At 57.8% G+C, this 57113-nt stretch carries 54 protein-coding genes (1 of these 54 running past the window's edge); 37 read left to right on the top strand and 17 right to left on the bottom strand.

The genetic code is table 11. The annotated features are described in order from the left end of the window. Together glyA and ACR1XU_RS11270 are read left to right on the top strand one after the other, a co-directional pair. The coding region (glyA, locus tag ACR1XU_RS11265) for a serine hydroxymethyltransferase (protein WP_480915608.1) at nt 1-845 on the top strand (845 nt) is incomplete at its 5' end. Nucleotides 846-863: 18 nt separating this feature from the next. Further along, nucleotides 864-1841: a CoA ester lyase gene (locus ACR1XU_RS11270; protein ID WP_321253770.1), complete on the top strand. Its 978-nt coding sequence runs from the start codon at nt 864-866 to the stop codon at nt 1839-1841. A gap of 207 nt (nt 1842-2048) precedes the next feature. Here ACR1XU_RS11270 and ACR1XU_RS11275 read toward each other — a convergent pair whose 3' ends face one another. Then, on the bottom strand, nt 2049-3857 hold the full coding sequence (locus ACR1XU_RS11275; RefSeq protein ID WP_480904847.1) for a caspase family protein: 1809 nt from the start codon (nt 3855-3857) through the stop codon (nt 2049-2051). Between the two features lie 180 nt (nt 3858-4037). On the opposite strand from ACR1XU_RS11275, the gene ACR1XU_RS11280 reads away from it, so the two are divergent. Together ACR1XU_RS11280 and ACR1XU_RS11285 are read left to right on the top strand one after the other, a co-directional pair. Then, nucleotides 4038-4691, top strand: coding sequence for a DUF928 domain-containing protein (locus tag ACR1XU_RS11280; protein ID WP_480904850.1), 654 nt, complete (start codon nt 4038-4040; stop codon nt 4689-4691). A gap of 38 nt (nt 4692-4729) precedes the next feature. Then, nucleotides 4730-6595 carry a CHASE2 domain-containing protein gene (locus ACR1XU_RS11285; protein WP_480904853.1) on the top strand — a complete coding sequence of 622 codons (1866 nt, stop codon included), beginning with the start codon at nt 4730-4732 and terminating at the stop codon, nt 6593-6595. 311 nt (nt 6596-6906) lie between these two features. Here the strand turns inward: ACR1XU_RS11285 and ACR1XU_RS11290 are convergent, their stop codons facing one another. Together ACR1XU_RS11290 and ACR1XU_RS11295 are read right to left on the bottom strand one after the other, a co-directional pair. Then, nucleotides 6907-8004, bottom strand: coding sequence for a Gfo/Idh/MocA family protein (locus ACR1XU_RS11290; RefSeq protein ID WP_480904856.1), 1098 nt, complete (start codon nt 8002-8004; stop codon nt 6907-6909). Between the two features lie 12 nt (nt 8005-8016). Then, complete coding sequence (locus ACR1XU_RS11295; protein WP_480812384.1) at nt 8017-8727, bottom strand: GntR family transcriptional regulator; 711 nt, start codon at nt 8725-8727, stop codon at nt 8017-8019. Nucleotides 8728-8832: 105 nt separating this feature from the next. Here ACR1XU_RS11295 and ACR1XU_RS11300 point away from each other — a divergent pair, with 105 nt between their 5' ends. The 6 genes from ACR1XU_RS11300 to ACR1XU_RS11325 are packed head-to-tail and all read left to right on the top strand — an operon-like array spanning nt 8833 to nt 14409. Beyond that, entirely contained in the window at nt 8833-9987 is a 1155-nt protein-coding gene (locus ACR1XU_RS11300; protein WP_170806398.1) for an LLM class flavin-dependent oxidoreductase, read from the top strand. Continuing rightward, nucleotides 9987-10877, top strand: coding sequence for an aldo/keto reductase (locus tag ACR1XU_RS11305; protein ID WP_480904860.1), 891 nt, complete (start codon nt 9987-9989; stop codon nt 10875-10877). The genes ACR1XU_RS11300 and ACR1XU_RS11305 overlap by 1 nt, the downstream gene beginning before the upstream one ends. Next, nucleotides 10877-11392 (top strand): flavin reductase family protein, encoded by a 516-nt coding sequence (locus tag ACR1XU_RS11310; protein WP_480905246.1) that lies wholly within the window; start codon nt 10877-10879, stop codon nt 11390-11392. The genes ACR1XU_RS11305 and ACR1XU_RS11310 overlap by 1 nt, the downstream gene beginning before the upstream one ends. A 53-nt stretch (nt 11393-11445) precedes the next feature. Next, nucleotides 11446-12033, top strand: a complete 588-nt coding sequence (locus tag ACR1XU_RS11315) for a TRAP transporter small permease (RefSeq protein WP_480904863.1) — start codon at nt 11446-11448, stop codon at nt 12031-12033. Beyond that, the gene (locus tag ACR1XU_RS11320; RefSeq protein ID WP_170614654.1) at nt 12034-13323 is read left to right on the top strand and encodes a TRAP transporter large permease; all 1290 of its coding nucleotides are present in this window, start codon (nt 12034-12036) and stop codon (nt 13321-13323) included. 24 nt (nt 13324-13347) lie between these two features. Beyond that, complete coding sequence (locus ACR1XU_RS11325; RefSeq protein WP_480904865.1) at nt 13348-14409, top strand: TRAP transporter substrate-binding protein; 1062 nt, start codon at nt 13348-13350, stop codon at nt 14407-14409. Nucleotides 14410-14438: 29 nt separating this feature from the next. On the opposite strand, the gene ACR1XU_RS11330 is transcribed toward ACR1XU_RS11325, so the two are convergent. Beyond that, a complete protein-coding gene (locus ACR1XU_RS11330) occupies nt 14439-14909 on the bottom strand; it encodes a tetratricopeptide repeat protein (protein WP_170614652.1) in 471 nt (156 codons plus the stop codon). A gap of 27 nt (nt 14910-14936) precedes the next feature. On the opposite strand from ACR1XU_RS11330, the gene ACR1XU_RS11335 reads away from it, so the two are divergent. Then, nucleotides 14937-16196 (top strand): cytochrome-c peroxidase, encoded by a 1260-nt coding sequence (locus tag ACR1XU_RS11335; RefSeq protein WP_480905249.1) that lies wholly within the window; start codon nt 14937-14939, stop codon nt 16194-16196. A 30-nt stretch (nt 16197-16226) separates the two neighbouring features. On the opposite strand, the gene ACR1XU_RS11340 is transcribed toward ACR1XU_RS11335, so the two are convergent. Continuing rightward, nucleotides 16227-16850 carry a TetR/AcrR family transcriptional regulator gene (locus ACR1XU_RS11340; RefSeq protein ID WP_480904868.1) on the bottom strand — a complete coding sequence of 208 codons (624 nt, stop codon included), beginning with the start codon at nt 16848-16850 and terminating at the stop codon, nt 16227-16229. 137 nt (nt 16851-16987) lie between these two features. On the opposite strand from ACR1XU_RS11340, the gene ACR1XU_RS11345 reads away from it, so the two are divergent. From ACR1XU_RS11345 to ACR1XU_RS11375, 7 genes are all read left to right on the top strand, one after another. After that, nucleotides 16988-17452 (top strand): (2Fe-2S)-binding protein, encoded by a 465-nt coding sequence (locus ACR1XU_RS11345; protein ID WP_170680341.1) that lies wholly within the window; start codon nt 16988-16990, stop codon nt 17450-17452. Between the two features lie 3 nt (nt 17453-17455). Beyond that, a complete protein-coding gene (locus ACR1XU_RS11350) occupies nt 17456-19642 on the top strand; it encodes a xanthine dehydrogenase family protein molybdopterin-binding subunit (protein WP_480904871.1) in 2187 nt (728 codons plus the stop codon). 138 nt (nt 19643-19780) lie between these two features. Continuing rightward, nucleotides 19781-21100 carry a glutamine synthetase family protein gene (locus tag ACR1XU_RS11355; RefSeq protein ID WP_480904874.1) on the top strand — a complete coding sequence of 440 codons (1320 nt, stop codon included), beginning with the start codon at nt 19781-19783 and terminating at the stop codon, nt 21098-21100. A 59-nt stretch (nt 21101-21159) separates the two neighbouring features. Beyond that, nucleotides 21160-21840 carry a type 1 glutamine amidotransferase gene (locus ACR1XU_RS11360; protein WP_170614647.1) on the top strand — a complete coding sequence of 227 codons (681 nt, stop codon included), beginning with the start codon at nt 21160-21162 and terminating at the stop codon, nt 21838-21840. Next, a complete protein-coding gene (locus ACR1XU_RS11365; protein WP_170680349.1) occupies nt 21840-23198 on the top strand; it encodes a glutamine synthetase family protein in 1359 nt (452 codons plus the stop codon). Before ACR1XU_RS11360 ends, ACR1XU_RS11365 begins: the two co-directional genes overlap by 1 nt. A gap of 12 nt (nt 23199-23210) precedes the next feature. Further along, nucleotides 23211-24515 (top strand): NAD(P)/FAD-dependent oxidoreductase, encoded by a 1305-nt coding sequence (locus ACR1XU_RS11370; RefSeq protein ID WP_480904878.1) that lies wholly within the window; start codon nt 23211-23213, stop codon nt 24513-24515. A gap of 131 nt (nt 24516-24646) precedes the next feature. Continuing rightward, the gene (locus ACR1XU_RS11375; RefSeq protein WP_480904881.1) at nt 24647-25861 is read left to right on the top strand and encodes a DegT/DnrJ/EryC1/StrS family aminotransferase; all 1215 of its coding nucleotides are present in this window, start codon (nt 24647-24649) and stop codon (nt 25859-25861) included. 51 nt (nt 25862-25912) lie between these two features. On the opposite strand, the gene phaR is transcribed toward ACR1XU_RS11375, so the two are convergent. The 3 genes from phaR to ACR1XU_RS11390 all read right to left on the bottom strand — a co-directional run bounded on the left by phaR (nt 25913) and on the right by ACR1XU_RS11390 (nt 28981). Then, entirely contained in the window at nt 25913-26467 is a 555-nt protein-coding gene (gene phaR, locus ACR1XU_RS11380) for a polyhydroxyalkanoate synthesis repressor PhaR (protein WP_170614643.1), read from the bottom strand. Nucleotides 26468-26601: 134 nt separating this feature from the next. Continuing rightward, entirely contained in the window at nt 26602-27048 is a 447-nt protein-coding gene (locus tag ACR1XU_RS11385; RefSeq protein ID WP_170614642.1) for a phasin family protein, read from the bottom strand. Between the two features lie 130 nt (nt 27049-27178). Then, entirely contained in the window at nt 27179-28981 is a 1803-nt protein-coding gene (locus ACR1XU_RS11390) for a class I poly(R)-hydroxyalkanoic acid synthase (RefSeq protein ID WP_170680355.1), read from the bottom strand. Nucleotides 28982-29092: 111 nt separating this feature from the next. Here ACR1XU_RS11390 and phaZ point away from each other — a divergent pair, with 111 nt between their 5' ends. Beyond that, entirely contained in the window at nt 29093-30364 is a 1272-nt protein-coding gene (gene phaZ / locus ACR1XU_RS11395) for a polyhydroxyalkanoate depolymerase (RefSeq protein WP_170680357.1), read from the top strand. A gap of 38 nt (nt 30365-30402) precedes the next feature. Here the strand turns inward: phaZ and ACR1XU_RS11400 are convergent, their stop codons facing one another. The 4 genes from ACR1XU_RS11400 to ACR1XU_RS11415 form a co-directional block, all read right to left on the bottom strand. Further along, complete coding sequence (locus tag ACR1XU_RS11400; RefSeq protein ID WP_480904886.1) at nt 30403-31119, bottom strand: alpha/beta fold hydrolase; 717 nt, start codon at nt 31117-31119, stop codon at nt 30403-30405. Between the two features lie 83 nt (nt 31120-31202). Beyond that, entirely contained in the window at nt 31203-31817 is a 615-nt protein-coding gene (locus ACR1XU_RS11405) for a hypothetical protein (RefSeq protein ID WP_480905252.1), read from the bottom strand. A 73-nt stretch (nt 31818-31890) separates the two neighbouring features. After that, on the bottom strand, nt 31891-32883 hold the full coding sequence (locus tag ACR1XU_RS11410) for an alpha/beta hydrolase (RefSeq protein WP_480904889.1): 993 nt from the start codon (nt 32881-32883) through the stop codon (nt 31891-31893). Further along, nucleotides 32883-33632: an alpha/beta fold hydrolase gene (locus ACR1XU_RS11415; protein ID WP_480904892.1), complete on the bottom strand. Its 750-nt coding sequence runs from the start codon at nt 33630-33632 to the stop codon at nt 32883-32885. Before ACR1XU_RS11415 ends, ACR1XU_RS11410 begins: the two co-directional genes overlap by 1 nt. A gap of 218 nt (nt 33633-33850) precedes the next feature. On the opposite strand from ACR1XU_RS11415, the gene thrS reads away from it, so the two are divergent. The 5 genes from thrS (at nt 33851) to ACR1XU_RS11440 (ending at nt 38535) form a co-directional block, all read left to right on the top strand. Next, nucleotides 33851-35809, top strand: a complete 1959-nt coding sequence (gene thrS, locus ACR1XU_RS11420) for a threonine--tRNA ligase (protein ID WP_480904895.1) — start codon at nt 33851-33853, stop codon at nt 35807-35809. A gap of 221 nt (nt 35810-36030) precedes the next feature. Further along, nucleotides 36031-36333, top strand: a complete 303-nt coding sequence (locus tag ACR1XU_RS11425) for a BufA1 family periplasmic bufferin-type metallophore (RefSeq protein WP_170614635.1) — start codon at nt 36031-36033, stop codon at nt 36331-36333. Between the two features lie 71 nt (nt 36334-36404). Further along, nucleotides 36405-37262: an MNIO family bufferin maturase gene (bufB, locus tag ACR1XU_RS11430; protein WP_480904898.1), complete on the top strand. Its 858-nt coding sequence runs from the start codon at nt 36405-36407 to the stop codon at nt 37260-37262. Further along, complete coding sequence (locus tag ACR1XU_RS11435; RefSeq protein ID WP_480904901.1) at nt 37259-38020, top strand: HvfC/BufC N-terminal domain-containing protein; 762 nt, start codon at nt 37259-37261, stop codon at nt 38018-38020. The genes bufB and ACR1XU_RS11435 overlap by 4 nt, the downstream gene beginning before the upstream one ends. Then, nucleotides 38017-38535 carry a DoxX family protein gene (locus tag ACR1XU_RS11440; RefSeq protein WP_170680379.1) on the top strand — a complete coding sequence of 173 codons (519 nt, stop codon included), beginning with the start codon at nt 38017-38019 and terminating at the stop codon, nt 38533-38535. Before ACR1XU_RS11435 ends, ACR1XU_RS11440 begins: the two co-directional genes overlap by 4 nt. A 1-nt stretch (nt 38536) precedes the next feature. Here the strand turns inward: ACR1XU_RS11440 and ACR1XU_RS11445 are convergent, their stop codons facing one another. Together ACR1XU_RS11445 and ACR1XU_RS11450 are read right to left on the bottom strand one after the other, a co-directional pair. Then, nucleotides 38537-38905, bottom strand: coding sequence for a hypothetical protein (locus ACR1XU_RS11445; RefSeq protein WP_170806414.1), 369 nt, complete (start codon nt 38903-38905; stop codon nt 38537-38539). 41 nt (nt 38906-38946) lie between these two features. Next, on the bottom strand, nt 38947-39264 hold the full coding sequence (locus ACR1XU_RS11450) for an ArsC/Spx/MgsR family protein (protein ID WP_480904906.1): 318 nt from the start codon (nt 39262-39264) through the stop codon (nt 38947-38949). A gap of 215 nt (nt 39265-39479) precedes the next feature. Here ACR1XU_RS11450 and ACR1XU_RS11455 point away from each other — a divergent pair, with 215 nt between their 5' ends. Further along, nucleotides 39480-39686, top strand: coding sequence for a cold-shock protein (locus tag ACR1XU_RS11455; protein WP_008758035.1), 207 nt, complete (start codon nt 39480-39482; stop codon nt 39684-39686). A 442-nt stretch (nt 39687-40128) separates the two neighbouring features. Here the strand turns inward: ACR1XU_RS11455 and thyX are convergent, their stop codons facing one another. Beyond that, nucleotides 40129-41040, bottom strand: a complete 912-nt coding sequence (gene thyX, locus ACR1XU_RS11460) for an FAD-dependent thymidylate synthase (RefSeq protein WP_170680383.1) — start codon at nt 41038-41040, stop codon at nt 40129-40131. 177 nt (nt 41041-41217) lie between these two features. On the opposite strand from thyX, the gene ACR1XU_RS11465 reads away from it, so the two are divergent. The 5 genes from ACR1XU_RS11465 (at nt 41218) to ACR1XU_RS11485 (ending at nt 47206) form a co-directional block, all read left to right on the top strand. Beyond that, nucleotides 41218-41646, top strand: a complete 429-nt coding sequence (locus tag ACR1XU_RS11465) for a VOC family protein (RefSeq protein WP_170614628.1) — start codon at nt 41218-41220, stop codon at nt 41644-41646. Between the two features lie 680 nt (nt 41647-42326). Then, the gene (locus ACR1XU_RS11470) at nt 42327-43352 is read left to right on the top strand and encodes an ABC transporter substrate-binding protein (RefSeq protein ID WP_480904909.1); all 1026 of its coding nucleotides are present in this window, start codon (nt 42327-42329) and stop codon (nt 43350-43352) included. Then, nucleotides 43353-45566, top strand: a complete 2214-nt coding sequence (locus ACR1XU_RS11475; protein ID WP_480904912.1) for an ABC transporter permease — start codon at nt 43353-43355, stop codon at nt 45564-45566. Nucleotides 45567-45577: 11 nt separating this feature from the next. Then, entirely contained in the window at nt 45578-46639 is a 1062-nt protein-coding gene (locus ACR1XU_RS11480) for an ABC transporter ATP-binding protein (protein ID WP_170680391.1), read from the top strand. Further along, nucleotides 46640-47206: a histidine phosphatase family protein gene (locus tag ACR1XU_RS11485; protein ID WP_480904915.1), complete on the top strand. Its 567-nt coding sequence runs from the start codon at nt 46640-46642 to the stop codon at nt 47204-47206. A 3-nt stretch (nt 47207-47209) separates the two neighbouring features. Here the strand turns inward: ACR1XU_RS11485 and ACR1XU_RS11490 are convergent, their stop codons facing one another. Further along, nucleotides 47210-48001, bottom strand: a complete 792-nt coding sequence (locus ACR1XU_RS11490; protein ID WP_480904918.1) for an inositol monophosphatase family protein — start codon at nt 47999-48001, stop codon at nt 47210-47212. A 161-nt stretch (nt 48002-48162) separates the two neighbouring features. Between ACR1XU_RS11490 and ACR1XU_RS11495 the strand changes: the two genes are divergently transcribed. The 7 genes from ACR1XU_RS11495 (at nt 48163) to ACR1XU_RS11525 (ending at nt 55704) form a co-directional block, all read left to right on the top strand. Beyond that, nucleotides 48163-49188 carry a LacI family DNA-binding transcriptional regulator gene (locus ACR1XU_RS11495; RefSeq protein ID WP_480904921.1) on the top strand — a complete coding sequence of 342 codons (1026 nt, stop codon included), beginning with the start codon at nt 48163-48165 and terminating at the stop codon, nt 49186-49188. Nucleotides 49189-49283: 95 nt separating this feature from the next. Next, complete coding sequence (locus tag ACR1XU_RS11500; protein WP_170614621.1) at nt 49284-50588, top strand: ABC transporter substrate-binding protein; 1305 nt, start codon at nt 49284-49286, stop codon at nt 50586-50588. Between the two features lie 108 nt (nt 50589-50696). Further along, the gene (locus ACR1XU_RS11505) at nt 50697-51563 is read left to right on the top strand and encodes a carbohydrate ABC transporter permease (protein WP_170375757.1); all 867 of its coding nucleotides are present in this window, start codon (nt 50697-50699) and stop codon (nt 51561-51563) included. Nucleotides 51564-51575: 12 nt separating this feature from the next. Next, the gene (locus tag ACR1XU_RS11510; RefSeq protein WP_480904924.1) at nt 51576-52406 is read left to right on the top strand and encodes a carbohydrate ABC transporter permease; all 831 of its coding nucleotides are present in this window, start codon (nt 51576-51578) and stop codon (nt 52404-52406) included. A gap of 12 nt (nt 52407-52418) precedes the next feature. Further along, a complete protein-coding gene (locus ACR1XU_RS11515) occupies nt 52419-53423 on the top strand; it encodes an ABC transporter ATP-binding protein (protein ID WP_480904927.1) in 1005 nt (334 codons plus the stop codon). Continuing rightward, nucleotides 53420-54193, top strand: coding sequence for an L-iditol 2-dehydrogenase (locus tag ACR1XU_RS11520; protein WP_480904930.1), 774 nt, complete (start codon nt 53420-53422; stop codon nt 54191-54193). Before ACR1XU_RS11515 ends, ACR1XU_RS11520 begins: the two co-directional genes overlap by 4 nt. Then, entirely contained in the window at nt 54193-55704 is a 1512-nt protein-coding gene (locus tag ACR1XU_RS11525; protein WP_480904933.1) for a mannitol dehydrogenase family protein, read from the top strand. Before ACR1XU_RS11520 ends, ACR1XU_RS11525 begins: the two co-directional genes overlap by 1 nt. Nucleotides 55705-55804: 100 nt before the next feature. Here the strand turns inward: ACR1XU_RS11525 and ACR1XU_RS11530 are convergent, their stop codons facing one another. Then, nucleotides 55805-57113 carry the 3' portion of a molybdopterin-dependent oxidoreductase gene (locus ACR1XU_RS11530; RefSeq protein ID WP_480904936.1) on the bottom strand. The gene runs 1331 nt beyond the window's last position, so 1309 of the gene's 2640 nt are visible here — the last part of the coding sequence; the start codon falls outside the window, past its right edge; the stop codon is at nt 55805-55807.

Raw genomic sequence — 57113 nt, forward strand, 5'->3', positions numbered from 1 at the left:
AGTACGGCGTCCGCAAGGAAGACAACATGCTGGACTATGATCAGGTCGAGGCGCTGGCGAAAGAGCACCAGCCCAAGCTGATCATCGCCGGTGGCTCGGCCATCCCGCGCCAGATCGACTTTGCCCGCATGCGCGAGATCGCCGATATGGTCGGCGCCTACCTGCACGTGGACATGGCGCATTTCGCCGGTCTGGTGGCGGCGGGCGAGCACCCCAACCCCTTCCCGCATGCGCATGTGGCAACCACCACCACGCACAAGACCCTGCGCGGTCCGCGTGGCGGCATGATCCTGACCAATGATGAAGATATCGCAAAGAAAGTGAACTCGGCCATCTTCCCCGGCATTCAGGGCGGCCCGCTGATGCACGTGATCGCGGCCAAGGCCGTGGCCTTCGGCGAGGCGCTGCAACCGGCCTTCAAGGACTACATCAAGCAGGTCGTCGTCAATTCGCAGGCCCTGTCGGATCAGCTGATCAAGGGCGGTCTGGACACGGTGACCCACGGCACCGACACCCATGTGGTGCTGGTCGACCTGCGCCCCAAAGGGGTCAAGGGCAACGCCACCGAAAAGGCCCTGGGCCGCGCGCATATCACCTGCAACAAGAACGGCGTGCCGTTTGACCCGGAAAAGCCGACCATCACGTCGGGCATCCGTCTGGGCAGCCCCGCCGGCACCACCCGCGGCTTTGGCGAGGTCGAATTCCGCCAGATCGCGGACTGGATCATCGAGGTCGTCGACGGTCTGGCCGCCAATGGCGAAGACGGAAACGGCGCGGTCGAAGCCAAGGTCAAGGCCGAGGTCGCAGACCTCTGCGCCCGATTCCCCATCTACCCGAACCTGTAAGACGAAGGACCCAAACCCATGAGCTTTCATTCCATTGAACAGGCCCCCGCCCGCCTGAACCGCAGCGAACTGGCCGTCCCCGGCAGCCAGCCCGGCATGTTCGAAAAGGCGGCCAAGTCCGATGTGGACGTCATCTTTCTTGATCTGGAAGACGCAGTCGCACCGGACGAAAAGGAACAGGCACGCAGAAACATCATCGGGGCGCTGAACGATATCGACTGGGGCAACAAGACCATGTCGGTGCGGATCAATGGTCTGGATACTCACTACATGTACCGCGATGTGGTGGATGTGGTCGAACAGGCTGGAGAGCGGCTGGACCTGATTATGATCCCCAAGGTTGGCACCGCTGCTGATGTCTATGCCGTCGACATGATGGTCACGCAGATAGAAGACGCAAAAGGCTACAAGAAACGGATCGGTTTCGAACATATCATCGAAACCGCGCTGGGAATGCAGAATGTCAGCGAGATTGCAGCAGCCTCGAAGCGCAACGAAAGCCTGCATTTCGGGGTCGCGGATTATGCGGCTTCGACCCGCGCACGGACCACGATCATTGGTGGTGTGAACCCGGACTATTCGGTTCTGACCGATCCTGACGCCGGGGCCAACCGGGCAACGCATTGGGGTGACATGTGGCACTATGCATTGGCGCGCATGGTCGTGGCGGCACGTGCAAATGGTCTGCGCCCCATCGACGGGCCATTCGGCGACTTCCAGGACCCCGAGGGATACAAGGCAGCCGCAAAGCGCGCCGCTGTTCTGGGTTGCGAAGGAAAATGGGCCATCCACCCCAGCCAGATCGCACTTGCGAACGAGGTGATGTCGCCCGGTGATGCCGAAGTGACAAAGGCCCAGCGCATTCTGGAAGCCATGGCCGAAGCCGAAGCTGCCGGAAAAGGCGCGGTTTCGCTGGATGGCCGGCTGATCGACTATGCCTCGATCCGGCAGGCCGAAGTGATGGTGGCGAAAGCCCGTCAGATCGCCGCTGCCTGACGCCACCAAACTCAGGTCTAATTTTGCACCTCCACGCATCCGCCAATATGATCGCACTGGCGGATGCAAGCCCTGTCCCAAGTTCAGGCAGACAGGCGAACAGACGCGGCTTCACGTTTCGGAAATGTGCGGCCTGACGCCCGACAATTCCGGAAGCTTCAAAACCTGACCAGGTCAAGGATTCGGGATTCCGCCCGCTGGCGGTCGTCAGTTCAATCTGGCCTCCAACACGACCGAACGCACGTACCCACCCGAGCCATCGAACCATTTGGAAGGCACGACATTGCTCAGATCCCGCCTGCCGCGCTGCTCATACTGAAACTGGGCGAAAGCCTTGTTGCCTTTGCCGTGCGTCGTGTTGGGTTTTGACGGCAACCAGTTTGTGTATTTGACCGGCTCACCACTATACCAGCGCCAGCCGATTATTGCATTGCCTTCACCGGGGTCCTTTCTGAAACCGAAATACGGCCCCGCCTTGTAACTGTAATTCGTCCTGCTGTCGTATCCGACATCAAAAAAGGACGGGTCATTGGCAATCATGCGAACAATAAACGCATTCTCTTCGGCTGACGTTATTGCGGCAAGATCGACACCGCATTTCTGGGCTTCGCCGCGAGCATTCCGAATGTTGCCCGAGAAAACCATCACAATGTAAAGGCTGTCGCGAAACGTACCGTAGATGCTCTTTCTCAGCCCAAGACAGCCCAGGATCGACGTGATTTCCTCAGATTCGCCGAGCAACTCCAGTTCTTCGACGTTCTGACGAACTGCGAACGGGTTGCTGATGAAACTGTCGTCCGCCCCTTTTTGCAAACCGATCCCCAGACTGGCCAGCACGGCAAGATCTACGTATCCGGTCTGCTCAAAACCATTCTCGGCCTGAAAAGACCGTATTCCAGCGCGTGTCCTTGGGCCAATAGCGCCATCAGGCGTCCCAACATCAAAACCTGCTTTATTGAGTTCTTGCTGCAAACGCATTTTCATTTCTCGATCCGGCAGCAACATGTCTTCCAACACACCGATACGCCCATCTTTTTTGACCCAATTTGGTGTTATTTCGGCCATACGGTTCAGCACTTCCGGTTCGGCAATCGACGCCGCGCGGTATTTCTGGCTAATCAGACTCCAGCCCCGCATCGTGTTGACCGTCATCGCTGCTTCCATTTCGTCTTTGCGAGTTACAGTCGGTGCCAACGGAACGGGTGTAGCGGGTGCCTGTAATGCCGCCGTTTCCAGGCCAGGGACCAGAAAAATGTCCTGACCCGGAAGCGATCCATAGATGAAAGGTTCTTGAAAACCGTCCGTCAGTTCAAACACCCGGTCTCTCACCCGGCGGAACATCTTGCCCAGCTCCAAACCCGGCTGTTCGATATGCTCCAAAAGCGCCTGCGCGTAAGGGCTGTTCCGGCCTTCGCCATCCTGCGCCAGTGTGCCCCCGCGGGCGGCATATCCCACAACCACACCGCCCGGTTCCACCGCAGCCAGCCCGCGCCCGACCGACCGGGTCGCCGAAACGCGTGTCATCTGCGCCAGGAAAGGATTGTTCCGACAGGCGTCGACCAGCACGATTTTCAGCCCGGGGGCATCTGCAATGGCGTTCACGATCGAATCCAGACGGATGGCCTCGAACTCGACGTCCCGATCGCTTTTCAGCGTTGCGTTTACCGGTATAAGGTAGTTCGTGTTTTCGATCTCGATCCCGTGGCCGGCAAAATAGACCAAGGCCACATCAGCGGCGGCGGCGGTTTCCGCAAAGTCGCGCAATGCGATGCGCATACCGTTGTAGTCGAGGTTCAGGCTTTCGGTGACTTCAAACCCAATGCGCCTGAGAGATGCCGAGATATCTTCGGCGTCATTGGCCGGGTTACTCAAGTCCGATACATGCTGATACGCGGAATTACCGATTACAAGCGCGACCCGGTTTTCCAGGGCTTCAAGCCGCAATGGCATCAGCAGGACAAGCAGGCCAAAGGACAGAAGCCAGATGCCAGTTCTCCAACAGCGACCAGAAGACATGCGCACTCACCCGAACTCATTCAAACAGCGCTAAGGACTTTAGCACAACTCTGCTCAACCTCAGAATCCGCCAGGGCAACGGGACACAGTCGCGTCCCAAACTGGACTCTGATGGAGTTCATGCTTACCGTTGCTTTTGAATGTTCTGTTTTTTAAAGGGTTTACTGCGCGAGGCTTCGGGTGCCGTCGATCAGGGTTACAAAATTCGCACTGTTGTTCACGCTGGCACTGCCGGTGTTCTTTGACACTGGCGCTTTGGCGGCAAGTGAAGAACAAGTCACCAACGGGTCCAACGACGTTGTGTTTATCCCCCCTGAGATTGGTGCGCCCGGAGACCGAATGGGGGCCGGCACACGCGGCACACTTTCGGGCGATGACACCAAAATGCTGACGTTGTTGGTGCCGGATGGTGGCGGCCTGACAACTCTTTCATCCCCCCCATTGGTCTGGCGTTTGGCACACGGCCACCGGGGAAACCTGATCATCGGCCTCAATCCACTTGGATCATTGGGCGTGGAGTTGCAATTACAGGGCCCATTTCCGCCGGGCGACTACGGGCTGGATCTTGGCAGGTCCGATTACACGCTGGAAACCGGCCGCATCTACGAATGGCATGTGGCGCTGATCGACCAGCAATCTGGCGCTGTTCTGGAGCGAGCGACAGCTTTGATCGAGCGGTTTCCGGATCAGATGAAGGCTCAGAACCCCGCGGCGGCAGGTCTTTGGTTCGACGCGCTTGCGCAACTGGTTGAAATTGCCCTCAGCGGTCGCGTGAGGGCCACTGACGCAACCGGGTTCGGGCAGCTTCTAGAAACAGCCGGTGTGGGCCGTTGAAATCAGAAGGTCAAAGACAGGCATGGCTGAGACCGTCGATGCTGATGCCAGTCTGGCAAAGCTGGGCACTGGTCGGCTTGATCACCCTTGTTGTCGGAGGTCTATTGGTCGAATTGCGGTTGAAGGGTCTGCTTGAGCCTCTCCAACGTGCCCAATACGACTGGACCACGTCGGTGCTTGCAACCTCTGAACAAACGAAAGATGTCCTTCTTGTCGCCATTTCCGACGACGATCTCGGGCAATGGGGTTGGCCAGTCCCCGACGCGCAGATCGCACAGCTGACGGAAACCTTGCTGGCTGCCGGCGCGACCGCAGTCGGGATCGATATATACCGGGATGTTCCTGCGGGCGATGGCCGGGACAGGCTGATCAACATACTGAACGATCCCAGAGTTGTCGTGATCTCGAAACTGGCCGACGCAGGCGGGACAGGTATCGACGCACCTGCAGGGGTAAAAACCGGGTTTTCGGACATTCCGATTGACCCCGATGGCGTCGTTCGGCGCGCCCTTCTGGTGGTCAACACGCCGGATGGGATCGCAGTGTCGCTGTCAATGGAACTGGCGGCGATTTTTTCATCAAGACCCACATTGCAAAGCGCCCCGGATAACCCACGTTTTCTGGCCTTTGGGACAACGACCGCAGAGCCATTGGCCGAAGGGCAGAACTTGTTTCGCAATGCCGATGCTGCTGGTTATCAGATCATGATCGATTATCTGAATGATCTTCCGATTGCACACCGAGTCCCCGCAGCAGATGTACTGGCTGGGAAAGAGCTGGCGCAATTCGACGGAAAGACGGTCATCATCGGTGTTACCAGCCACTCGGTTAAGGACTATTTTTCGACCCCTCTCAATCGGGCAACCGGGGCCAGTTTCACTTTCGGCGCGGAAGTTCACGCAGCCATTGCGCAACAGTTGATCGACTATTCGAATGGTTCGCGTTCTCCGTTGGGCTCTCTGAGCGACCTTGCCTCCTCTATCATCATCCTGCTTTCAACATTTGCCGGCGCATGTGTGGCTGTATTCGTTCGAATGACTTCGCGGGCCATCGGTTTGGCGACGGTTGGCGGGGCGGTCTTGTTTGTCGGTCTGTCCGCCCATCAAGCGGCAGCCCTGCTGGCGCCTGCAGCGACCACGTTGTTGGGCTGGTCTATTGGGTTTCTCATCGGGTTCGCCGTTATCGCCGGAATTTCACGCAACCAAAGACGCGCCATCGTTCAGGTGTTTTCATCACACCTGTCCGAGGAGCTTTCCGCCGAAATATGGCAGCAGCGAAAAAGACTGCTGTCCGGTGGCAAGCCAAGATCCCGCCGTCTATTCGTCACCGCACTGCTGGCCGATATCGAAGGTTCAACGCGGATCGGAAATTCGATGGATGCGGAAGATTTCATGGTGTGGGTATCGCGCATATTGGACAGGTTGGGTGAAATCGCACGCGAACATGGCGGATTTGTCGAAAAGTTCACCGGAGATGGAATCCTCGTCGTATTCGGCGCTCCGATACCAAGCGAGACAGAAAGCCAACGGCAGGTCGACGCCCGGTCAGCCCTGAAATGCGCGCGCGCCATGCGTCAGGCCGCGATCGCGCTGAACGCAGTATCGAACGATCAGCCGAAATACAATCTGCGAATTGCACTGAACAGCGGCGAGGCATTGGGCGGAACGCTGGGCGTGAGCGGCTCGCTGCACTACAATGTGATCGGTGACACAATCAACGTGGCCGCAAGACTGGAAAGCTGGACAAAATCCCTTGATCGCGACAGCGGCGGGTTCCGCCCTCTGTGCATGACCATGGCCACTGCGCGCACCATCGACCCCAATCGCGAATGGCCCGTGCTGTCCTCATTCCTTCACGACGATGGGGTCACCGATATTCAGGTCGTCGCCGTCGAAATGGAATAGCGAGTACGACCTTCTGAAAAATGTTCCGTGCTGGCAGAGCGTCGTGGGCACTCAACCTAAGCAACTGCATTGGTGCCTGCGCACCCCTCCACGGAAACAAGGGCATTACTGAACGCAGGAAGGCCAGGCTGTCTTTTGCACATAGGGCTTTCCGCGATTTCAAACGCCAGCGGATTGCCCTTGGAACGGGCATAGCGACGATACGTTTAGTGTGAAGAACCAAAATCGGTATGACGGTTTTCAGCAAACCCAAACTTCGTTAAGATGGTCAAGCAAAGAATTGAATTTTCAACACTCTGTGTCGCAACGTCTCACTCCAACAAGCGAACGGTCTCACCCGTTTCCAGCGCCCTCTGGGCGGCAAGTCCCATCTTTACGGCCCAGATACCATCATGCAAACTCACATCCGGGACCGCCTTTTTGCCGCGTAAAAGATCCATGAACCCCTTGTGCTGGTAGAATGTCGAACCGTTGTGATCCCCTGCCGCCAGAAGACGGGGATCGACGGGGATTTCCTGCACGACGGGTCCCTTCGGATCCCTCGGACTTAGAATAACCTGCGGCACCGGCGGCTCCCCCAAATGCTTTGGCCAGAACCGGCCCGGTCCCGGCACCAGCGCCTCGATTTTGGCCTCGGGACCCACGGCCGAGATTTCTTCCTGATAGTGAGAGCCTTCCGCAAACATGCACAATTCCAGCATGGCTCGTGCGCCATTTGCAAAGTCGACAAGCACATAGCCGTGATCAAGAGTATCAGGCACCTCGCCGTCATAACTCTCGTTCAGATGATTCACGGCCTGTCCACCACTGGCCGAGATGCGCACTGGGTCAGAGTGCAGGATCAGGCGCATCAGATCGAAGAAATGGCAACATTTCTCGACAAAGGTTCCACCGGTGTTGCGATTGAACCGGTTCCAGTTGCCGACCTTCTCCAGAAACGGAAAACGATGTTCGCGGATCGTCAGCATACGGACCCCACCCGTTTCCCCGGTCTTCTCGATCATCGCAGCTATGGGCGGCATATAGCGATATTCCATCGCGACCCAGATCGGATGCGGATAATCGCGCTGCAAACGCTCCATCCGCGCCGCATCCTGCGGGTCGGTGAACAGGGGTTTTTCTACCAACAGCGGCAGCGGGCGCGTCTGAGCGATCTCGCAGATCTGCTCGACATGCAGGTGGTTCGGGCTGGCGATAACCAGGCAGTCCAGTTCGTTGACCGCCAGCAACTCCTGCACGGACCCCAACAGCACCGCATCCGGCGCGATGGTTTTCGCGGCATTTGCCATTGCCGGGTCAGGTTCGAAAATCGCCGCAACGCGCGCGCCTTCCAACAAGCCGATATTGTGCAGGTGTTCCTGCCCCATCATGCCGCATCCGATCAGCCCGTAATTGATGACCCGGGTCATGCGCGTTTCCTTTTACTTCAAACGTTGGACATAGGTGGCCCGATCGGGATCGAACCATGTTTTTGAGAACTCAACGGGCGCCGCCCCTTCAGACCAGCTGAACCGCTCGATATACCCTACGATCTGACCGGCGGGCTTGGTAAAGTCAGGTGGTGTCCAGTCGGGCAGCGCACCGACCGAAACCCGGTCCTCGGCCCGGGTGATCCAGAACCCCAAATGGTGCTGGTAGTAGCGGTAGAGAGAATCCGACAGCAGGTTGCGATCAATCCGACCGGCTGATTCGTCCAGCCAGATTTCCTCGACCGCGATAATTGTGTCATTCAGATAACGCATCCGGCGCACGCGGGACCCGGTTTCGGCGGTACCAAAATTTGGCAGATCAGACGGCTTGCGCAGATAGTCGACCGACAGGATATCCGCCCGCGGCAGGCCGCCCCCTTCGGGCAGTTCCAGCCGGAACATCGCGTAAACGCTGTTCTGGGTTCCCGTCTCGCGAACATAGTTTCCCGAACCCTGAATGCGTTCCAGCATCCCCTTTTTCTCAAGCTCCGATAGCGATTTTCGCAGCGTCCCGACCGAGACCTGAAGTTCGGCCGCCATATCCCGTTCGGGCGGCAGGCGTTCCCCGTCGATAAGACGGCCCGCCGCAATATCGCGGATCAGAAGTTCCGCGATCTGAACATAGATCGGCAATGCGTTTGGGTTTCGGCTGGTTGGGGACACGTCTGGCGCTTCATTCGGTCGCAGGAAAAATTGATACACTATTGATCTACATCAATGCGGTTGCTACGCAAGAGGAAAGTGGAAACCGCGCGGAGAACGACTTAGATGACCATCGTCCCCATCACTTCGCCCGATCTGGACGCGGCAGAAGTATCGTGGTTCGCGGCGCTGTGCTCGGACGATTATCAGTTTCTGGGCGTGCCGGATGGCAATCTGCGGTCCAGCTGGGAGCATTGCTCCGGCATCGTGAAAGAAGCTGAAGCGCAAGGGTTTCGAAACATTCTGTGCCCCTCGTCCTATCAGGTCGGGCAGGACACGCTGAGCTTTGTGGCGGGCTGTGCACCAATCACCGATAGGATCAATTTGCTGGCCGCGGTTCGCTGTGGCGAAATGCAGCCAATCATGCTGGCTCGTACCATCGCAACGCTGGATCACATGCTGAAGGGGCGGCTGACGGTCAATATCATCTCGTCCGATTTTCCCGGCGAAAAGGCTGAAAGCGCCTATCGTTATCAGCGCTCTCGCGAGGTGGTGGAAATTCTGAAACAGGCCTGGACCCAGGATGAGATCAATCATGCGGGCGAAGTCTATAACTTCTTGGGCCTGACGACCGATCCGGCCAGGCCCTATCAGACCGGTGGTCCGTTGCTGTACTTCGGCGGCTATTCTCCGTCGGCCCTGGAACTTTGCGGCGAGCACTGTGACGTCTATCTGATGTGGCCGGAAACCAAGGATCAACTGGCCGAACGGATGAAAGCCGTCCATGCGGTCGCCGAGAACTACAACCGAACACTGGATTACGGCCTGCGCGTGCACATGATCGTCCGCGATACCGAGGCCGAAGCGCAGGAATACGCGGACTACATCGTCTCGAAACTCGACGATGAATATGGGCGCGCCATTCGTGAACGCGCGCTAGATGCAACCTCGCTGGGTGTGGCGCATCAGGCCAAGAACCGCGATCTGGCGGATGAATATGGCTATGTCGAACCCGGTCTGTGGACCGGCGTTGGCCGCGCAAGGTCCGGTTGCGGAGCCGCGCTGGTCGGGTCGACCGATCAGGTTATGTCCAAGATCGAAGAGTATCGGAAAATGGGCATCCGCGCGTTCATCTTCTCGGGCTATCCGCACATGGATGAAGCCAGGCACTTTGGCGCCCGCGTATTGCCCAATCTGAAAACCTGCTCGCTTCCCGAAGAATACGGGCGCGTGCCAAAGACGACCCCGGCCACACCGCTGGGCAACGGAGTTCGCCGCTGATGCAACGTGTAAAACTATCGGACACGCTGGAATTTAGCCGCCTTGTCTACGGAATGTGGCGGCTGGGCGATGACAGTGATACTTCGGCGGACCATGTCGAAGCCAAGATCCAGTCCTGCCTGGATCAGGGCATCACCACCTTCGATCAGGCTGACATCTATGGCGGCTACGCAGCCGAAGCTGTGCTGGGTGCTGCGATGCGCGCCTATCCCGGTCTGCGCCAGCGGATGGAAATCGTTACCAAATGCGACATCGTCGCACCTGTCGGGCGGTATTCGGGTGCGAAGGTCAAATACTATGACACCTCGCGCGCGCATATCCTGCAGTCGGTCGACACCTCGCTTTCGGAAATGGCCATCGACCATATCGACTTGCTGCTGATCCACCGCCCCGACCCGCTGATGGACCATCATGAAACCGGCGAAGCACTGGATGAAGTTGTCACCAGCGGCAAAGTGCGCGCGGTCGGCGTGTCCAACTTTCGACCTTGGGACTGGACACTGTTGCAATCTGCGATGAAGACCAAACTGGCCACCAACCAGATCGAGATTTCTTTAGGCGAGATCAGCCCCTTCACCAATGGCGATCTGGCGTTCCATCAGCAGCATGGGCAACCGGTCATGGCGTGGTCGCCGTTGGGCGGCGGAATGTTGATGGCCGGGAACCCTCCGGTCGGAGTAGTGGCAGACGAAATCGCGCAAGAGTTCGGGGTGGACCGGGCCGCTGTGGCGGTGGCTTTCCTGCTGGCGCATCCGGCGGGCATTCTGCCGGTGCTGGGCACCAACAACCTGGAACGGATCAAGCGCATCTCGGACGCACTGAAGGTCAATCTGGATCGTGAAAGCTGGTTCCGCCTGTACGAGGCGGCGCTGGGGCATGAGGTACCATGATGAACGCAATTTCAAAGGACCTGACCCGCACCTTCGTCCCGCACAAGGACGACACCCGCACCCTGCGCGACGCCTTTGGCCGTTTTGCCACCGGTGTTACCATCGTCACCTGTGACAGCAAAGACGGACCGATATGCATCACGGCGAACAGCTTCTCGTCCTTGTCACTGGATCCGCCTCTGATCATGTGGGCTGCAGACCGCAATTCGCGCCGGTTCCCCTATTTCCACAAGGCGCGGCATTTCACCGTTCACGTGTTATCGTCTGAACAGGACGCACTTTGCTTTGGCTGTTCCAAGGACGCCCATGCGCTGCGTGACATCCGGCATGAGCGGTGCACAAACGGAACGCCGCTTTTGCCGGATTGTCTGGCACGTTTTGAATGCGAGCAGCACGCCTATCACGATGCAGGCGATCACGTGATCGTGGTGGGAAAAGTCCTGAAGGCCAGCATGAGCGATGGAGACGCACTGACCTTCTATGCCGGAAAACTCGGCCAATTCGCGAAGAAATAAGCGCGTTCTGACGACTGCGGGACGAACCCGCAGCTGAACTTGGGAGGATCCGCATGGGCGGACTGGCATCGGTGCTTGCACCGATTGCATTCGTGAACGAAACCGTGCTGCGTCTGGGCCGCGCGGTTGGCGTTGTTGCGATTGCATTGATGGTGATCGCAATCCTGATTCAGGTGTTCTTCCGATATGTCCTGGGCAACGCTCTGCCCTGGCCGGATGAAGCCGCCCGGTTCTGCATGCTCTGGATGACCGGCCTGATGGCACCGACGGCCTTTCGGCGTGGCGGCTTCGTGGCGATTGACATGTTGCAACGGTTCTTACCTCGTCTGCTGGGCCAGTCCCTCAATCTGTTCTTGTTGCTGGTCTCGCTGATCGTTCTGCTGTTCGCCGTCAATATCGGTTGGTCTGAAGTCACGGGCTTTGGCGGCAGATTTGCCACTGCTGCTTTGTACCTGCCAACATCGTTCGGTTTCGATGAATGGTACCGTATTCCCCGCAGTTGGATGATGGCCTCGCTGCTGGTGGGGATCATCCTGCTGATCTCGGTGAATATCGAGCTGATCCTGCGATCCCTGATCACCATGTTGGGCGGCGCACATCTTCTGCCGGAAATTCCCGAAGCAGCCGTGGGGGCCGAATAGATGCTGATCTGGTTCCTGCCCACTTTCCTGGTTTTCCTGTTGATTGGCCTGCCGGTCTTTTTCGCGCTGCTGGCCGCGCCGGGTATCCTGCTGTGGCTCAACGGCCAAACGAATGACATTACGCTGCTCTATCGCAATGTCTATAATGGCATGGACAGCTTTCCGCTGATGGCCATCCCCTTCTTCATGCTCGCCGGAGAGCTGATGAACCGGGGCGGCATCACCATTCGCCTTGTCGAGTTCTCGCAGGCCCTGATGGGGCACCTTCGCGGTGGACTGGCACATGTGAACGTGCTGAGCTCGATCCTGTTCGCCGGCCTCTCGGGCTCTGCCGTGGCCGACACATCCGCCTTGGGGTCAATGCTGATCCCAGCGATGGAGAAACAGGGCTATACCCGCAAATTCGCCGCGGCGATTACGGCGGCCAGTTCGGTTATCGGGCCGATCATCCCGCCCTCGGGCATCATGATCATCTATGCCTATGTCATGGGTGAAAGCGTCGCCGCCCTGTTTCTGGCCGGAATTGTACCCGGGATCATGGTCGGCGTCGGTCTGATGGTGATGATCAAGTTCATGGCTGATCGCTATGATTTCCCGGTCGCTAGCCGGAAATACACCTGGGATGAACGCCGCCAGGCCAGCCTCAAGGCGTTCTTTCCGCTGATGACACCCGTGATCATTCTCGGCGGCATTCTGGGCGGCATCTTCACGCCGACCGAAGCCGCTGCTGTCGCGGTCGGCTATGCATTCATCATCGGTTTTTTCGTCCTGCGCACGCTGACACTGAAGGAAGTGCCTGAGGTTCTCAGTAATGCGGGCATGACCTCGGCCGTTGTGTTGCTGCTGGTCGGCGCCGCGATGGCATTCAAGACGGTGGTCAGCCTCAGCCACGCGCCCGAACAGCTGGCCTCGCTGATCCTCAGCCTGTCCGAAAATCCGTTGATCCTGCTGTTTCTGATCAACCTGCTTCTGTTCATCGTCGGCATGTTTCTGGACGCAGGTCCCGCAATCATCATCCTGGGCCCGATCCTTGGCCCGATCTTCACCAGCCTAGGCGTCGATCCGATCCATTTCGCCATTATCATGAGCGTCAACCTGACTGTTGGTCTCGCCACGCCACCCATGGGGCTGGTACTGTTCGTGGCCGCCGCCGTGTCGCGGGAACGGGTCGAAACCATCGCCAAGGCGATCCTGCCGTTTCTGGCGGTCGAAATCATAGTGATCTTCCTGATCACCTATATCCCCGCACTATCCATGACGATCCCGAGGATAACGGGATTTGCAAACTGACTGAGTACCACAGGGAGGAAACGCATGCTCAGACAATTCATCAAAACCGCTGCGGTGGCCACATCGCTTGTGGCCGCGTCCGCCATGGCCGCTGTGGCCGCAGACTATACACTGCGGGCAACTGCGAACTCGAATGAAAACGACGAAGACTACGACGGCCTGATCGTTTTCAAGAACTATGTCGAGGCGGCGTCGAACGGCGCTATCGAGGTCGAGTTGTTCATCGGCACGCAGCTGTGTTCGAACGGCGCGGAATGCCTGCAGGGCGTGGCTGACGGCACCATCGACATCTACATTTCCACTTCCGGCGGGGCCTCGGGCATCTTCCCATATGTGCAGGTTCTGGACCTGCCCTACCTGATGGCCGATGACCGGATTGCCGAGCATGTGCTCTCCGGTGACTTCACCCGCACCATGCGCAACATGGCGCTGGAAGACTCGGGCGGCGCGATCCGCCTTATGACCATCGGCAACACCGGTGGCTGGCGCAACTTCGCCAACACACAGCGCCGCATCGCCGAGCCTGCCGATATGGAAGGTCTGAAAATCCGTACCGTGGTAGCAGACCTGCCGCAGGAACTGGTGAAAGCACTAGGTGCATCCCCTACGCCGATCCCGTGGCCTGAGCTGTTTACCAGCTTCCAGACCGGCGTCGTTGAGGGCTCGAAGAATGGCATCACGGACATCATGGGCATGAAATTCCCTGATGCCGGGCTGCAATTCGTCACGCTGGATGGTCACGCCTACATGGGGGCACTGTGGTGGATGAACAACGCCAAGTTCCAGGAAATGCCCGAAGACCTGCGCCGCGTGGTTGTCGACGGCTTCTATGCGTTGCAGCAGGCCACCTTTGCCTCGCCCAAGCGCAAGTCGATTCAGGCTTATGAGGATTTCGTCGCCGGTGGCGGTGATCTTTATGTCCTGACGCCCGACCAAAAGGCTGCGTTCAAGGAAGCCGCAACTCCGGTCTATGAGTGGTTCCAGTCCAACGTGGCCCGTGGTGACGAGATCTTTGGTGCGCTGACCGACGCGGTTGCCGCGGCTGAGGCCGACGTGAACGCGTCACGTGACGCGGATCTGAACTGATCTGGCGGGTCGGGCCTGTGGCCCGGCCCTCACCGAAACGGGTACATCCACCCTTTGTAGTCGTTGACCAGGACATGCGCCTTTTCGATCTGCTCCGGCGTCATTTTCTTGATAACTTCCTCAAGGCTGATCGCCGCGTCGGGATCACCGCCAATAGCGCTGAGCGTGTACCACATGTAGGCCCGCACCAGATCGGGCGCGGGCATGCCAAGACCCAGCTCATAGTACCAGCCCACACCAGACTGCGCCCCGGGATGCCCTTTCATCGAGGCGCGCAGGTACCATTCGAACGCCCGTTCGTAATCCTGCGCGACTCCAAGACCCAACCCGTACATCACACCGATCAACTCTTCGGCTTCGGCATTGCCCGATCGGGCTGCCGGCAACAATTCCTCGCGCGCAGCTTCGAACTCTCCCGCCTCCATCATGTCGCGGGCCTGTTCCAACTCGGCCAGCGCAGGCGTCGCAAGACAGAAAAGGGCAAATACAAACTGGCGCATGGGGTGGCTGCTCTCCTTTGGGGCGGGATGGCGGCAGCGCAGGACTTGCCGCGCCCTTTGACCGACGATGACTTCATTTCTTTTGATATGAAACAGGCCGCCATTGGTCATCAACTGTTTTACGATCCAATCCTGTCAGGCAACCGGAACATCGCCTGCGCCCATTGTCACCACCCGGATTTCGGCACCTCTGACGGGTTATCGTTGGGTATTGGTGAGGGCGGACAAGGGCTGGGACCGAAGCGTACCCCCGGAACCGGAGCCGACAGAATCCGCAAACGTATCCCGCGCAATTCTCCGGGTCTGTGGAACCTTGGCGCGAAAGACATTCACACGGTTTTTCACGATGGACGGCTCAGTGTTTCCGAAATCTACGGCAACGGCTTCAACTCCCCTGCGCAGGAATGGCTGCCGGAGGGGCTGAATTCCCTTCTGGCCGCGCAGGCGCTTTTTCCGCTGACATCACAATTCGAAATGGCCGGGAACGTAGCTGAAAATCAGGTCACCGGAGCGGTACATGACCGGATCGACAAAGGCTGGCCAATCCTTGCCAAACGGGTTCGTACCGAGCCTCGGTATGGCCCTGCCATGGTCGCGGCCTTCGATGAAATCGAAACCACCGAAGAAATCACGATCACCCAGATCGCCAATGCGCTGGCGGCTTTCATGGCCATCGAATGGCGCAGCACGGACAGCCCGTTCGACCAATTTCTGGCGGGCGATGCCGATGCCCTTTCACTTAAGCAGAAAAACGGCATGAACCTGTTTTATGGAAAGGCAAAATGCGCCACCTGCCATTCCGGGCCTTTAATGTCAGATCAGAAGTTTCACGCGTTGGGCCTGCCACCCTTCGGACCCGGTCGTACCCGACAGTGGGATCCTTTTGTGCGCGACGTGGGCCGAATGGGTGAAAGTGACCGGCTGGAGGACGCCTACCGTTTCCGCACCCCGATGCTGCGCAACGTTGCCCTGACTGCACCCTACGGCCATAACGGCGCATTCCCGGACCTTGAAAGCATGATCCGCCATCATCTGGACCCACAAACCAGTCTGGCGAACTGGACACGCGACATGGCGGCCCTGCCCCCGGTTCCCTGGCTTCAGGATGCGGACTTTGTCGTTTGGGACGACCGGTTTGAAATGGAACGTCAGCGCGAAAAGATCGACATTGCCCAAGTCACATTGACCGACGCGGAAATCGAAAACCTCGTGGCCTTTCTACATTCCTTGACGGGTGCCGGCGTAGACACGCCGCCCTTTGGCGTACCAGCAGGGTTCGTTCCCTAGTTGATCTAACTCAAGACATATAAGGCGTTCTCAGGGTCTAGACGCGGCGGCTCCCTGACCATAGCGGCACAGCATCATATCGACGCTGCTTTCGATGGTTTCGGTCATTTCCGCGTGGCTGAGCACGCCGCCGCTGAACATCATGGGCCAGAACGCCTTTGCCTTGATCAGTCCGATAAATTCTTTACCTGCCTGATCAGCGTCTTCGATCTGCAACTGGCCGTCCTCGGCGGCGTCTTTCAGCATGGCGATGAATGTCGAGGTCTTGTCCAGCTTGCCCTGTGCTGCCGCCGCCAGTTCCGGGTTGCGCAAAGTTTCGCTGATAATCATCCTCGACATCGCAATCACGTCCGGGCGCATCAGAATCCGGCCCTCAGCCCAGGCCAGATCCGTCAACTGCTCGCGAATATCGCGCCCCGGCTGATACCGGATCTCCAGGACTTCGGCAAAACGGCCGGACAGTTCGGCTACAATTGAACGAAAGAGATTTTCTTTACTTTCAAAGTACTTGTAAAGCGTGCGCTTTGACACTTCGGCCCGCGCCGAAATGCGATCCATACTGGCAGAAGCAAAGCCCTTGTCCTGAAACTCGGCCACGGCGGCCTCAATGATCTGGGCGTATTTGGACTCATTCGGTGAATTGCATTCGTTCATGCTCCACCTATAGACCCATCACGTCCGGCCGGTCAAACAACAGTGTAAACTTGAGAGTTTACACCAGCTGATTTGACACCTAAGGTAAACGCGCCAGTTTACCGATTCAGGTATCCAGCCCAACAGGAGAACCCCTCATGGCTCTGACATTGAAGTTAAACGGTGAAACCCACACGGTCGACGCCGAACCCGGCACGCCCCTGCTCTGGGTGATCCGGGACGAACTCAAGCTGACCGGCACCAAGTTTGGGTGCGGTGTCGCATCGTGCGGTGCCTGCACCGTACACGTGAACGGCGAACCGGTTCGTTCCTGCCAGACCTTTGTTGAAGACATTGAAGACGCAGAAATCACCACAATTGAAGCCGTTGGCGACGGAAAGATCGGCGCAGCGGTGCAACAAGCCTGGGTCGAATTGGACGTGGTCCAGTGCGGTTATTGCCAGTCCGGTCAGGTGATGTCGGCGGTCGGACTTCTGTCAGAAAACCCCAAGCCCAGCGTCGAAGAGATTGACGACTACATGTCCGGCAACGCCTGCCGCTGCGCCACTTACCAACGCATCCGCGCCGGAATCCAGCGCGCTTCTGAAATTCTGGAGGCCTGATCCATGACCATCAACACTTCTCGTCGCGGATTTCTGAAAGGCGCTGCTGCCGCCGGTGCCGTCCTGCTGGTTGGCACCCGCCCCGATGGCGCTCTGGCTGTCGCCTCATCCGAGACCGCGCAGTTCAACCCGTTCGTGAAAATTAACGCCGATGGCACCGTGACCGCCATCGTCAAGCACTTTGAAAAGGGTCAGGGCCCTGCAACCGGTCTGCCGACGCTGATTGCCGAGGAAATCGGCCTGACCATGGACCAGATCAAGTACGAATTCGCCCCGTCCAATCCGCAGGTCTACAACAACCTGCTGTTTGGCCCCTTCCAGGGAACCGGCGGGTCGACCGCGATGGCAAACTCATGGCTGCAATACCGTCAGGCTGGGGCTGCTGCGCGTGAAATGCTGATCACTGCGGCAGCCCAAAGCTGGGGTTTGGATGCGTCGGGTATCACTATCGAGGAAGGCATCGTCAAGGCGGGCGACAACTCCGCACCGATTGCGGAATTCGTTGCGGCGGCCTCTCAGTTAGAGGCTCCGGCCGAGCCGCGCCTGAAAGACCCGTCAGAGTTCCGTCTGATCGGCAACGAAGCGGTGCGCCGCAAGGACTCGGCCATCAAGGGCAATGGTCAGGCTATGTATGCCATGGACGTTCACCTGCCCAACCAGATGGTTGCCATGATCAAGCGCCCGGAGTCGAAGGGCGGCGTCGCGCTTGGTTTTGACGACAGCGCGTCGAAAGAGGTTAAGGGCTACATCAACGCCGCCGTCCTGCCCAACGAGGCGGGCGTCGCGGTTTATGCCGAAAACACCTGGGCCGCGATTCAGGCACGTGACGCGCTTGAGGTCGAATGGGAAATGTCGGGTGCCGAAACCCGCGACTCGGATCAGATCAGGACCGAGATCATGGCCGCCCTGGACGCTGAACCCACGTACAACGTGAACAAGGCAGACGTTGCGGCTGTGGCGGCGGCCATCGAAGGCGCGGAAAAGGTAGTCGAAAAGACCTTCTACTTCCCGCTGCTGGCGCATGCGCCGATGGAGCCGCTGAACTGCACCATCGAACAGACGGCCGAAGGCGACATCGTCCTGCATGACGGGGCGCAGATGCCAACCGGCCCGCATATGGCCTATCAGCAGATCTTCCAGCTGCCGCCTGAGAAGATCCACATCAAGACGATGCTGGCCGGTGGCTCGTTCGGTCGTCGCGCAACGCCGGATGCGGATTATCAGGTCGAGGCCGCGCTGGCTTTTGTGATGACCGACCGCTCACGCCCTGTGAAACTGGTCTGGACACGAGAGGATGACATTCGCAGCGGTTATTACCGCCCTGCATTTGGCCACAAGGTGCGTGTGGGTCTGGATGGAGAAGGCAACATCGTTGGCTGGCAGCATCAGGTGGCCGGACAATCGGTGATCAAAGGCACGCCGTTCGAAGCCGTTCTGGTAAAAGACGGGATCGACCACAGTTCGATCGAGGGGATTGCTGACAGCCCGTACACAATCCCCGGCATGGCTCTGGGTCTGACCGACACGCCCAAAGCTACGACCGTTCTGTGGTGGCGCTCGGTCGGTCACACCCACACCGGCTACGTGATGGAGGCCATGATGGACCTTGTCGCCGAAACAGCGGGCCGTGATCCGGTGGAGTTCCGTCTGGCACATCTGGCGGATACCAGCGACGCCGATCAACAGCGCAAAGCAGGCGTCCTGAAACTTGCCGTTGAAAAAGCTGACTGGGGCAACGCACCGGCAGGCCGCGCGCAAGGGATTGCCGTGCACAAATCCTTCGGATCCTACGCGGCTCAGGTCGTCGAGGTTTCGGGCGATCCCGAGAACGGCATCAAGATCGAAAAGGTCACTTGCGCCGTGGATTGCGGAATTGCGGTGAACCCCGATGTGGTGCGCGCGCAGATGGAGGGTGGTATCGGCTACGGTATCGGTCATGTCATGCGGGATCAGATCACGCTGACCGGAGGTGTCGTGGACCAGTACAACTTCCCGGACTACGAGCCTTTGCGCATCGGCGACATCGCAGAGATCGAAGTTCATATCGTACCTTCCGCCGAGGCACCGACCGGTGTCGGTGAGCCGGGCACCCCCCCCTCGGCCCCGGCCCTTGCCAACGCGATCCGGGCGCTTTCGGGCATCAAGGTGACCTCGTTGCCAATGGCGGAAAACGGCGTCAACTTCGTCTGACGTCCTGTGGTCCCGCGCCAGCGTTGGTTGGCGCGGGACTCAAAGCCTTCTCTGCCTACAGTAAAAATTTGATCAAATTCCGTGACAAGACGCGCGGTCTCGACTACATCTCGGGAAACGAGAGTATTGGAGACCAAAATGGACCTGAGCGCCCTGCCCGGTTTTCGTGTTGCTGCCTGTGACCTTAACGGTCAGATGCGCGGCAAGCGCGTGCCGTCCTCTTACGCAGAAAAGCTGAACAAAGGCGCGGTCCGCATGCCGTTTTCGGCGCTGAATGTCGATCTTTGGGGCGCGGATATCGAAGGCAGTCCGCTAGTATTTGAATCCGGCGATGCCGATGGGATGCTTCTGCCGACCGATCGCGGACCGATTCCCATGCCCTGGCTTGATGCCGAAACCGCACTGGTCCCGATGTCATTATATAATGACAAGTCCGAGCCATACGCAGGGGATCCCAGACATGCGCTTGCCGCAGTTCTGGCCGACTATGCAAAGCGCGGCTGGTCCGTGATCGCGGCAACTGAACTGGAGTTCACGCTGCTTGATGCATCGGGATCACAACCCGGAGCGCCTGCCAATCCGGTCACAGGGCGCCGATTGTGCGACGAGGCTGTCCTGTCCCTTGCGGAGCTGGACGCCTTTGATGCGTTCTTTACCGAGCTCTATGACGGTTGCGTGGCCATGGACATCCCCGCCCAAACCGCCATTTCCGAAAGCGGAATTGGCCAGTTCGAGATCAACCTGAACCATCAGGAGGCCATGCGCTGCGCCGATGACACGTGGCTGTTCAAGGCCTTGACCCGTGGACTGGCCCGCAAACACGGCTTTACGGCGACCTTCATGGCCAAACCTTATCCGCAAGACGCAGGCAACGGGATGCACGTCCATTTTTCGGTGGTCGATTCATCGGGCCGCAATGTGTTTGACAATGGTGGCCCCGATGGCAGCCACGAGTTGCACGCGGCTGTTGCAGGCTGTCTTGCCGCGATGCCGGGCAGTACGCTGATTTTTGCCCCTCACGGAAACTCCTACACGCGCCTCGTGCCCGGGGCGCACGCTCCAACCGGGGCAAGCTGGGCTTATGAGAACCGAACCGCTGCCATCCGCATCCCCGGCGGCGCACCGGTGGCCCGTCGAATTGAACATCGCGTGGCTGGTGGCGACATCAACCCCTACCTGATGCTGACGGCGGTGTTGGGGGCAGCATTGGCCGGTATCGATGACGGGTTGCAGCCGCCCCCGCCGATTACCGGAAATGCCTATGAAATTGCCGGGCTACCGCAATTGGCAGGCGACTGGTCCTCGGCCATATCCGCGTTCGAGGCGGACCCGATGATCCGGCGGATCTTTCCCGCTGAACTGATCCGTAATCTTGTCATGACAAAACGGCAGGAGATCGCGCGGTTTTCCGAGCGCGCGCCAGAGACGCACTGGCTCAGTTACCTCGAGGCCGTATGACCCCCTTGCCCGCGATCAAGGACTCGCGTAGAATAAAATTTGATCAAATTTGGTGAATCATGAAAATCGGAATCCTAGTTACCGGCCACGCACCTGAACAGCTGGCTGACGACTTCGGCGAATATGATGCGATGTTTCGCGCCCTGCTGGATGGTCATGACTTCGAATTCGTGACCTTCCAGGTGGTCGACAATCAGTTCCCGAAGGACGTCTCTCAGGCTGACGGTTGGATCATCACGGGATCGCGTCACGGCGCTTACGAAGATCATCCGTGGATACCCCCGCTTGAGGACCTGATCAGGGAAATCCAGAATTCCGGAAAGCCGCTGATCGGCGTGTGCTTTGGCCACCAGATCATCGCCCAGGCGCTGGGTGGAACGGTAGAAAAGTTTCAGGGCGGCTGGGCTGTCGGACGCACGGATTATGAACTGGACGGCGAGACGGTTTCCCTGAACGCCTGGCATCAGGATCAGGTAACCCGGTTGCCCGAAGGCGCACGCGTGGTTGGTCAGAACGGGTTCTGCCGCAACGCAATGATCGCTTACGGAGACACGATCTGGACGGTGCAGGCGCATCCCGAATATTCCGATGACTTTATCGAGGGCCTGATGAGGACGCGCGGAAAAGGCGTGGTCCCGGACCCCATTTTGCAGGATGCGGCCAACCGCACGCGCGGACCGATCGATAATCCCGCAATTGGCCGTCAGATGGCAGAATTCCTGAAGAAAGAGAGGGCCTGATGGCCGACTGGAAAAATCAGCTGCCAGAGGCAGCGCGCGAGTATATTGAAGGCCAACGTCTGGATGAGGTCGAGTGCATTATCTCGGATCTGCCGGGGATTGCCCGCGGCAAGGCCGTGCCTGCATCAAAATTTGCCAAGCAATCCTATTTTCATCTGCCCGACAGTATCTTCTATCAGACGATCACGGGTGACTGGGGCGAGGCAGCGGGCGAAGATGGCTTCATCGAACGCGACATGATCCTCAAGCCGGATTTCTCGACCGCTTCGGCGGCGCCCTGGACGGGTGACTGGACGCTACAGGTTATCCATGACGCCTATGACCGGGACGACAATCCGATCCCGTACAGCCCGCGCAATGTGCTGAAACGCGTCGTGCAGCTTTATCATGACCGGGGCTGGAAGCCGGTCGTCGCACCCGAGATGGAGTTCTTTCTGGTCGCCCCCAACGTCGATCCGGCGCAGGAAATCAAGCCGATGATGGGCCGTTCGGGCCGTCCGGCTGCAGCGCGGCAGGCATATTCGATGACTGCGGTGGACGAGTTCGGCCCGGTGATCGACGACATCTATGACTTTGCCGAACATCAGGGGTTCGAAATCGACGGCATCACGCAAGAAGGCGGCGCGGGCCAGCTAGAGATCAACCTGCGCCACGGCAGCCCGGTGAAACTGGCCGATGAGGTTTTCTACTTCAAACGCCTGATCCGCGAAGCTGCACTGCGCCACAACTGCTTTGCGACCTTCATGGCCAAACCCATCGAGGACGAACCGGGCTCGGCGATGCATATCCACCACTCGATCATTGATATCGAAACCGGTCAGAACATCTTTTCCGGGCCGCAGGGGGGCGAGACGGACGCGTTCTATCATTACATCGCCGGATTGCAGAACCACCTGCCCGCCGGTCTGGCCGTCATGGCACCTTATGTGAATTCCTATCGCCGTTATGTGAAGGACCACGCCGCCCCGATCAATCTGGAATGGGCGCGTGACAATCGGACGACGGGCATCCGTGTTCCGCTGTCCAGCCCCGAAGCGCGTCGCGTTGAGAACCGCATCGCAGGTATGGATTGCAACCCATACCTGGGCATCGCCTTGTCTTTGGCCTGTGGGTATCTGGGACTGACACAGCAGGAACGGCCCCGGCGCCAGTTCTACGGCGACGCCTATGAAGGCGACGGTGACATCCCGCAAGTCATGGGCAGTGCGCTGGATCTGTTTGACGAGGCCACAGCCCTGCACGAGGTTCTGGGACCGGAATTCGCCCGCGTCTACAGCATCGTCAAACGGGCGGAATACGAAGAATTTCTGCAGGTGATTTCCCCGTGGGAGCGCGAGCATCTTCTGCTGAACGTCTAAGGTACTTACGCGATGAACCTGCTCTATTCCAATGACCGCAAGGCGAAATACCCGCCCAGTTGGTATGCCGCGACCGCACATGCGGCTGATCCTAGCCCTGCCCTGATCGGCGATTGCACCGCGGATGTCTGTGTTGTCGGCGGTGGATACACCGGCCTGTCCGCAGCGCTGCATCTGGCTGAAGCCGGATTTGACGTCGTTCTGCTGGAAGCGCATCGCGTTGGCTTCGGTGCCTCGGGGCGCAATGGCGGCCAGTTGGGCAGCGCGCAGCGAATGGATCAGGAAGATCTGGAGCGCCTGGTTGGCGATGATGACGCCGCCAAGCTTTGGGATCTTGCCGAAGACGCCAAGGATCTGGTCAAGTCCCTGATCTCCAAACACCGGATTCAATGCGACCTGAAGCCCGGCATCGCCAATCTGGGGCTAAGCAAATCAGATCGGGCCGGACTGCATTCTCATGCGGAACACCTGTCCAAGCGGTATGGTTATGACGAGATACAGTTGCTGGACCGCGAGGCGGGCCATACGCTCTGCCCTTCTCCGACTTATCAGGGCGGGTATCTGGATATGGGCGCCGCGCATCTGCACCCCCTGAACTACGCCTTGGGACTTGCGCAGGCGGCCCGAAAAGCGGGTGTTCGCATCCACGAGGGGACCGAAGTCCTTAATATCTCGGATGGTAATGGCGTAAGTCTTCGGACGGCAGAGGGAACAGTCAAGGCTGACCACGTCATACTGGCCTGTAATGGCTATCTCGGTGATCTGAATCGCAAGGTTGCCGAACGTGTCATGCCCATCAACAATTTCATAGCGGCCACCGAACCGCTGGGAGACAACGCCGCGCGCGTCCTGACGCAGGATGTGGCCGTTGCCGACACAAAATTCGTGGTGAACTATTTCCGCCTCAGCGCGGATTGCCGCCTTTTGTTTGGCGGCGGCGAAAGCTATGGCTATCGCTTTCCCACTGATATTGCAGCAAAAGTCCGCAAACCGATGGTCGAGATCTTCCCGCATCTGAAAGATGTCAGGATCGATTACGCCTGGGGTGGAACACTGGCCATAACGATGCGTCGAATGCCTTATCTGGCGCGCCTTGCCCCGAATATCCTGTCTGCCTCAGGCTACTCAGGCCACGGGGTCGGCACGGCCACCCATGCTGGTCAGCTGATGGCTCTGGCCATTCAGGGACAGGCCGAAGGCTTCGATACGATGGCGCGCGTTCCCGCCCAACCGTTTCCCGGCGGCCCTGCCCTGCGCAGCCCACTGCTGGTTCTTGCCATGACGTGGTTCGCCTTGCGCGACCGTCTGGGCCTTTAGTCTGATCTGGGGATCAGGACCGACTAAACTTGCGACAATTTGGTGAAATTTCGCCGACGGGCGATTACGCTCTTGGCTTGCCGGCGTTGTGAATTTATATTTACAAAAGTTAGAATTCAGGAAAACCAAATATGTCGCTGCCACCCAATGTTCACGAAGCCGAACCCATCCCCGCAGCCGCGCGCGAAGCGATTGATGCGCTGATGCAATCCGGTGACCTGTTTCGCTACACAGCACCCCAGGATTCACCCGTCGCACTGCTAGAGGCGGAATTTGCCGCGCTTTTGGGATCCAAATACGCTTTGGCGGTTTCATCCTGCTCAGCTGCACTGTTCCTGTCCCTGAAGGCGCTGGGTTTGCCACGGGACGCGCGGGTGCTGATACCCGGCTTCACCTTTGCCGCAGTGCCATCTTCCATCGTTCATGCCGACTGCGTCCCTGTCCTGTGCGAGGTTGGAGAAAACTACCGCATCGACCTAAAGGATTTTGAGGCCAAGCTGGACGGAGTTCAGGCGGTCATCATCAGCCACATGCGCGGCCATACCTCGGATATGGATGCCATTATGGAGCTGTGCAATGCCCGCGACATCCCTGTAATCGAGGATGCGGCCCACTCGCTTGGCACCACCTGGCACGGCCGCAACATCGGAACGATCGGCAAGATGGGCTGTTTCTCGTTCCAGTCCTACAAGATGATCAACGCGGGCGAAGGCGGTATCCTGATCACCGATGATGCCGATCTGGTGGCGCAGGCCGTTATCATGTCGGGTGCATATGAGCATAACTGGAAAAAGCATAAAACCCCGCATGGCGATAACTCGCCCGAGTTGGAACTAGCCTTTGCACGCTGGCAGAACCGGTTGCCGCTATACAACCTGCGCATGAGCAACCTCAGCGCCGCCGTTATCCGCCCGCAAATTCCGGAACTGGCCCGTCGTGTCCGGGACGGTCTGGTAAATCACGACTACGTGGCGGACCGCCTCAACACGTCACCCAACATTTCCGTGCCCGCCCCGCTTGATCCTGAAAAGCGCGCACCGGATTCAATTCAGTTCAACCTTGTCGGCATGAACGAGGACGAGATCCGCGCCTTTGCAACCGCAGCAGAGTCTCGCGGTGTGAAAGTGCAGGTTTTTGGCCTGAGCGAGGACAACGCACGCGCGTTCTGGAACTGGCAGTTCTTGCCGGAAACGTTCGATCTGCCGGAAACCCGCGCAATGCTGATGAAAGCTTGCGATGTTCGTCTGCCCGTGCGCCTGACCCGTGAAGAACTGGATGTGATTGCGGATATCCTGCTGGCTTCGGTCGGTGACGTGACCGCGCCAGCCATGGCTTTTGGAACCTGAAAATCAAAAGGCCCGCCTCTGGCGGGCCTTGTTAGCTTCGGGTCTTCACCCTCAGTTCAGCTTGGATAGTTTTTTCTGCAGCTCAGCCAGCTGCTTTTTGATCTCATCCAGGTCTTCTTTAGGCTCTTCCTTCGCCTCGTCGTCCTGGGTCGGCGCCGACCACCCGCCCGACAATCCGCTGGTCATCGCCTTCAGGAAAGCCTGCTGCTGCGCCTGCATCGCCTCAAACCCTGGCATGTTGCTCATGGGGTTCATGGCGTTCATGTTTTCCATCATCTTGCTTTGGCTTTCGCGCAGCATTTCGAACGAGCTTTGCAGAAATTGCGGCATCATGCCCCCACCGGGCACCATGTAGCTGCGCACAAGATCGTTCAGCACGTTTACCGGCAGAACGTTTTCACCCCGGCTTTCATGTTCAGCGATGATTTGCAGCAGGTATTGCCGCGTCAGGTCGTCCCCGGATTTCAGGTCGATTATCTGAACTTCGCGGCCATCCCGGATAAATCCGGCGATATCTTCAAGTGTTACGTAGTCGCTGGTCTCGGTGTTATACAGCCGGCGACTGGCATAGCGCTTGATCAATAACGGTTTTTCTTGGTCCGACACCCTTTACCCTCCCCAAGGATGATGCGTTGCAGCACAGGTTATGCGAGTGCAGCACAAAAAGAAAGGGCAGGTCAATCGACCTGCCCAGCGCGATGGCACCAAATGGGAGGAGAGGGTGCGCCTCGCGGACGTTCTTACTTGGCAGCGGTTGCCTTTTTGGCCGCAGCAGTCACGTCGTTGGTGGCTTTCTTGACAGCCGAGCTTGCTTCTTCAGCAGCTTCTTTGCCGGCAGCCATCAGCAGTTCGACGGTTTCGCTCTGCAGTTTCTTGGCGATTTCAGCGAAAGCAGCCATGTTTTCAGCAGCAACTTCAGCCGAAGCGCTGGCGAAATCGGTTGCGGCTTTTGCGTAGTCGGCAGGCTCTGCCTTTGCTTTCGACATTTCGGTCAGTTTGGCCAGAGTGTCTTTGGTCCATTTGCTGGAGATTTCTGCCGATTTTTCAGCAGCTTCCAGAGCAACGCCCGACAGCTTTTCGTTCAGCGAAGCGGTCGATTTGAACGCGTCTTCCAGTGCGGTTGTGTCAACCGGGAATGCACCCATCATGTCTTTCATGACGGCGGTAAAATCCTGAGTCTTTGCCATTGTCTTAATCCTCTTTGCTGGACCGGGCCCACCCCGGCGTTCGTCAGCTTGAGGACAATATGCTTTCTGCATCGCAGCATTTCAAGTTCTTTTTGCTGCGATGCAGAAAAAATTTAGTTTCAGAATGAAATCAGCGATTTGCCTTGACCAGAACATAGGTCCCTGGGGCCGGACACAGGCTCGGATGTTTCGAATCGCCCGTTTCGCGGGCCGGTATCTGTTTGCCAGACCGCTTTTTTAGCCAGGCTTCCCACATCGGCCACCAGGATCCTTCGTGAAAATCCGCTTCTTTCAACCAGGTGTCCGCGTCCGTCTTCAGGTCCGGGTTCGTATAGTGCCCGTATTTCTTCTTGCTGGGCGGGTTCACAATTCCGGCAATATGACCGGATTCCGAAACAACAAAGGCTTTCGAGCGCGATCCCATCTGCTGAACACCGCGATAACAATCCTTCCAGGCTGCTATGTGGTCCGTCTCGCACGTGATGGCCATCAACGGGACATCCACGTCGCTGATATGCAGATTTTCGCCCAGCAGTTTGAACCCATCAGTAACAAATTCATTGTTCTGACAAAGCCCGCGCAGGTATTGGATTGCCATTCGGCCCGGTAGGTTTGCGCCGTCTCCGTTCCAATACAGCAAATCGAATGCCGGCGGTGTTTCACCCATCATGTAGCTGCGGATTGCAGGTGTGTAGATCAGATCCCGCGACCGCAGGAAGGACATTGTGCGTCCGATAATCCAGGCCTTTAGGATGCCATCCTTTGACACCTGATCCTCGATCCCGTCCACAAAATCGTTCTGCAGGAAAGGCGTGAACTCGCCCTGCTCTCCGAAATCGGTCAGCGTTGTAAAGAACGTGGCCGATTTGACCGATTTATCACCACGTTTCTTCAACAGCGAAAGCGTCAGGCTAAGCGTAGTGCCGGCAATGCAATAGCCCACGGCGTTTACCTGTTTGACCTTGCAGATATTCTTGGCCTCTTCGATCGCGGCCAGAAACCCTTCTTCGATATAGTCCTCAAGTCCGATATCGGCATGTGAACTGTCTGCGTTGACCCAACTGACGACAAACAGGGTATAGCCCTGCTCTGTCACCCACTTGATCAGGCTGTTCTGCGCTTTCAGGTCCAGGATATAAAACTTGTTGATCCAGGGCGGGAACAGGACAATGGGCGTTTCATGGACTGTTTCGGTCGATGGCTTGTACTGGATAAGCTCCATCATGCGGTTGCGAAACACCACATCGCCGGGCGTGGTCGCGATGTTTCCACCGATCTCAAACGCGCTCTCATCCGCCAGCCGAACCACAAGTTCGCCGTCGTTGGCCTCAAGATCTGCAACCAGGTTCTCCAACCCCTGGATCAGCGACTGTCCGTCGGTTTCGATGGCTTTCTCGAGTGCGTCCGGGTTGGTAGCCAGAAAGTTGGTCGGAGCCATCATGTCGATGATCTGACGAGAGAAGTAGGCCAGTCTGCGCTTGTCCTTGTCTTCAAGGTCTTCAACCGAGGCTACGGCTTGCGCGATCGCTTCGGCATTGGTCTGATACTGTTGACGGATAAAGCGGAAATAGGGGTTGTTCTCCCACATCGGGTTAGAAAACCGCCGGTCTTCGGGCAGTTTGTCTTCTGTATCAGGCTCACCTTTTGACAATACCTGCTGAGCTTCGGCAAAGTTCAGAACAGACTTGCCCCAGAACTCGATCTGATGCTCAAGCAGCTTGGCCGGGTTCTGCATCGCTTCGGCCCAATAGGCCGTTGCTGCTTTTGCAAAAAGCTCTTGATTCGGACCATCCAGGGCGGGGGTGTGCGACTTTTTTCCAGCCATCACTTCAACAAGCCGTTTCGAGAGGTCTTCGACTTTGGACAAATTTTCCTTAAGACGTTCAATATGTTCGTCCGACAGGTCCGGCGTATTGTCTTCGGTAGTTGTCATTATAAGGATTCCCCCCTAACGTCGCTGCTATGCAGAATAACGTCGTGAACGCGTAGCGCAAAGCGGCGAATGGTCCGAAATCTCAGGATAATACTCAGGAGGCCCGAATACATGCGCTATATGATGACGTATGACCTGATGGAAACCATGCGCAATACCAACCAATGGTTGGGCGCAACCGCCAGCGCCATGGCCTCTTATCCGCTTTTCGCAATGGCGCCGAGCCCTGCGTTCAGCATGATGGCTGCCTGGGGAGAGGTTACCGAACGGACGTTTCAGCGCATGGTCGTCAAGCCGGACTGGGGTATTCGGACCTTCACCTGCGAAGATGGCAAGGACCACCTTGTCGACATCACAACCGTTGTCGAACGCCCTTTTGGCGATTTGATCCATTTTCGGGTCAACGGTCGCGAAGAACAGCCGCGCAAGGTTCTGCTGGTGGCGCCGATGTCCGGGCACTACGCCACTCTGTTGCGCTCGACCGTCAAGAGCCTGCTTGTAAATTGCGAAGTCTACATAACCGATTGGCATAACGCGCGTGATATCCCCGTTTCCGAAGGCAAATTCGATGTCGAGGATTACACGCTTTACCTTGTCGATTTCATGAAGGAACTGGGTCCGGACACACATGTTGTTGCCGTGTGTCAGCCCGCGCCGCTGACACTGGCCGCAACAGCCTATCTGGCGGAACATGATCCGAAGGCGCAGCCCAGCACACTGACGCTGATCGGCGGCCCGGTCGATCCGGATGCCACCCCGACCGAAGTTACCGATTTCGGGCGCAGGGTGACAATGGGCCAGCTGGAAGAGACAATGATCCAGCGCGTCGGTTTCAAATACAAGGGCGTCGGCCGCATGGTCTATCCCGGCCTGTTGCAACTGGCGTCGTTCATGTCGATGAACGCGGATCGTCACTCCAAGGCGTTTTCGGATCAGATTCAGCGAGTTATGCGCAACGAAGCCTCAGACCACGACGCCCATAACCGGTTCTATGATGAATACCTCGCAGTCATGGACATGACGGCCGAATTCTACCTGTCCACTGTAGAACGTGTTTTCAAGAACCGCGAAATTGCCCGAAATGAGTTCATTGTGGCCGGCCACAAGGTGGATATCGGGAAAATCACAGATGTCGCGGTCAAATCCGTTGAAGGGGCCAATGACGACATCTCGGCCCCCGGCCAGTGCATTGCGGCACTGGACCTGTGCACCGGCCTGCCGGACGGCAAGAAGGCCAGCCATGTCGAGCCCGGGGCCGGTCACTACGGCATCTTTGCCGGGCGCAGCTGGCGCGACAATATCCGGCCCCTGGTGATCGACTTCATGAACGCCAACAGCCGCAAACCCCAACGCACGGCCGCAAACAAGAATAAAGTGGCCTGATCCCTAACCTCAGGCAGGCCGCCTTTTTCCAAACAGCGTTATACGTGACTGAGCCGCGCCGGACGGGAAAGCCAGCGCTTCAGTGCATCCGTCACGGCTTGTGGCGATTCCAGCATTGGTACATGCCCGGCGTCGTCAATCACCTGCAACTCGGCATTCGGAATGAGCTCGGTCATAAAGGCATGTTTTCGCACCGGTGTCAGCGTATCATGCACCCCACACAGGATCAGCGTCGGGACATTGATCCGCCGCAATGCACCCTGCTGATCCGGGCGGCGCTGAAGGGCGCGCAACTGGCGCACGAACAGGTCAGGACCCAATTCTACCGCCATCGTCAGAAGTTCATTCAGAATCGGGATGCGGTTGGGCCCCGGGGCCAGCGCATCCGAACCGATAACATCGCGCATGATGTCTTCAAGTCGCCCGGCCCGCGCACCCACTATCAGATCCTCGCGAGCTGCGGCCAATTGCGGGGTGTCCGCCTGCGCATCGGTCGACATCAGACACAGGGGCGAGACTCGCTCGGGCGCGCGGCGTATAACCTCAAGCGCAACGACGCCGCCCATGCTGAACCCTGCCAGCGCAAAACACCGAGGCAACACATCCAGAAGCGAAGAGGCTATCTCCTCAATCCGCTCACCGGTCGAGACCGGGGCCACGGTCACCGCACGCTCATGCGACAGGACCGTCATTTGCGACTGAAACAGCCGAGCGTCGCACATCAATCCAGGCAAGAATACCAGCGGCTCGATCACGCGGGGCCTCCACCCTTCCGCCAATCCCGGCGTCCCCGTTTCTTTCAGGATGGAAGTTTTGCAAGTGGCAGACAAGCCGTTTTTCAGGGGTATCGAATGGCCCGAAATCCGGGAAAATCACTGTAACGCCCGCGTCGTGTTTCGGCATCTTCTTCTGGCTCTGCACCGGGCCGCAACAGACATCCGCGTGGCGCGATGTAACTGTCGATCCGCCTTTGCGGCTTTGGTCGCCAAACCAGGTTAAAGGCGCACAGTTTCGGAAAAAACCAGATCTCCGAATAATCCAGATGATCATGCATCCACCAGGCCAGATCGCGCCAGTCCCGCCCTGCGTCATATTGATCCGCAAACCATGGAATGACGATGGACGCCCCGGCTATTCTGGCATCCCTGGTTCCACGATCCCAGATGTGGCACTCCAACGGATGGTCGTTCCGCGCGCAATTCAGCCGGTTTTCGTTCCCGAATCTGTTCAGAGACGGCGACCGGTATCCCGACCGAACGGCCACCCGGCCAAATGTTTCTTCCAACGGGTCCAACAGGGACTGGCAAAACGCCCGGCCAGTCTCGATGGCCAGGTTCGGGTTTTCTGGCAGGTTCTGTTTTTCGTGGAAATTACCGATTTCGGAATACAGGAAGTCACGCATGAAAAAATGCCGGGACAGGCGCACTCGGCCTAGGGTCTCAAGGCTCCACATGCTGCCCGGCTTGCGCATTCTCAACCTCCGCCCAAGGCATCGCGCCTGTGCCGACTTGGTGCTTCTCCCGGCATCATTCCACACCCAGCTCCTTTAGCCAGCCCAGTATGCCTGCGACGGTTACATCGGTCTGCCCGGGTGACATCAGACGTCCGGCAATCACGTGCGAAGACGGATCGTCCCCCGGCCCCATCGTCACAAGATGTACTGTCGCGGGCGCGCCCCAGGCTTCTGCAACCCTATGTGTTCGGTCAGGCCGCACCACCTTATCGTCATCTGAAAACCAAAACAGAGCAGGAGTTTTTGCTTCTGCGAAGTCCAATTCATTGACAGCCTCGACCAGCACGGTCAGTGGCACCACCGCCTCCCATGGGTAGACTGTCGACCAGTATTTGTTCTTTTCCGGGTTCGGCCCTGACACATCCCTGTCCTGCCCCATGATCAGCGGCAACCAATGCCGGGCCCAAGGCAGGCCGGGAAGCCAAGCCGCCGTCGTGTTCACACCGAAATTAGGTGAGACAAAGACCAGACCCACTACATCGCGGCTCAGATCCTCATCCAATGCGGCCGCCGCGGCCAACGTGCCACCGGTAGAGGTCGAGATCACCACCACCCGGTCGCCCACCGCCCGCGCCGCCGCCAAACCTTCGGCGTAGTCCTGCATCCATCCCGAAGCCGTACCTTCGGCCATGGCGTCGCCGCTCCGCCCGTGACCTTGCAGACGCGTGTAGACCAGATTGGCCCCCAGCGCATCAGCCACCATATCGGGCACCGGGCGAATTTCTTCGGACGATGCCGAAAACCCGTGAACGTAAAGCACGGAAACAGGCGTTCGCTGCTCCTTATATCCGTCCTGCCAGATCACCCGCTTTTCAACACCCGGCACGATGTCGTCAAACGCAGACTCAGTGCTTTCGAAATAGACCTGCACGCCTTCGCCGAATTTCCTCGCATCAAAGTCTGGGTGCAGATTGACCTCTTCGCGGGGACCGAACCAATAGATCAACCCGCCGGCCAAAAGCCCAACTATCAGAAAACGTCCCAGAAACCAGCCAAAACGCCGCATCAGCGATCCCCCATCACATCCAGCACGGCGTCTTCAATCAACCCCAGACAACGATCATCCGAGAACCTGTGATCGGCGTCCTTGACCAGCAACAGACGCATGTCTGGCCCTTCCGCACGCTCCAGCAAACGCATGGCGGTTTCGGTCGATACGGCAGTGTCTGCCGTTCCCTGCAAAAAACGGACCGGAAAAGGCAAACGCAACGGATCGCGCAAAACCAGATGTTCCCTTCCATCCACGATCATCCGCTTGGTGATGACATATGGCTCCATGTAGTCCGACGGCAGTTCTACGTGCCCAACCGTCTCGAGCGCCGCTTTCTGTTCGGCAGAGAATGAGGCCCAATACCCGTCCTCGGTGAAATCCGGCGCGGCCGCGATCGTGACCATCCCGGCGATCCGGTCAGGCACAATGCGCGCCAGCAGCAGGGCCTGCCAGCCCCCCATTGAAGATCCAACAACAATTAACGGTCCATCGGTCAATGCGGAAACCGCGGCCACGGTATCCTGATGCCAGTCGCCAATACATCCCTCCTCAAACGAACCGGAGCTTTCCCCATGCCCGGAATAGTCGAACCGCAGAAAGGACTGCCCCCGCGTGTGCGCCCATGCCTCCAGATGAACGGCCTTGGTGCCCTCCATATCCGACTTGAGCCCGCCCAGAAAAACTACGGTCGGCCCCGCGCCCTCGCTCTTGTGATAGGCCAGTCGGCGACCTTGCGCCGTTTCAAGAAATTCCGTCGCTGCCATGAAATCCTCGCTTCCTTGTCAGCATCATGCACGCCGCTCGCCCAAGCGCAATTCCCTGACCATTTCATCTTTTTGAAAATACTCCGGGGAGCGCGAGGGGCTGGCCCCTCGCCTGCGCGGTGCTTGACACTCTGCCTTGCACCTGCCAAAGCAACCGCACACACATAACCCGCAACCGGGCGTTCAGTGGGCGCCAAACCGACGAGGAGAGCCAGATCATGGCCCTGGATTCCCAATCCGTCTCACTCACCTTCCCCGATGGCAATGCACGTTCTTATGACGCAGGCGTAACGCCCGCGCAGGTGGCTGCCGATATCTCAACCTCACTGGCAAAAAAGGCCATCTCGGCCACTGTGAACGGCCAGCACTGGGACCTGCAATGGCCCATCGAAGCGGATGCCGACATCGCCATCCACACCATGAAGGACGAGGTTCAGGCCAATGAACTGATCCGTCACGATCTGGCTCATATCATGGCCCGCGCCGTGCAGGAAATCTGGCCCGACACCAAGGTCACCATCGGCCCTGTCATTGAAAACGGCTGGTACTATGACTTTGACAGGACCGAGCCGTTCACGCCCGAAGACCTTGGCCTGATCGAGAAAAAGATGAAGGAAATCATCAACAAGCGCGACCCTGTGACCACCGAGGTCTGGGATCGTCAGCGTGCGATCGATTTCTACACCGCCAATGACGAGCCCTATAAGGTCGAACTGATCGACGCCATTCCGGGCGACGAACCGCTGCGCATGTACTGGCACGGCGACTGGCAGGACCTGTGCCGTGGCCCGCATCTGCAACACACCGGGCAGGTGCCGGGTGACGCGTTCAAGCTGATGTCCATCGCGGGCGCCTATTGGCGCGGCGACAGCAGCCGCGCGATGTTGCAGCGCATTTATGGCGTGGCCTTCACCGGCAAGGAAAAGCTCAAGGCCCACCTGCATATGCTGGAAGAAGCCGCCAAGCGGGACCACCGCAAGCTGGGCAAGGAGATGGACCTGTTCCATCTGCAACCCGAAGCACCGGGCCAGATCTTCTGGCACCCGAATGGCTGGACCATCTATACCCAGTTGCAGGACTACATGCGCCGTCAGCAGAAACACGGCGGCTATGTCGAGGTGAACACGCCGCAGGTTGTGGACCGCAAGCTTTGGGAAGCCTCCGGCCACTGGGACAAATATCAGGAAAACATGTTCATCGTCGAAGTGGACGAGGAGCACGCGCGCGACAAGGCGATCAACGCGCTCAAGCCGATGAACTGCCCCTGCCACGTGGAGATCTTCAAACAGGGACTGAAATCCTATCGCGACCTGCCGCTGCGCATGGCCGAATTCGGATCGTGCAACCGGTACGAACCGTCGGGCGCGCTGCATGGCATCATGCGGGTACGCGGCTTCACCCAGGATGACGCGCATATCTTCTGCACCGAAGAGATGATCGCGGACGAGACCAAGCGGTTCCTCGACTTCCTGTCGAATGTCTACAGGGATCTCGGGTTCGAGAATTTCAAGGTCAAGTTCTCGGATCGCCCCGAGGTGCGCGCGGGCACGGATGAACAATGGGACAAGGCCGACGAGTTGCTGAAAGCCGCCTGCGATGCCGCAGGTTGTGCCTATGACCTGAACCCGGGCGAAGGTGCGTTCTATGGACCGAAGCTCGAGTTCGTTCTGACAGACGCCATCGGACGCGACTGGCAGTGCGGCACCCTGCAGGTGGACTTCATCATCCCCGAACGTCTGGGCGCGACCTATATTGCGGCGGACGGTGAACGGCACACGCCGGTCATGCTGCACCGTGCCTGCCTTGGGTCGTTCGAACGTTTCATCGGCATCCTGATTGAGGAACATGCAGGCAAGCTGCCGTTCTGGCTGGCACCACGTCAGGTCGTCGTGGCCTCGATTACTTCCGATGCGGACGATTATGTCCTGGAAGTTGTCGAAACGCTGAAAGCCGCCGGTGTCCGTGCCGAGGCCGACATCCGCAACGAAAAGATCAACTACAAGGTCCGCGAGCATTCGGTCGGCAAGGTGCCGGTCATTCTGGCCGTCGGACACCGGGAAGTTGATGAGCGTACTGTCAGCGTCCGGCGCCTGGGTGAAAAACAAACGCAGGTACAGTCACTTGATGCTGTAACAAAAGAGCTGGCGCAGGCCGCAACCGCGCCCGACCTGCTGTAACATTCGGCGGCAATTCGCCCTGAATCCGGCCCCACATCCGGGGCCGGATTGAAACAAAATCTAATTTTCATTTCAAAAACAATTTGTTAACCTGCAAGAGGGCATGACGCTCTTTGACGGGGTTGTGAGACACGGGCTCGTGAATTCAACTATGAGCTTCAAGCCACTACCTTTGTCATTGTCGAACACAGACATACGCAGTCACTAAAAGGATTAACGAGATGTCGAACACCGCAAAAACCCTTGTCATCGCAAGCGCAGTCGCAGCCGCTGTTTCTGGTGCCGCAACCACAGCAACAGCACAAGCGAAAGAGAAATGCTATGGCGTTTCGCTGGCCGGTCAGAATGACTGCGCCGCAGGACCCGGCACCACCTGCGCAGGCACTTCTACCGTAGATTATCAGGGTAACGCATGGACCTTGGTTGACGCAGGCACCTGCGCCGATATCGAGCTGCCCAAAGCCGCTGACGGCGCGGCCCGCAAAGGTTCGCTGGAACCGCTCGAGCGTGACCTGCCGGCATAAGGCCAGCCACACGAGATTACCGGGGCGGGCAATGTCGCCCGCCCTTTTCGTCGTGATCAGGAAAAATGCTCATGCTGGATGATGCACTCAGATCAAACCGGTTGCCTGCGGCACCCGGTGTTGGCTACAAACCGCAACATTTTGCGCAAATCCTTGAACACGCGAAACCGGTGGCGTGGCTGGAAATCCATGCCGAGAATTATATGGGCGACGGCGGTCGCCCGCTGGCGCAGTTGCGTCACCTTTCCGAACAATTTCCCATTTCCGTTCATGGCGTTGGCCTATCCATCGGTGGCGAAACGCCGCTGGACCCGGATCATCTGGCCCGCCTTAAACATCTGATCGGCTGGCTGAACCCCGCCAGCTTTTCCGAACATCTGGCCTGGTCCACGCATGACAGTCACTTTCTGAACGACCTGCTGCCCCTGCCCTATACTGATGCGACGCTGGATCGCGTCTGCGACCACATCGATCAGGTGCAGGACACCGTTGGCCGCCAGATGCTGCTCGAGAACCCGTCCAGCTACCTGGCGTTCGAAGAAAGCACATGGTCCGAACCCGATTTCCTGCGCGAAATTTCGCGTCGCACAGGCTGTGGCCTGCTGCTGGATGTGAACAACGTATTTGTATCTGCCACAAACCTGGATTTCTCGCCTCAGGGCTATATCGATGCCTATCCGCTGAACAAGGTCGGCGAGATCCATCTAGGCGGACATGATGAGGATGAAGACGATCACGGGCACCCGCTGTTGATCGACAGCCATGGGCGCGAAGTGGTCGATCCGGTCTGGGTACTGCTGGATTATGTTCTGGAGCGTTCGGGCCCGAAACCCGTTCTGATAGAATGGGATACCGACGTCCCCGAATGGCCCGTTTTGCGCGCCGAAGCCGAACGCGCGCAGTCAGCGCTGGACCGGGTTCCAGCATGAGCGTTTCTCAGTCGGTCTTCCATTCCGCGTTGCTGGATGCGTCTGTTTCGGTTCCCGACGGGTTGCTTGACGCGGCGGACCAGCCCGCCGGGCGCAGGTTCAGCGTCTATCGCAATAATGTCGCCGTCTCGTTGACCGAAGCGTTACATCAGGCTTTTCCTGTCATCGCCAAGTTGCTGGGCGCGCAAAACATGGACGGTCTTGCCGGGTTGTTCTTGAGACAGCACCCCCCGTCCTCCCCGTTGATGATGTTCTATGGCGAAGCGTTCCCCGGTTTTCTGGCTGATCTGCCGCAACTTGCGCATCTGGGATATCTGCCGGACATGGCGCGCCTGGAACTGGCTCTGCGCCGATCATACCACGCCGCCGACAGCACACCTGCGCCAGCTGACGCCCTGAATTTGCCACCCGAAGACATTATGCAATCGCGGCTGAGCTTTGCTCCTGCGATGCGGGTCATGCAATCGGACTGGCCGGTACACGCGATCTGGCGATTCAATACTGAAGACAATGCCCCAAAACCCGAACCCGGCCCGCAAGACGTTCTGATTACGCGTCCCGAATATGACCCGAATCCGCATCTTTTGCCCGTGGGCGGCGCCAAGTGGATCAGCCATTTGCAAACAGGCGGCACAATCGGTGAAGCGTATGAAAAAACGGCTGAAACCTGCCCCGAGTTCGATCTTGGAACCACACTGGCCATCCTATTGCAGGGCGGCGCAATAACCTCTGTGACTATTGAAAGGCTGGAGACATGACTGCTCTGATCTCAACCTACAACAACACGATGGAAAAGGTGGACCTGGCATCCAATTGGCTGACACCGACGCTGGCACGACTGGTGTTTGTCGCCGTCCTTCTGGTTTATTACTGGAACTCGGCAATGCTGAAGATCGATGGCTCGATCTTTTCGCCATCCGCAGGTGCCTTTGGCCAGATTTTCCCCAAGGCGGCCGAAGCCGTTCTGTATGATGTCAGCCAGATGACCTTTTTCCAGCGTATCGTGATCTTCTTTGGAACCGTCGCCGAGTTCGTTCTGCCGGCATTGTTGCTGGTCGGGCTGTTCACACGCCTGGCCGCACTTGGCATGATCGGGTTTGTGTGGGTGCAAACCCTGACCGACGTAACAGGCCATAACGTTCCGTTGGGCAGCCTGTTCGACAACGCCATCTCGCTGATGGATCAGCGTGTGATGTGGACCTTCATGTTCCTAGTCATTGTCATCAACGGCGCAGGTCCAATATCGCTGGATCGGCTGTTGCGACTGAAGTGAACTAGAAATGAGCCTTGGGCTGGTCCGGTTTTCCCGCAGCCAGCCCAAGCAGGCCGGCAACTGCTGCAAAAGCGACCGGGAACATCGTAAACGCATTGAAACCAAAGGCATAGTACATGCCGACGGCCGACAGCAGCAGCAAGACGCCGGCGATCAAGGCACGGGCATGGGCCATGGCTCCGCCCGCTATGGCGAGCAACGGCGCAAGGATCGAAGTGGTCTGCACCAAAGTGGCGTTTTCGACCTGCTCGGCAACACCTTCGATTTCGCCAAACCGGTTGACCAGTTCGACGTAGCCATAGCCGAAAAAGCCCACGACCATTCCGATCAGCCCGGCGATAACACCCAAGATCATTGCAGCGTTACGCATAATCTTCCCTTCTGTCTGCGCTTGAGCAGATAGTCATCCGATCACGCAACTCCAAGTGCCGTACGTGTTTCCGGCGTCCAGCCCAGCAACAAAGCCCCCCCGGATTCGATCAACGGGCGTTTCATCAACGTCGGGTAATCGGCGAGAAGCTCTTGCGCAGGTCGTGACCGCTGTTCTTGGTCCAATCCCCGCCACGTTGTCGAACGGGTGTTCAGCAAGGCATCCCCGAATTGCTCCAGTGCCTGAGACAGCACCGAGGCCGGGACACCCTGGGTCCGGACATCCACAAACTCTGTATCTGGCATTGATTTCAACGCCTTACGGCACGTATCGCAAGTCTTCAAACCATAAAGGCGCATCTTACTTCTGTTCCTGTCTCTGCTTGGGATTTAGGCAAAATCACCGGTTTTCTTCGGTAATTCTTGATTTTTTACTTCACCGTGCAATGTTGAAAAAGACGAAACACGCAATTCGGGCCGTATCGTTTGGGCGAAACAGTGATGTGTTGCGGTTACGTCAACCACTGCACCCACCAATTTGTGGGACAACGTGAAAGTAGAAGGAGACACGGGAAATGCCAACTGGCACCGTGAAATGGTTCAATACGACCAAAGGCTATGGATTTATTGCTCCCGATGAGGGCGGCAAGGACGTTTTTGTTCACATCTCGGCCGTAGAACGATCCGGTCTGACCGGGCTTGCTGACAATCAGAAGGTCTCGTACGAGTTACAAGACGGACGTGACGGCCGCCAGATGGCAGCTGATTTGAAGCCTCTTTAACCCCCCGCCAAGTGTGGGAAGATCAATAAGGTCGGCGGCCAATTTCAGGCCGCCGACCGTTTCAAAAGGTCCCAATCCTTACCCTCGCGCCGATTTCGCTCCGGCATGAGTGTGCTCGTCCTGTCCCATCGCAACGATACAGGACGTGCCGCTGGAATGGGTAACAACCATGGTTCAGTCACCCGATTTGCTGACCCAGACTTCCATGATCAACTCGGGCGCCTGCACCCCAGAGGCTGCACGGCTTGCACCGCACTGACGCTCGGGTTTCGAGTGCATTCTTGATGTGGGCTCGCAAATCACCTCGGCGATCCGAGCTTTTGCAGGTGCGGGATTGGCCCGTATCATGCAGATCCCAAAAAAGCATACTGCACATAACATGCGGCCAGCGTGAGAGCCGCATGGCACGATTTAAGGATAACCGACGGTTCGGAGACTTGCATCAACCCTGCCGGATCACGTCCTCGAATTCGCGCCATTCACGCGCTGTCATGCCAGAGTTTTCCTGCGTAACGGCCTCACCCGCCAGCATTCTGCGCAAGCTGTCGACCATCTGCGCGGATAGATTCACGGCACCCAGGCGGTAGTCTTCGAAGGCCCTGTAGGCAAAGGGAACCCAGTCTGCCACGATTTTGCACATTGTGTCGGCATAAACCCGAATCTCGTACTGGGCATGCGGGTCGGCGCGCAGCCGCAGGAAGTGGAACAGGTTGTGTAGATCGACCTTCCAGTACCATTGCGTGTAAACATTGGCAGGTAGGTTCATCCGCGCAAGTTCACGCGCCAGCCCCTGCTGCCCTTCCTGGCTGATCATGGCTTCGTAATTGTCATAGCACCGCGTGCTGTCGGCTTTGAGAATTTCCAATACACGCGCCGCTTCTTCGCCCTCCAAGGCTGAGCCCCGCCCCTGGTTGTTCACCTCGGACTGGGCCGCCACATGGTCGGGGGCCGGGATATAGAACTCGCGATCCAGAATGGAGTACCGCGCCGAGTATTCATTCACATTCGCCGTACGATGACGAATCCACTGGCGGGCCACAAAGACCGGAAGTTTGACGTGCAGCTTGATCTCGCACATCTCGAACGGGGTCGAATGCCAGTGCCGCATCAGGTAGCGGATCAGCCCCTCGTCATTCTGCACCGACTTGGTGCCTTTGCCATAAGATACACGCGCGGCCTGACAAATCGCGGCATCATCGCCCATATAGTCGATGACGCGGACAAACCCATGATCCAGCACCTGATGGGCCGTATACAGATGCTCCTCCATTCCCGCTGCGACGACGCGGCGTGTGGGATGCGATTGCGCGCGTTGCGCTTCGATCTCGGCCAGTTGGTCAGAAGACAGCGGCATGAAATGGTCCTTTCCAGCGATGAGTCGCCGCCCACTATATATCGGTAGATCAGGCACAGGAACCGCGATATGTGCGCCCAATTGCCCAAACGCACAATTGTTTGCCCTCTGCCCCTCGACACCTTGCCTTGGCGCGCTAAGCTGCAGCGCATCACCTGCACAAAAAAGGATGGCACGATGGGGCTGACTTATCTTCACACCATGGTCCGCGTGAAAGATCTGGAAAAATCACTGGCTTTCTACGAACTGCTGGGACTGAAGGAAACGCGACGTTATGAAAGCGAAGCAGGGCGTTTTACCCTGATATTTCTGGCACCTCCAGGTCAGGAAGATGCACCGATCGAGCTGACGTATAATTGGGATGGCGATGATGCACTGCCCAGCGACAGCCGCCATTTCGGGCATCTGGCCTACGGCGTCGACAACATCTATGAGACGTGCCAGCACCTGCAGGACAACGGAGTAATCATCAACCGCCCGCCCCGCGACGGACGCATGGCCTTTGTCCGCTCTCCTGACAACATCTCGGTTGAATTGCTGCAGAACGGCAATGCCCTTGAGCCGGCCGAACCCTGGGCAAGCATGGAAAGCACCGGCCACTGGTGATCGACAGATGCTCAATCGGGGGCCGGCCTTAGCGGCCCGCCCCACTCAGTGTGACGCTGGTTAATCTGCCAACCGCAGGACAGGGGCATCAGGCTCATTCGCGCGGTCCGCCTCATGCGCTCCCACAAATCTGAAATCTCGCCTCCGACGTAGCTGATACGCTGGCTCAGTTTCCAGCTACTTCAAGACTTCCGCATTACCCGTTCCTTGTAACAACGGCGCGCTGGTCGAGGCCAATAACCATCGCGCCACCCTTTCGAATGAAGCGACAGGGCTTGGAACAACTGATCCAAATGTCTTTCGCAATCGTTACCCTGTCACCCAACTGACCAATCTGCGTGACCGGATGCAGCCCGAAGCCATCCAAATGATTGAACCTATGTCGGAAGCAGACCTTGCCCGATCCAGGCCAAGTTCTTCTGGGCAGACCTTTTTTGTTGCACAACGCACATTTCATTGTGAGAATTCAGAAGGCTGCACGGAGATCTGGAAGCAAGACACATTATTCACCGATTGACCCCGCTCACGAAACCGCCCTGGTAACCGGCGCCACCAGAAATCCAGCGCAGGTTGTCATTGAGTACGAATTGGCGCTTCAGGGTCTTCGAAACACCGCATGAGGAAGAGCTTAAAAGAACCGGGAAACCCGGACAAATTATTCTCAAAGGGAGGAACGTATAATGAAGAAATTGACATCCACGGCCGTCGGGTCGCTGATTGCCCTAGCTGCCTCCATGTCGGCGGCGCAGGCAGACAAGCTGACCTTCTATTGCTCGGCCCAGGAAGATTGGTGTCAACTCATGGCACGCAGCTTCGAAGATGCGACAGGCATCGATGTGAACATGACCCGGAAATCGTCGGGTGAAACCTTTGCGCAAATTCGCGCCGAAAGCTCGAACCCTAAAGGCGACGTGTGGTGGGGTGGCACGGGCGACCCGCACCTTCAGGCCGCCGAAGAAGGGCTGACAATGGAATACGTGTCTCCAATGCGCGACCAACTGCACGACTGGGCGATTTCCCAGGCTGAAAGCGCCGGCAACCGGACGATCGGTATCTATTCAGGTGCGCTTGGCTATGGCTACAACGCAGATCTTGTCGCCGCGAACAACCTGCCCGAACCTGCCTGTTGGAAAGACCTTCTGAAGCCCGAGTACAAGGGCCACGTTCAGATGGCGAACCCGAACTCATCGGGCACGGCCTATACGACGCTGGCCTCGATGGTACAGATCTTCGGCGAAGATGAAGGCTTTGAGTTCATGAAAGGCCTGCATTCGAACATCAACCAGTACACCAAGTCAGGCTCGGCCCCGATCAAGGCCGCGGGGCGCGGTGAAAACACCATCGGTATCGTCTTTATGCATGACGCCGTGAAACAGGCCGTTTCAGGTTTCCCGATCAAGGTCGTGGCGCCTTGCGAGGGTACCGGTTACGAAATTGGCTCGATGTCGATCATCGAAGGTGCCCGCAACGTGGACGAGGCGAAGAAGTTCTATGATTGGGCGCTGTCGCCCGAAGCTCAGAACCTTGCCCTTCAGGTCAACGCGTTCCAGGTTCCATCGAACAAAAGCGCCGAAACCTCGGAAAGCGCGCCTGACATGAGCCAGATCAAGCTGATCGACTATGATTTCAAAAAGTATGGCTCGTCAGACGAACGGAAGCGGTTGTTGCAGAAATGGGATGAAGAGGTTTCAGTTCTGCCACAATAAATGACTGACAAGACGACAAAAACGACCCATCCGGTCCTGATCTTTTGGATCATTGCCGGTTGGGTCGGATTCTGCCTGTTACCCTGGTACATGGTTGACGGCGGCCTGTGGTCGTTCGAATGGCTTTTTGACGGCTACCCGTTCGACGAAGATTATGCACCCGCAGCATTTCTGATCGGACAAGGCGAGAAGCTCTGGCTTGCACCACTTGTGATTGCCCTTTTGCTGCCTTTGCTTGCACTGGGGCGCGTCAAATCCGACCCGCTTTATGCTCGCATTCTGATCCTGTCCGGCGCGCTCGGCTTCGGCTGGCTGATTGCTCAGGGGTTCAGTATCGGCATCAGAGGTTTCAACTTCGATTGGATGGAAGCGTTTTTTGGTGAACTCGGCGACCGCCAGTTCGGCATGGGCTATGGCGCGATGATTTGCGCATCGAGCTTTTTGTTCCTGCTGACCCAGGGCATCGCGGCACGAGGCGCCATCAACGGTGACGTCTTCGTCGTCAGCGCAATCGGAGGCGTGATCACCATCGTCACCGCCTTTGTCTTTTTCCCTATCGCAAAGATGTTGTTTGCCGCCTTCGTCACCGAAGATGGCGCCTATTCAATTGCGGTATTCTTTTCGAAGTTCTTCGACGACCGGCTTTGGGGATTGGGTTGTTTTTATGGGGCCAAGTGCGGCGCGGCCTGGAATTCCCTGTTTCTTGCCGTCGTGGTCGGCTTCGTCACTACGATCCTGGGCCTGTGTTTCGCTTTGGTCGTGACGCGCTCGGGCTTCCGCTACAAGCGTGCATTGCGGGCCTTGACCGTTCTGCCGATCATCACGCCGCCCTTTGTGATCGGCCTTGCCCTCATCCTGCTGTTTGGCCTGTCCGGGTCTGTTACCCGCTTCATTGCCGATCTGTTGGGCACGCAACCAACACGGTGGCTGTACGGAATGCCTGGCATTCTGATCGCGCAGACGCTGGCGTTCACGCCCATTGCCTTTCTCGTTCTGATCGGCGTGGTGGAAGGCGTCTCTCCTTCGATGGAGGAAGCAGCCCAAACACTCCGCGCCAGCAGATGGCAGACGTTCAAGACGGTCTCCCTGCCCCTGATGCGCCCGGGTCTTGCCAATGCCTTTCTTCTAGGTTTCATCGAAAGCATGGCCGATTTCGGAAACCCGCTGGTGCTGGGCGGAAACTTCGACGTTCTGTCGACCGAGATCTTCTTCGCAATCGTCGGCGCTCAATACGATCAGGGTCGCGCTGCCGTTCTGGCCATGGTGCTTCTGTTTTTCACCTTGTCAGCCTTCTACGCGCAGCGGGTCTGGCTGGGCAAGAAAAGCTATACCACTGTAACCGGAAAAGGTGACGCAGGCGTGCACCCATTGATGCCGACCGGCCTGTCTGTCCCGGTGTTGGTTGTCGCGCTTGGCTGGGCGCTGTTCACCGTCATCGTTTATGCAATGATCGTATACGGCAGCGTGGTCGAGTTGTGGGGCGTCAACAATTCATTGACCCTTAAGCACTATGTGACCGCCTTTTCTGTGCGTTTCGAAGAAGAAGGCATTCGCTGGACCGGTGCAGCTTGGGACAGCTTCTGGACCACCATTACAATCGCCGCCATTGCCGCGCCGCTGACTGCAGCCGTAGGATTGGTAACGGCATATCTGCTGACCCGGCAAAGCTTTGCGGGCAAGAACGCTTTTGAGTTCGGAACCATGCTGTCATTCGCGATCCCCGGAACGGTGATCGGTGTCAGCTACATCCTTGCGTTTAACGTCCCGCCCATCGAAATCACAGGCACGGGCGTCATCCTCATTGTCAGCTTCATCTTCCGCAACATGCCGGTCGGCGTTCGCGCGGGCATTGCCAGCATGTCGCAGCTTGACCGCAGCCTGGACGAATCCTCTCTGACGCTTGGGGCAAACTCGTGGCAAACGTTCCGGCGTATCATTCTGCCGTTGCTGCGCCCCGCGATACTGGCCGCGCTGGTCTACAGTTTCGTGCGCGCCATGACGGCGATCTCTGCCGTTATCTTTCTGGTCAGCGCGGAATATGACATGGCAACCAGCTATATTATCGGGCGGGTCGAAAACAACGACTATGGTCTTGCCATCGCCTATTCGACCACACTGATTTTCGTGATGCTGTCGGCAGTTGCGCTTATGCAGTTGATTATCGGGCGGACACAGATCGGACGGCGAATGACCCAGTCGCGTACTAATGTTTAGGAGAGAATGACATGAGCCTGCAGTCCAAAGCCGCGCCGGTTCGGTTCGAATCCGTTACAAAAATGTTCGGCAAGGATGTGGTCGCCGTTGACAACATCAATCTGCATGTCGAGGCCGGCAAGCTGGTTACGCTGCTGGGTCCTTCCGGGTGCGGGAAAACTACGACCTTGCGTATGATCGCAGGGTTGGAAATGGCAAGCTCGGGCACGATTCTGATCGGTGACCGGGACGTGACCAAACTGCCTGCGACCGACCGCGACGTATCGATGGTATTCCAATCCTACGCGTTGTTTCCTCATATGAGTGTGTTGGAGAACGTCATGTACGGCCTGACGTTTTCGGGCTTTGCGAAGGACGAAGCCCGAAGTCGCGCCCTGAACGGTCTGGAACTTGTTGGCCTCAAAGGGTTCGACAGTCGTCTTCCGTCCGAACTGTCCGGCGGTCAGCAACAGCGTGTCGCCGTCGCCCGGGCGCTGGTTCTTGAGCCTCAGGTGCTGCTATTTGATGAGCCGCTGTCCAATCTCGACGCCAAGCTTCGTCGTCAGGTGCGTGAGGACATCCGGGCCATCCAGCAAGACCTTGGCCTGACTGTCGTCTACGTCACGCACGATCAGGAGGAGGCTCTGGCGGTTTCGGATGAGATTGTCGTGATGCGTAACGCGGCCATCGCTCAGATGGGCACCCCGCGCGAGCTATATGATGCGCCGAACGACCGTTTCGTTGCAGACTTCATAGGCGAGGCAAACCTGCTTGATTGCCAAATCGTTGGCACAGATGGCGACACCGCTACAATCGAAATCGAAGGCTACCGCCATACGCTGCCGCGCCGTGGTTTGACACCGGGTGGCGCCACCATCGCCGTCCGACCCTCCCGTCTGGTGATCGGCTCTGATCAGGGAATTCCCGCTACCGTGGCCAAGGCGACATATGTCGGCGTCCGGATGGAATACACGCTGACTGGCACTTTCGGTCAGGCCTTTGCTGTTCACGATGACGTCGACGCACCACTTGAGCCGGGCGCTGAGGTCAGGATGAGTTTTGCCGATAAGGGGCCAGTGCTACTGCCCGATTAGATGCCGAAACTTCTGATCATCACACATCCCGAGGTTTCAATTGATCCGGGCATCCCGATCACGGATTGGGGGCTGAGTGCCGTCGGCCGTGATCGTGCAAGAGAATTCGCCTTGAATGGCGCTCTGGCGAATGTCACCCGGATTTGGACCAGCAACGAGCAGAAGGCCCGCGAAACGGGCGAGATCCTTGCCGCCGCTCGAAACCTGCGCCCGCAACAACACGCGGGCCTTGGCGAAAACGACCGAAGTGCAACCGGTTTCCTACCAAGGGAGGAGTTCGAAGCCGCCGCTGACGCATTTTTTGACCGACCGGAAACCAGCTATCGCGGTTGGGAAACAGCGATCGAAGCACAGGCCCGCATTCATCGGACAGTGACCGAGATTGTTAGTATGCATCGGGGCAAAGACCTGGCCATAGTCACTCATGGGGCGGTCGGAACACTATTATGGTGCGCACTTTCTGGCCGTTCAATTGACCGCCGTTACGATCAGCCTTCACAGGGTCATTTCTGGCAGGCAGATCTTTTGACACTCAAACCTCAGTCCGGGTGGGTCGCCTTTACCTAGAGGTCAAGAGCTCCACGCGTCCTCGGCGATCTCAAGCAGGGTCTCGAAGACATCTGGCGTTCCCACAATGACGCGCCCTCCGTCCCGGATCATTGCATCTGCGTCCTGATCTTCGATTGTGCCACCAGCCTCTGCGACCAGCAATTGCCCAGCCAGACAATCCCAGGCGTTCATGTGCTCTTCCACATAACCCAGAAGTCTTCCGGCGGCGACATAAGCAAGAGACAGCGCCCCGCTGGCGTTCCGGTGGAACATGGCCCCACGTTCGATCAGTTCTGCAACGACAGGCAGGACATGGCGTGTTTTGACCCGGTTCGAGTATCCTACGGCTACGGTTCCATCCCGCAACGCCACTCCGGATGCGACGTGAATCGGCGTACCGTTCAAGGTCGCCCCCTCTCCGCGCGTTGCCACAAATGTCTCATCGACATTTGGTTCATGGATCACCCCGACCATCGTGCGCCCTTCAGCGACGCCGGCCAGAACAATGGTATAAGCCGGAATGCCGTTAACAAAATTCGTCGTCCCGTCGATGGGGTCTATCACCCAATCGAAGCCACTTTTCCCTTCGGTCGCGCCATGCTCTTCACCGAACACTCCATCCTCGGGCCAGAATTCCGCGATCCTCTGACGAATGAATGTCTCGACGTTCCTGTCCGCTTCGCTGACCCAGTCCTGAGCGCCCTTTTGGTCAACGACAAGATCGCCCCTGTCCGCAAAGTATTTTTTGGCGATTGCCCCAGCTTCTTTACAAACCGCAACAGCAATATCCCGGCGTTCCGATAGTCGAGACATGGCCATTCCTTTTCCAGTTGAAAGACTGTTGCGCAAGGTCGGCAATGGCCGGCACGCTGTCAACACCTGTTGCCAGTCGGGCTATTGATTTTTTAGCGCGCGCAAAGAATATGTAAAGCTATGATAAGATCAAGGCGGACAGTATCCGCAGGCAGACTGGCATGACCAAAATAAAGAATATGGAAGAGTTCGCGGCCCTCAGCGGGATTTCGCGACCGACGGTATCCAAGTACTTTCACGACCCCGATAGTGTTCGCCCGACGACACGGGCCCGCATCGAAGAAGCGCTGGAACGGTTTGACTATCGCCCCAATATCTTTGCGGTGAACCAGAACCGGAAGCTGACCAAGAATATCGGCATTGTCGTTCCCTATCTGGCCGATCCGTTCTTTGCCGAAATCGCGCGTTATCTGGAACAAAGCTGCATCGCGGCCGGGTATCGCCCTTCCCTGTTCAGCTCTCATGGCGAACAGAAGCTGGAAAACGAAATCCTGGACGGGCTGCAATCCCTGAAACCCGCCGGGGTTTTGCTGGCGCCATTGGGGCGGATTTCAGACCGTTCAGCGATCGAAAAGTTCTGCGCCAATGTGCCGACAGTTCTGTTTGACAGTAACCTTGATGGCCTTGGCGCGGCATTCGTCGGGTCGGACAATTTCAGTTTTGTCTCGCAAACTGTGGAATACATGACGCGCACAGGCGAACCGCCCTCGTTCTTCGAAATGCGGACGCCTGCCAACCCGAACGCCAACAAAAGACGCAAGGCCTATGTTGAGGTCATGGAGCGTCTCGGGTTTGATCCACATATCATCAAGGTCGACGGCACGGGCTGGGCGTTTGAAGAAATTGGCCACAGGGGTGCACTGAAGGTTCTGGAGGAGCGCATGTTGCCGAGCGACTCGGTGTTATGCAGCAATGACCGACTGGCCATCGGCTTTCTTGCGGCCTGCTACGAACAGGGGATTCGGGTCGGTCGCAAGGATGATTGCGCGCTTCGCGTGGCCTCGAATGACGACCATCCTTTCGCAAAGTTTACGTGCCCATCCCTGACAACAGCCGCGCATGACTATGACAATGTTGCCGGGCGCAGCGTCGAGACGCTGTTCGAACTCATTGAAAGTGGAGGGAAATTTGAAACGAGGACAGAGACGCTGTTCCCTGCAAGGCTTGTTTTAAGGGATTCTGCTTAGTCGCAACTTTTTAACGCGCGTAAAGTTTTTATTGACGCCGCGACAATTTACGCTCTAACCTCTCTGCACGACATCCAAGCTCAGGGAGGACAGGGATGTATCTGAAGAACGCACTTCGTGCGGCGACTGCACTGACTTTCGTCGCCACGGCAGCAGCCCACGCGCAATCCATCACGATCGCTACAGTGAACAACGGCGACATGATCCGGATGCAGGGCTATACCGACAAATTCACCGAAGCGACCGGGATCGATGTGGAGTGGGTGACGCTCGAGGAAAACGTCCTGCGTCAGCGCGTGACCACCGACATCACCACCAAAGGCGGTCAGTTCGACATCATGACCATCGGCATGTACGAGACGCCGATCTGGGGTGCGAATGGTTGGCTGGTGCCGTTGGACGGAATGTCCGCGGAATATGACGTCGACGACATTCTGCCCGCGATGGCCGGTGGCCTGAGCCATGAAGGGACGCTTTATGCGGCGCCGTTCTATGGCGAAAGCTCGATGATCATGTATCGTACGGACCTGATGGAAAAGGCAGGTCTGGAAATGCCCGAGGCACCGACCTGGCAATTCATTCGCGAAGCGGCGGCGGCAATGACCGACCGCGACAACGACATCAACGGCATCTGCCTGCGCGGCAAGGCGGGTTGGGGTGAAGGCGGCGCCTTCATCACCGTGACCGGAAACTCATTCGGTGCGCGGTGGTTTGACGAAAACTGGAAACCTCAGTTCGATCAGCCTGAATGGAAAGAGGCCCTGACCTTCTTTGTCGATATGATGGGTGAGTCCGGCCCCGCTGGCTATGCCACCAACGGCTTCAACGAAAACCTGTCGCTGTTCCAGCAGGGCAAATGCGGCATGTGGATTGACGCAACGGTCGCCGCTTCTTTCGTGACCAACCCCGACGATTCCACAGTCGCCGACAAGGTGGGCTTCGCACTGGCGCCCAATTCGGAAGGCGTGGACAAACGCGCCAATTGGCTTTGGGCTTGGGCCCTTGCGATTCCGGCAGGCACTCAGCAGGAAGACGCTGCCAAACAGTTTATCGAATGGGCGACCTCGAAAGACTACATCGAGCTGGTGGCCGAAAATGAAGGCTGGGCCAATGTGCCTCCGGGCGCGCGGACGTCGCTTTATGAGAACGACAACTACAAGGCGGTCCCGTTCGCAAAAATGACGCTGGAATCGATCCTGATGGCCGACCCGCAGAATTGCTGCGCACAGCCGACGCCCTATACCGGCATCCAGTTTGTCGCGATCCCGGAATTTGCGGGTATCGCCACTCAGGTAAGCCAGGAGTTCTCGGCAGTCTATGCCGGGCAGCAGACAGTGGACGAGGCCCTTGCCAAAGCGCAAGCCTTCACGGCTGAAGAAATGGAAGCCGCAGGATACTGAGGCATCCCTCCCCGGTGGGTGGGCAATGTCCCACCCGCCACTCTGACTTCCACAATTCCCGTTTTTCTCGCAGGCTATACTTACGCCTGAACAGAGAGGTCTTGCATCATGGCTACTCAACACTCCCGATCCGTTGCGCGCCTGATGATGGCACCTGCCGTGGTCCTTCTGCTTGGCTGGATGCTCGTGCCTCTGACGATGACACTGTATTTTTCCTTCAAGAAGTATCTGCCGCTGCGCGGCGGTGATCTGGGCTGGGTTGGTTTCGACAACTATGTCCGGTTCGTCTCATCCAGTTCGTTCTGGCCCGCGGTGCAAGCAACGCTGGTTATTGTCGGCGGCGTTCTGGTGATCACGGTTATTCTGGGCATTCTATTGGCGATGTTGCTGGACCAGCCAATGTGGGGACAAGGCGTCGTTCGGATCCTCGTGATCGCACCGTTTTTTGTCATGCCCACTGTGTCCGCGCTGGTCTGGAAGAACATGTTCATGGACCCGGTCAATGGCTTGCTTGCCCACTTGTGGCGCTTTTTCGGGGCCGAACCAATTTCGTGGCTCTCCGAGGCGTCGATGACCTCGATCATCATGATCGTGTCGTGGCAGTGGCTGCCTTTTGCGACGCTGATCCTGCTGACCGCAATCCAGTCGCTGGACAGTGAACAACTGGAAGCGGCCGAGATGGACGGCGCACCGGTGCTGAAGCGGTTCTATCACATCATCCTGCCGCACCTCAGCCGCGCGATTACCATCGTGATCCTGATCCAGACGATCTTTCTTTTGTCGATCTTCGCCGAAATCTTCGTGACCACAGGCGGCGCGTTCGGCACCCGCACACTCACCTACCTGATCTTCCAGCGCGTTTTGGAAAGCCAGAATGTCGGCCTCGGATCAGCCGGAGGTGTCTACGCCATCATCCTAGCCAACATCGTTGCCATCTTCCTGATGCGCATCGTTGGCAAGAACCTGGACGCGTGAGGAGGTAAGACCATGGCCCGCGCCGTCACAACCCGCCGCAAATCGCTGAACACTGCCCTTTCATGGGCCGTCGGTTTGCTGATCTTTTTCCCGATCCTCTGGACCATCCTGACCAGCTTCAAGACCGAGGCGCAGGCGATCGCCAGCCCGCCGCTGTTCCTGAATTTCGACTGGACGCTGGAGAACTACGCGATCGTACAGGAGCGCTCAGACTACATGCGGTTCCTGTGGAATTCGGTCATCATCGCGGGCGGATCAACCATTCTGGGCGTGATCATCGCAGTGCCCGCCGCCTGGGCCATGGCATTTGTCCCCTCGAAACGCACCAAGGACATTCTGCTGTGGATGCTGTCCACCAAGATGTTGCCTGCCGTTGGCGTGCTTTACCCGATCTACCTGCTGTTCATCCGGTTGGGTCTGCTGGACACGCGCGGGGGGCTGGTCGTGGTTCTGATGCTGATCAACCTGCCGATCATCGTCTGGATGCTCTACACCTATTTCCGCGAGATCCCGGGTGAAATTCTGGAAGCCGCGCGGATGGATGGCGCGACGCTGAAAGAGGAAATCCTCTATGTCCTCACGCCCATGGCCATCCCGGGCATCGCCTCGACCGTTCTGCTGAACTTCATCCTGGCGTGGAACGAGGCGTTCTGGACCCTCAACCTGACCGCCGTCGACGCGGCTCCGCTCACCGCGTTTATCGCCAGCTATTCCAGCCCCGAAGGCCTGTTCTTTGCCAAGCTCAGCGCGGCCTCGACCATGGCGATTGCACCAATCTTGATCCTTGGCTGGTTCAGCCAGAAACAACTTGTCCGCGGCCTGACCTTCGGCGCTGTGAAATAAGGAACACGACACATGGGACGTATTCAACTCAAGTCCGTGACCAAAAGCTTCGGCGACGTTCAGGTCATCCCGCCGCTGGACCTGACCATCGAGGATGGTGAGTTCACCGTCTTCGTCGGTCCGTCGGGGTGTGGCAAGTCTACCCTATTACGCCTGATCGCGGGGTTGGAGGATATCACGTCGGGTTCCATCGATATTGACGGATCGGATGCCACCGATGTCCCACCTGCCAAGCGGGGGCTGGCGATGGTGTTCCAGTCCTACGCCTTGTACCCGCACATGACCGTACGCAAGAACATCGCCTTTCCCCTGCGCATGGCCAAGCTGGATCAGGCCGAGATCGACAAACGCGTCGAAGGCGCGGCAAGTGTTCTGAACCTGAGCGACTATCTGGACCGCCGCCCCGGGCAGTTATCCGGCGGGCAGCGCCAGCGCGTTGCCATTGGTCGCGCCATCGTACGCGAGCCGGCAGCGTTTCTGTTTGATGAACCTCTGTCGAATCTTGACGCCGCGTTGCGCGTCGGCATGCGGCTTGAGATCAGCGAACTGCACGAACGCCTAGCGACAACAATGATATACGTGACCCACGATCAGGTTGAAGCCATGACAATGGCCGACAAGATCGTCGTTCTTCAGGCCGGAGTGATCGAACAGGTCGGCACCCCGCTGGAACTGTATCGCACGCCACGCAATCTGTTTGTGGCAGGGTTCATCGGTTCACCCAGGATGAACTTTATCGAAGGCCATGAGGCTGCAAAACATGGCGCGCAAACCATCGGAATTCGCCCCGAACACATAGGCGTTTCCGAGACCGAAGGAGAATGGTCCGGGGTCGTCAGCGTCTCCGAACATTTGGGCTCGGACACCTTCTTTCACGTCCACGAAACCGGTCTGGCTGAAACAATCACGGTCCGAGCAGATGGCGAGGTCGGTTTCCGCCACGGCGACCGCATCCACCTGACCCCGCGTGCAGATGTGATCCACCGGTTTGACGCGCAAGGCTTGCGGATCGAATGACACGTCTGACAGGCAAAACCGCCCTGATCACCGGGGCCGCGCGTGGCATCGGGCTGGCCTTTGCCAAAGCCTATGTGGCAGAAGGCGCGCGGGTCGCAATCGCCGACATTGACAGCAAACGTGCGCAGGAGGCGGCCGGTGAAATCGGCGAAGCTGCCGTGGCCGTCGAGATGGACGTGACCCGCCAGAACAGTATAGATGACGCCGTCGCGCGAACAGCCGCACATTTCGGTCCGATCGACATTCTGATCAACAACGCGGCCATTTTCACTGCCGCACCAATCGTTGAGATTGAGCGTGCCGACTACAATCGTGTCTTTGACATCAACGTTTCTGGTGTGCTGTTCACGATGCAGGCTGTTGCCCGCCACATGATCGAACACGGGATCAAGGGCCGGATCATCAACATGGCATCGCAGGCTGGGCGAAGGGGCGAGCCTTTGGTCGCCGTGTACTGTGCCAGCAAGGCCGCGATCATTTCGCTGACTCAATCAGCGGGCCTGAACCTGATTTCCCATGGGATCAACGTGAATGCCATCGCCCCGGGCGTTGTCGACGGGGAACATTGGGACGGTGTGGATGCGTTTTTTGCAAAACACGAAGGCAAGGTCCCCGGTCAAAAAAAACGCGAAGTGGCGGCCGCCGTTCCGTATGGCCGAATGGGCCGCGCCGAAGATCTGACCGGGATGGCGGTGTTTCTGGCCTCTGACGAGGCCAAGTACATCGTCGCTCAAACCTACAATGTCGATGGCGGAAACTGGATGAGCTGATGGACCCCATGGCGAACGCAAAACCTCCGGTTCGGGTGCGGCGCGACAGCCTTGAAGGCCTGCCGACATCCGTCAGAACACCGGATTATGATGGCGCGGCCCTGAGACCGGGCATCGTTCATATAGGTTTGGGTAATTTTCACCGTGCGCATCAGGCCTGGTATATCCACCAGTTGATGCAGCAGGGTCAGGCATTGGACTGGGCGATTATCGGGGCGGGTGTGCGAAGCTACGACGCCGATATGCGAAAGAAACTGCTGGCGCAGGACTGCCTGACAACATTGATCGAACTGGACCCCGAGGGAATATCTGCCGAGGTGATCGGCCCTATGATCGACTACCTTCCGATTCAGGATGGCAACGCATCTCTGATCCGCAAGATGGCTGATCCGGCCATCCGGATCGTATCGCTGACCGTGACCGAAGGCGGGTATTTTCTGGACGCCAAGACCGGTGCGTTCAACCTGAACCACGATGATATTCGCCATGACGCGGCAAATCCCAACCAGCCCCGCACCGCTTTTGGCGCCATTGTTGCCGCGCTCGGGCAGCGCCGGGCGAACGGTCTGAAACCCTTTACCGCGCTCAGCTGCGATAACCTTCAGGGCAACGGTGCGATTTTGCGAAACTGTATCGTTGGATTGGCCCGTATGTCCGACCCCGATCTGGCCGATTGGATAGACCGGAATTGCGCGTTTCCGAACTCGATGGTGGACTGCATTGTGCCCGCGACGACGGAACAATTAATATCGCAATGCCGCAACCTCGGCATCGACGACCGCGCGCCGGTCTCGCATGAAAACTTTCGCCAGTGGGTGATCGAGGACGATTTTTGTGACGGGCGGCCGCCGCTGGATGAGGTTGGCGTGACGCTGACCCAAGATGTCCATAGTTACGAGACAATGAAACTGCGCATACTGAATGGCGGCCACCAATTGCTGGCAAATGCCGGGGAAATTCTGAATGTCCCCACGATTGCAGATTGCATGCAGGACCCCGACATCGTGTCGTTTTTCCGCAAAGTTCAGGCCGAAGAAATTCTTCCCCATGTCAAACCTGTCCCCGGAACAACCGCGACTGAATATCTTGGATTGGTCGAGGGGCGTTTTTCGAATACCGCAATCCACGATTCGACGCGTCGGGTCGCGTTCGACGGATCATCACGCCATCCGGGGTTCTTGCTACCCTCGATGCGCGATGCGCTTGCGGCCGGTTCATCCCTGAACGGGCTTGCGCTGTCCCAAGCTTTCTGGTGCCGGATGTGCGCGGGGGTTCGCGAGAATGGATCCGAAATCGCCCCAAACGATCCTCACTGGGAGGACTTGAAAAAAACGGCGCTGGCATCAAGGGCCAATCCGCAACTGTGGATCGAACAAAGCCAGTACTGTGGTGCGTTTGGTCGAGACACTCCCTTCGCCAACGATTTCGCCCGCTGGCTGACCGCGATCTGGCAGCGGGGATGCCGGGCAGCGATAGCTGAGTATCTGGCTTCGACTCCCTCTCCAGACTGATCTGGCACCGTAAAAAAGGGTGCCCTCTCAAGCCAAATGGACGTAGAAAATAGAACTTGGCTTCGCTGTTTCCAGACGCTGGACAGCCCCCTACTCCACCTCAGGCCAAGTTCGTCTGGCAAAGCCGTTCCGAATGTTCAACGACCAAATCGGCAAGCTCCGGCCGACACGAACCACAATTCGTTCCAGCTTGAAGGGCGTCTCCGATTTCATCCACATCAACCAGTTTTTCGTCGTGAATTGCGCGGATTATGGCTTTTAGCCCGACGCCGAAACACGAACAAATCATCGGGCCGCAGTCTTCCAGTTCCGCTGATGACCGACCGGACAAAATCTGGTGTGGTGCGACCTCGGGCAAAGTTGCAAGATAGTCTCGCATCAGCGTGACCGGCTCAGAAGATACAAACAGCACCGCCAACAGGCGTTGCCCCTCTGAGAACGCAATTCTGAATGACCCGCGCCTTTGATCTTCTATCAAAGTAGACACGGCATCGGGCAGGCCGAACCATTCTCGGGCAGTACTCTCCCAATCCTCGGCAACATGGTATCCTGCCAGTTCCAGCCTGTAACCTTTGTCCGTCTTTGCAATCGCCCAATACTCCGACTTTGGCGATGGGCCCCCAACAGAGACTGCAAACCCGTACCAGGCAGCATTCATGCGCCGAACAGACACGGCCGTTGCCTTACTCTCCGGTTGTCCCGAGATGGGGTCCGTCACAGTTGGAATCAGCGCATCCACACGGGCCGCCGGGGCCGTTTCCCCCGTCCAGTGAATCGGCGCGAACACTTGGCCGGGCGCGACGGTGTCGGTGATGCGAAGTCGAAATATCCCAGTTCCGACCGAACTATTGATCTCGACCAAATCGGCAGAGCCGAGGTTCAGATGGCGCGCGTCCTCGGGGTTCACTTCCACATAAGGTTCGGCGAGATGAGCCGATAGACGAGGTGACAATCCGGACCGGGTCATCGTGTGCCACTGGTCCCGATTTCGCCCCGTATTCAAAAGAAATGGGTATTGCGTTGATGTTTTCGCAACCGGTGGCTTATGGGAAACGGGCACAAAACGTGCTTTCCTATCAGGATGGAAAAACTGACCGTCACCAAAGAACCGTCCGTCCGTTCCACCAGGTATTACCGGCCATCGCGTCGGGCTTAGTTCATTGTATTCTTCCTCCGTAATATCCGCGAGCTTTGAGACGTCAAAATCCCTGCCAAACGATTTAGCCACTGAAGACAACGCCGCGTATTCCCGAAAAATCTGCGCCGGAGAGTCGTAGCTGAATGGCGTTTTCCACCCCATGCGACGACCGACGTCCGAAAGGATATCCCAGTCTGCACGTGCCTGCCCGGGAGGTGCCAGAACGGCGCGCTGTCTGCTGATTGTGCGATCCGAATTGGTTACGGTGCCA

Source organism: Ruegeria sp. D1(2025), from assembly GCF_056536425.1.

What these genes read in the sequence shown, in the direction of transcription:
- ACR1XU_RS11270 (WP_321253770.1), top strand. Translation starts at nt 864, where the DNA reads ATGAGCTTTCATTCCATTGAACAGGCCCCCGCCCGCCTGAACCGCAGC.
- ACR1XU_RS11275 (WP_480904847.1), bottom strand. Translation starts at nt 3,857, where the DNA reads ATGTCTTCTGGTCGCTGTTGGAGAACTGGCATCTGGCTTCTGTCCTTT.
- ACR1XU_RS11285 (WP_480904853.1), top strand. Translation starts at nt 4,730, where the DNA reads ATGCTGATGCCAGTCTGGCAAAGCTGGGCACTGGTCGGCTTGATCACC.
- ACR1XU_RS11290 (WP_480904856.1), bottom strand. Translation starts at nt 8,004, where the DNA reads ATGACCCGGGTCATCAATTACGGGCTGATCGGATGCGGCATGATGGGG.
- ACR1XU_RS11300 (WP_170806398.1), top strand. Translation starts at nt 8,833, where the DNA reads ATGACCATCGTCCCCATCACTTCGCCCGATCTGGACGCGGCAGAAGTA.
- ACR1XU_RS11305 (WP_480904860.1), top strand. Translation starts at nt 9,987, where the DNA reads ATGCAACGTGTAAAACTATCGGACACGCTGGAATTTAGCCGCCTTGTC.
- ACR1XU_RS11310 (WP_480905246.1), top strand. Translation starts at nt 10,877, where the DNA reads ATGAACGCAATTTCAAAGGACCTGACCCGCACCTTCGTCCCGCACAAG.
- ACR1XU_RS11315 (WP_480904863.1), top strand. Translation starts at nt 11,446, where the DNA reads ATGGGCGGACTGGCATCGGTGCTTGCACCGATTGCATTCGTGAACGAA.
- ACR1XU_RS11320 (WP_170614654.1), top strand. Translation starts at nt 12,034, where the DNA reads ATGCTGATCTGGTTCCTGCCCACTTTCCTGGTTTTCCTGTTGATTGGC.
- ACR1XU_RS11325 (WP_480904865.1), top strand. Translation starts at nt 13,348, where the DNA reads ATGCTCAGACAATTCATCAAAACCGCTGCGGTGGCCACATCGCTTGTG.
- ACR1XU_RS11330 (WP_170614652.1), bottom strand. Translation starts at nt 14,909, where the DNA reads ATGCGCCAGTTTGTATTTGCCCTTTTCTGTCTTGCGACGCCTGCGCTG.
- ACR1XU_RS11335 (WP_480905249.1), top strand. Translation starts at nt 14,937, where the DNA reads ATGGCGGCAGCGCAGGACTTGCCGCGCCCTTTGACCGACGATGACTTC.
- ACR1XU_RS11340 (WP_480904868.1), bottom strand. Translation starts at nt 16,850, where the DNA reads ATGAACGAATGCAATTCACCGAATGAGTCCAAATACGCCCAGATCATT.
- ACR1XU_RS11345 (WP_170680341.1), top strand. Translation starts at nt 16,988, where the DNA reads ATGGCTCTGACATTGAAGTTAAACGGTGAAACCCACACGGTCGACGCC.
- ACR1XU_RS11350 (WP_480904871.1), top strand. Translation starts at nt 17,456, where the DNA reads ATGACCATCAACACTTCTCGTCGCGGATTTCTGAAAGGCGCTGCTGCC.
- ACR1XU_RS11355 (WP_480904874.1), top strand. Translation starts at nt 19,781, where the DNA reads ATGGACCTGAGCGCCCTGCCCGGTTTTCGTGTTGCTGCCTGTGACCTT.
- ACR1XU_RS11360 (WP_170614647.1), top strand. Translation starts at nt 21,160, where the DNA reads ATGAAAATCGGAATCCTAGTTACCGGCCACGCACCTGAACAGCTGGCT.
- ACR1XU_RS11365 (WP_170680349.1), top strand. Translation starts at nt 21,840, where the DNA reads ATGGCCGACTGGAAAAATCAGCTGCCAGAGGCAGCGCGCGAGTATATT.
- ACR1XU_RS11370 (WP_480904878.1), top strand. Translation starts at nt 23,211, where the DNA reads ATGAACCTGCTCTATTCCAATGACCGCAAGGCGAAATACCCGCCCAGT.
- ACR1XU_RS11375 (WP_480904881.1), top strand. Translation starts at nt 24,647, where the DNA reads ATGTCGCTGCCACCCAATGTTCACGAAGCCGAACCCATCCCCGCAGCC.
- ACR1XU_RS11385 (WP_170614642.1), bottom strand. Translation starts at nt 27,048, where the DNA reads ATGGCAAAGACTCAGGATTTTACCGCCGTCATGAAAGACATGATGGGT.
- ACR1XU_RS11390 (WP_170680355.1), bottom strand. Translation starts at nt 28,981, where the DNA reads ATGACAACTACCGAAGACAATACGCCGGACCTGTCGGACGAACATATT.
- phaZ (WP_170680357.1), top strand. Translation starts at nt 29,093, where the DNA reads ATGCGCTATATGATGACGTATGACCTGATGGAAACCATGCGCAATACC.
- ACR1XU_RS11405 (WP_480905252.1), bottom strand. Translation starts at nt 31,817, where the DNA reads ATGTGGAGCCTTGAGACCCTAGGCCGAGTGCGCCTGTCCCGGCATTTT.
- ACR1XU_RS11410 (WP_480904889.1), bottom strand. Translation starts at nt 32,883, where the DNA reads ATGCGGCGTTTTGGCTGGTTTCTGGGACGTTTTCTGATAGTTGGGCTT.
- ACR1XU_RS11415 (WP_480904892.1), bottom strand. Translation starts at nt 33,632, where the DNA reads ATGGCAGCGACGGAATTTCTTGAAACGGCGCAAGGTCGCCGACTGGCC.
- thrS (WP_480904895.1), top strand. Translation starts at nt 33,851, where the DNA reads ATGGCCCTGGATTCCCAATCCGTCTCACTCACCTTCCCCGATGGCAAT.
- ACR1XU_RS11425 (WP_170614635.1), top strand. Translation starts at nt 36,031, where the DNA reads ATGTCGAACACCGCAAAAACCCTTGTCATCGCAAGCGCAGTCGCAGCC.
- bufB (WP_480904898.1), top strand. Translation starts at nt 36,405, where the DNA reads ATGCTGGATGATGCACTCAGATCAAACCGGTTGCCTGCGGCACCCGGT.
- ACR1XU_RS11435 (WP_480904901.1), top strand. Translation starts at nt 37,259, where the DNA reads ATGAGCGTTTCTCAGTCGGTCTTCCATTCCGCGTTGCTGGATGCGTCT.
- ACR1XU_RS11440 (WP_170680379.1), top strand. Translation starts at nt 38,017, where the DNA reads ATGACTGCTCTGATCTCAACCTACAACAACACGATGGAAAAGGTGGAC.
- ACR1XU_RS11445 (WP_170806414.1), bottom strand. Translation starts at nt 38,905, where the DNA reads ATGCGTAACGCTGCAATGATCTTGGGTGTTATCGCCGGGCTGATCGGA.
- ACR1XU_RS11450 (WP_480904906.1), bottom strand. Translation starts at nt 39,264, where the DNA reads ATGCGCCTTTATGGTTTGAAGACTTGCGATACGTGCCGTAAGGCGTTG.
- ACR1XU_RS11455 (WP_008758035.1), top strand. Translation starts at nt 39,480, where the DNA reads ATGCCAACTGGCACCGTGAAATGGTTCAATACGACCAAAGGCTATGGA.
- thyX (WP_170680383.1), bottom strand. Translation starts at nt 41,040, where the DNA reads ATGCCGCTGTCTTCTGACCAACTGGCCGAGATCGAAGCGCAACGCGCG.
- ACR1XU_RS11465 (WP_170614628.1), top strand. Translation starts at nt 41,218, where the DNA reads ATGGGGCTGACTTATCTTCACACCATGGTCCGCGTGAAAGATCTGGAA.
- ACR1XU_RS11470 (WP_480904909.1), top strand. Translation starts at nt 42,327, where the DNA reads ATGAAGAAATTGACATCCACGGCCGTCGGGTCGCTGATTGCCCTAGCT.
- ACR1XU_RS11475 (WP_480904912.1), top strand. Translation starts at nt 43,353, where the DNA reads ATGACTGACAAGACGACAAAAACGACCCATCCGGTCCTGATCTTTTGG.
- ACR1XU_RS11480 (WP_170680391.1), top strand. Translation starts at nt 45,578, where the DNA reads ATGAGCCTGCAGTCCAAAGCCGCGCCGGTTCGGTTCGAATCCGTTACA.
- ACR1XU_RS11485 (WP_480904915.1), top strand. Translation starts at nt 46,640, where the DNA reads ATGCCGAAACTTCTGATCATCACACATCCCGAGGTTTCAATTGATCCG.
- ACR1XU_RS11490 (WP_480904918.1), bottom strand. Translation starts at nt 48,001, where the DNA reads ATGTCTCGACTATCGGAACGCCGGGATATTGCTGTTGCGGTTTGTAAA.
- ACR1XU_RS11495 (WP_480904921.1), top strand. Translation starts at nt 48,163, where the DNA reads ATGACCAAAATAAAGAATATGGAAGAGTTCGCGGCCCTCAGCGGGATT.
- ACR1XU_RS11500 (WP_170614621.1), top strand. Translation starts at nt 49,284, where the DNA reads ATGTATCTGAAGAACGCACTTCGTGCGGCGACTGCACTGACTTTCGTC.
- ACR1XU_RS11505 (WP_170375757.1), top strand. Translation starts at nt 50,697, where the DNA reads ATGGCTACTCAACACTCCCGATCCGTTGCGCGCCTGATGATGGCACCT.
- ACR1XU_RS11510 (WP_480904924.1), top strand. Translation starts at nt 51,576, where the DNA reads ATGGCCCGCGCCGTCACAACCCGCCGCAAATCGCTGAACACTGCCCTT.
- ACR1XU_RS11515 (WP_480904927.1), top strand. Translation starts at nt 52,419, where the DNA reads ATGGGACGTATTCAACTCAAGTCCGTGACCAAAAGCTTCGGCGACGTT.
- ACR1XU_RS11520 (WP_480904930.1), top strand. Translation starts at nt 53,420, where the DNA reads ATGACACGTCTGACAGGCAAAACCGCCCTGATCACCGGGGCCGCGCGT.
- ACR1XU_RS11525 (WP_480904933.1), top strand. Translation starts at nt 54,193, where the DNA reads ATGGACCCCATGGCGAACGCAAAACCTCCGGTTCGGGTGCGGCGCGAC.